Origin of the sequence: Pandoraea cepalis, assembly GCF_902459625.1 — a bacterium.
GTDB classification, from domain to species: Bacteria; Pseudomonadota; Gammaproteobacteria; order Burkholderiales; family Burkholderiaceae; genus Pandoraea; species Pandoraea cepalis.
The window spans coordinates 55,870-113,540 of sequence record NZ_CABPRY010000008.1 but is presented as its reverse complement, the minus strand read 5'-3'; the positions used below and the strand labels follow the sequence as shown (position 1 = coordinate 113,540).

The window sequence follows — 57,671 nt, the reverse complement described above, 5'->3', positions numbered from 1 at the left end:
CACGCCCGAAGGTGGCTCGCCGGGTGAGTTCGCCCCGGGACAATATGTGAGCGTCTCGGTGACGCTGCCGGATGGCCTGCAACAACGCCGCCAATATAGTCTGTCCGACGCACCGCAAGCCGCGCACTGGCGCATCACCGTCAAGGCTGAGGCCGCAGACGAAACGAAGCCGGCCGGTCAGGTCTCGAACTGGCTGCATGCGAATGTGAAGGCCGGCGACCGCCTGCTCGTGAGCGCGCCGTACGGCGAGTTCACGACGTCGCTCGACGACGCTCGCCCGCTCGTGCTGCTCAGCGCCGGCGTCGGTATTACGCCGATGATGTCGATGGTCGCCGCGCTGGCGGCCAAGGGGTCGCGCCGCGAGATTCTGTTCGCGCATGCCGCCCGCCACGGCTCGCATGTCGCCCTGCGCCGTCACCTGACGTTCGCGGCAACGCAACTGCCCAACCTGCGCGTGGCGACGTTCTTCGAAACGCCGCAAAGCCACGAACGCGAAGGCGCCGACTTCAGTTACGCCGGCCGCATGGACATCTCGCGCCTCGCACTGCCTGCCAACGCCGATTACCTGCTGTGCGGCCCGGTGCCGTTCATGCAGACGCAATGGCGCGCCCTGCGTGACGCCGGCGTGCCGGCTGAGCGTCTGCATCGTGAAGTCTTCGGTCCGGACGCGCTCGATCACCTGCTCTGATCCAGCCCCGCGGTAAACGACACGAGGCCCCCGAATTTGGGGGCCTCGTGTCGTTGTGTCATCGAGATGCGGCGCCCCCGCCGCGCGGGCCGCCGCCGATGACACCTCAGTCGATCAGGGCGCCCGAGGCGTCATAGAACGGATGCGAGCCGCCCGCATCGTCGACGAAGGCCAGATGCGAGACCAGCCCGACCTGCGGCGTGAATCGATGCAGTTGGAACGCCGGCGGATCGAGCGCCCACGCGGACGGTCCGCCCTCGCGCAGATCGAGCGCGACCTGGTGGGCCGGTGACGGGCATACGCTCGCAATCGTGCCGGCAAAGCGCGTATGAATCGGTCGATGGACGTGACCGCAAATCAATCGCTCGACGTTGTCGAAACGGCGCACCACGTCGGCGAGCTTCGCCGCATCGGCGGCGTCGAGCGCCTGAGCGTCCATGTGCTCGATACCACACGCGAAAGGCGGATGGTGCATGGCGATCACCGTCGGCGTGGCGGTATCGCTGGCGAGCGCCGCTTCGAGCCATTGCAGACGCTGGTCGCACAAGCGCCCACCGCCGTTGGGCGGGTCCTGCGTATCGAGCGCCACGAGCCGCAGCGCGCCGAGCGTCGCCGTGTACTGCACGAAGCTGCCCGGCTCACCGAGATACGTGTGCTCGGGAAACACCTCGCGCAGTGCGTCGCGACCGTCGTGATTGCCGATGATGAGGTAGTACGGGATCTGCAACGGCGCGAGCAAACGACGCAGGTGCTCGTATTCCTCGCGCGCGCCGAAATCGACGAGATCGCCTGTCAGCACAACGAATTCGGGACGCGGCACCAGCGTATTCAGACGCGCCACGCAGCGCTCGAGATAGGCGGCGGTATCCACGCGCCGATAGGCCAGCTTGCCGGGCCGTTTGATGTGAAGGTCGCTGATTTGTGCGAACAGCATGGGCAGTTTATCCGTGAAGCGAAAAGACATGGGCGGCGGGCAGCGACAACCCGACCTGTTCGCCGACGCGACACTCGCGACGGCTGGACACTTCGACCAGCACCGACCCCGCGGCGGACACGCCGCCCAGCGTCAGTCGGGTGCGGTCGCCGAGAAACTGCACTTCCTCGATACGGCCGACGAGCGGCGCATCGGCCGCGGCCACGACCACCGCGTCTTCCGGACGGAAGTACAACTCCTGCACGTCGGCACGCACATTCGGGCAGGCAAAACGGCCGCCTTCCAGATGGAAATGCCCCTCGCGCCACACGCCGGCCAGACGATTGATCGTGCCGACAAAGTTGGCCACATGGCGCGAGGCCGGTTGATAGTAGATGTCTCGCGGCGCGCCGATCTGCTCGATGCGACCCGCGCTCATCACCACGATACGATCGCCCAACGCCATCGCCTCGTCCTGATCGTGGGTGACGTACACCGTCGTGACCCCCAGGCCACGCAGCAGACGATCCATATCGGCGCGCACCGTCTCGCGCAGCTTGGCGTCGAGGGCCGTGAGCGGCTCGTCGAGCAGCAACACGCGCGGCTCCGGCGCGAGCGCGCGCGCCAACGCCACGCGCTGCTTCTGACCGCCCGAGAGTTGCGCGATCGCGCGCTCGGCGAACGGCGTGAGCTGCACGAGGTCGAGCAGCTCGTTCACGCGCTTGTCGATCTGCGCGGACGGCAGGCCTCGCAGCTTCAGGCCGTACGCGACGTTGCCACGCACGGTGAAGTTCGGGAACAGCGCGTAGTTCTGGAACACCATCCCCACGCGGCGCTTCTCGATGGGCAGACGCGTGACGTCTTCGTCGCCGAAGCGCACGCGGCCGCCGGCGTCGGGCCGCTCCAGTCCGGCAATCATGCGCAGCGTCGTGGTCTTGCCACACCCCGACGGGCCGAGCAACACCAGCGTCTCGCCCGCCCCGATCGTCAGATCGAGGGGCTGCAATACCGTGGTGCCGTGAAACGTCTTGGCACAGCGTTCGAGATGAATCGGGATGGAAGTCAGTTTCATCGTCATATCCTAAGCATTCGGTGGCGTACTCGCATCCGCCGGATCAAGTGCGGCCACGCGTCGACGTTTTCCCGTTCGACACTTTGGCCCGTTGCGCCGTCATCTGCATGACGACCAGCAACGGCACGATCATCACGAAAAACACCGCGGTGTACGCGCTGCCGATCTCCAGGCGCAGCGACGCGTAAGCGTCCGCCAGCCCCACGGGCAGCGTCTTGGTGTCGGGCGTGTGCAGCATCCATGTCAGGTTGAATTCGCCGAGCGAGAGCGTGACCACGATGAGTGCGGCCGCCACGATCTCGCTGCGAATGTTGGGCAGCACCACCGTCGTGAAGCGCCGTAGGAAACCCGCGCCGAGGCTTGCCGCGCCCTCCTCCATCAGCTTGATGCGCGAGTCGGCGCACGCCGCCGCCACGGCACGCACCATGAACGGCAGCGTGAAGATGACGTGCCCCACGACGATGAACGCCAGACTCTCGCGGAAGCCGCGCATGCCGCCGTACACGCTGATCAGCGCGAGCGCACTTGCCAGCCCCGGCAGCGCAATGGGCAACGTCAGCAGCTCCTCGATCCAGCGCGCCATGCGGCTGCGCCAGCGCGCCAGCACGTAACCGGCCGGCACCCCGAGCAGCGTCACCAGCACAAGCGTGGCGGCGCCAACGTAAAGCGAATTCAGAATCGCGTCGTGATAGTCCTGCCAGACCTGGATCACCCATTTGAACGTGAGGCCGGCCGACGGCCCCCGGAAATAGTTCACCGACAGCCCGGCGAGAATCGACATGCCCACCGGCACCAGCAGGAACGCACACATCAGCAGCGTGAGCAGCAGTTGCAGCGTGAAAAGTGTTTTCTTGAGCATGCGAATCAACCTCCGGCGGCGACCGCCTGCCCCGTGAAATTGCGGGCCAGCATGAGCACCGCCCACGTCACCACGCCGAGCACCACCGAGAGCGCCGCCGCCGTCGCCACGTTGGCGTTGAGCGTGAACTCGGTGTAAATGGTCATGGGCAGCACGTCGATGTCGGTCGCCAGCGTAAAGGCCGTGCCGAATGCGCCGACCGAGGTGGCGAAACACATCGCGCCCGACGCGATCAGCGCCGGTGCCAGCGCAGGCAGCGTCACGTCGCGCGCGATGGCGAACGGCCCTGCGCCCAGCGACGCGGCCGCTTCCGTGAGCGAGTGATCGAGCGACTCCGCCGCGGCCATCACGGCGAGGATCACGCGCGGAATCGAGAAATACAGGTAGCCGATGAAAAGCCCGGTGAGCGAGTACGCGAACACGAGTTTGTGGCCAAGGAGTTTCGCCGACAGATCGCCGATGAGCCCCTGACGACCCGCCAGCATGATGACCATGAAGCCGACCACCACGCCGGGAAACGCCAACGGCAGGGTCAGCATCGATACGAGCGCCGATTTCCCCAGGAAGTCGTGACGGGTGAGGAAGAGGCCCGCCACCAGCGATAACGCCAGCGTGGCAAGGGTGACCAGCGCCGAGAGCACGATGGTCTGCCACAGGCTGTCGAGATAACGCGCATTGGTGAGAATGGCACGATAGGTCTCAAACGCGTGACCGTCGCCGCTCACCTGCACCAGGGCAGCCATTGGCAACAGCCAGAACGCCAGAAAGACCGCCAGCGCCGGTAGCAGCAGTGCCACGCGCCAGCCGCGCGGCAGAGTCAGGTCACGCATCGCTTGTTTTGCTCCTCTTCCTCGTTGAACGTCAGGGCGAAACGACCCTGCGTGCTTAGCGCACGTTCTTCAGATACTGTTGACCGAACGCGTCCTGCTGCGCGGCGAGCTTCTGCAAATCGACCGGCTTCACCCGCGCGTAGTCGCTCGCGGGCAAGAACTTGGCGGCGACATCGGCCGGCATCGTGCTCGCGCGCACCGGACGCAGGAACGCTTGCGCCCAATGCGCCTGGCCCTTGTCGGACAGCGTGTAGTCGATCACCTTCTTGCCGTTGTCCGGGTGCGGGCCGTTCTTCACGAGCGCGATCACGTACGGCAGCGACACGGTACCTTCCTTCGGGATCACGAACTGCACGTTGGCGTGGTCCTTGTAGATGGCACGATAGGCGTTGAAATCGAAGTCGATCAGGATGGGGATCTCACCCGAGAGCACGCGCGCATACGCCGTTTGCTTCGGCACGATCGGGGCGTTCGCCTTGAGCTTCTGGAGATAGCTGATGGCCGGACCGAAGTTGTCCATCGACCCGCCGAGCGCCTGATTGGCGGCAATCGCGGCGGCATAGCCGGCGAATGCGCTGCTCGGATCCAGGTAACCCACCATGCCGCGATATTCCGGCTTGAGCAGGTCGGCCCACGAACGCGGCACCGGCTTGCCTTCCAGCGCGTCGCGGTTCACGAAGAAGCCGACCGTGCCCGAGTGGATCGTCGTCCACATGCCGTTCGGATCCTTCATGGCGGCCGGCACCTGATCCCAGTTCGCCGGCTTGTACGGCGCGAGCAGGCCCTTCTTCGCCGCTTCGATGGCAGACGTGATGCCCAGGTACACAATGTCGGCCACCGGCGCTTTCTGCTCGGCGATCAATTGCGCAACGGCCTGGCCGGAGTTCTTGTTATCGAGCGGCACGCGAATGCCGGTGTCTTGCGCAATCGCCTTGACCTGACCGGCCCAGTCGGCCCATTCCGGCGGGCAGTTGTAGCAGATGGCTGTCTGCTGGGCCTGCGCGGCGCCAGCGCCGAGCAGGGTGAAGAGCGCCAGCGTGCGGGCGGCGCGGGTGATCCAAAGCTTCATGTTGGTAAGCTCCTGAATGTCTGAGCGTTGGCGGAACTCACGTGCCGCCGGATATGTGCGGGCCTCGTGCCCGGATGCCTGATTGCCTTGGCCGGCGCTGAACTCTCTTTCCGGAGCCAGTCGTCGGCCGCTTTCCTTGCGACTACCTTCCCTTCAAAACCGTGCAATAGCGTTCGATGGCGCGTCTCACCCCCGCCGGCGCGGCGGTGCCGACACCGTGCCGCCGCGGCGAATCTCGTGCGGCAGAATTAGCGCGTGGCCGAGTGAGGCGTCGTGCGAGGGCGTCGCGCCGGCGCGCGCGTCGATCTGGGCGAGCAGGCGTTGCGCCGCATGACGGCCGATGTCCACACTCGGCTGCACGACAGTCGCCAGCGTCGGCGAGAGCAGCTCGCCCACCCCCAGCCCGTCGAAACCCAGCACCGACATATCGTCGGGCACCCGCAGCCCCGCCTCGCGCAGGGCACGCATCACGCCAAGGGCGAGCAGATCGTTGGAGCAGAACAGTGCCGTGGGACGCGCGCCGTCGCGCTCGCGCTGCGCCAGCCATTCGCGCACCCGTTCGCCACGGGCCCCGCTGTTGAAGTCGATCTCAAAGGCCGGCCGCGGCGTCAGCCCAGCGGCTTGCATGGCATCGCCGTAGCCGAGATAGCGGCGCTTGGCGCGGTCGGATGCATGCAACGCACCCGTCACCATCACGATGTCGCGATGACCCGCCTCGATCAGCATGGCCACCCCCTGCGCGGCAGCGGTCCGATTGTCCACGGAGACGCACGGACGCTCCGGGGCATCGTTATAGACGAGTTGGCATGCCACGCCTTCCGCCGCGATATCGTCGAGCAGCGCGCTGTGCTCGGCATCGGCCAGCGTCAGCAGCAGGCCATCAACGCGCTGTTGCAGCAAGGTCTCGATGGCGTTGCGCTCGCGCTCCGGGTCGTATTGGGTGGTAACGAGCAACAACCGTCGGCCCGTGCCGTCGATGGCCGCTTCAATGCCTTCCAGGCAATCGGCAAAGACCGGGTTGCCCAGCGTGGGCAGCATCACGCCGATCAGTCCCGTGCGCTCGCCGCGTAACTGTCGGCCAAGCGCATTGGGACGAAATTTGAGCTCGGCGGCAGCCGCCTGCACGCGTGCCAGCGTCTCGGGACGCACCAATCGAGGCGAATTGAGCGCGCGCGATACCGTCGCAATCGAACACCCCGCGCGCTGCGCCACGTCCCGAATATCTGCCACGCTAGTCTCCCTTGTGTCGTGCCGCCGACATTTGCCGTTGACGGATTTTTTGCAAATGTAAACGTTTACGAAAACGTTTTCACTTCGGGATTCTATGGAGACAATGTGATGGATTCATGACATCGCCCCGAAAAATGGCAAGGAACGACAACGGGCAGACACCGCCGGCAATTCGCCCGTCCAGCCCTGGCTCGCATTACCCGGCGTGGTCGACACGAGCGGCACGCCGGACCCCGGGATGCCGCCTATACTGAAATTCCCCTGCCCGAAGGGGCATGACGGCACCCTCTCCCTCCACGACCGGGATCGGCCATGAACGACTATCACTTCCTCACCTTGTGGCGGCTCACCGCGCCGCTGGACGAAGTCTGGGACGCGATTCGCGACGTCGACCACTGGGCACGGTGGTGGCCGTGCGTGCGCGACGTGCGCACGCTTGATCCGGGCGACGCGCAAGGCGTGGGCGCGGTGCGTGTGCTGACCTGGCACGGTGCGCTGCCCTACACGCTCACCATCGAGACGCGCGTCACGCACGTCGACCCGATGCGCGAGGTGCGCAGTGTCGCATCAGGCGAGCTGGAAGGCACCGGCGTGTGGTGCTTCGACACGGAAGGGCCGATCACGGCCGTGCGCTATGCCTGGGACGTGCATACGGAGCGCGCCTGGATGAACAAGCTCGCGCCCATTGCCCGTCCGCTGTTCCGCTGGAATCACAACTACGTCATGCGACGTGGCGGCGAAGGCCTCGCGGCATTGCTCAACGCCCATCTGGTCGAGTGCCTCGACACCGACCTGCCGCCCGCCGCCATCGGCGAAGCACGCGATGCGCGCGACCTGCGCGAAGCGCGCACACGAATGAGCCACGACGCGCACCACTGAGTCTGGCTGCTGTTCCTTGCCGCCCCTGCTATTCCAATCAGGAATAGACACCACGTTAGTTTTCATTATTTTTTATATAACCGGATGCCTAGACTGGAGGGCATCCGGAGGTTGTGCGCTTGCGTTCACGCCCTCGCCACCCCGCAAAACACCCTGCTCCAGGAGACCTCGTGAGCCTTGCGACTCCGCCGCTGCTGCGGCACTACGTAGATGGCGCGTTCATTGCCACCGATCGCCAGTTCGATAATGTCAGCCCCGTCGACGGGCGGCTCGTCGCGAAGGTTTGCGAAGCCGACGCCGCTACCGTCGATCGCGCCGTGCGCGCCGCGCGCCGTGCCCTGCACGACGGGCCGTGGGGCAACACCACGCCCGCCGAGCGCGCCGCAGTGCTGCATCGGATCGCCGACGGCATCCAGGCACGCTTCGACGATTTCGTCGCGGCCGAAGTGGCCGACACGGGCCGCCCCGTCGAACAGGCCCGCACCCTCGACATCGCACGCGGCATCGCCAACTTCCGCATGTTCGCCGATCTCGTCAAGACGGCCGGCACCGAGATGTACGACATGCGCGCCGCCGACGGGGGCGACGTCATGAGCTACGTCACACGCAAACCGCTCGGGGTCATCGGCATCATCTCGCCGTGGAACCTGCCGCTGCTGCTCTTCACATGGAAGGTGGCCCCCGCGCTGGCCATGGGCAACTGCGTGGTCGCCAAGCCGTCGGAAGAAACGCCCTCTTCCGCCACCCTGCTCGCCGAGGTGATGGACGCCGCCGGCGTGCCGCCCGGGGTCTTCAACCTCGTGCACGGCTTCGGCCCGGACTCGGCCGGCGAACACCTGACGAAACACCCGGACGTAGCGGCGATCACCTTTACCGGCGAGTCGCGGACCGGCAGCGCGATCATGAAGGCCGTGGCCGACGGCGTGAAGGAAATCTCGTTCGAACTGGGCGGCAAGAACGCCGCTGTCGTGTTCGCGGACGCCGACTTCGAGCGCGCGCTCGATGGCGTGGTCCGCTCGTCGTTCACCAACGCGGGTCAGGTGTGCCTGTGTTCCGAGCGCGTCTATGTCGAGCGGCCGATCTTCGAGCGGTTCGTCGCCGCGCTGGCCGAGCGCGCCGCCGCGTTGCGCATCGACGCACCCGACGCCATCGGCGTGCAGATGGGTCCGCTCGTGTCTCGCAAACATCGAGAGAAGGTGCTCGCGTACTATCGTCTGGCGGTGGAAGAAGGCGCGACGGTCGTGACCGGCGGCGGCGTGCCCGCCTTCGGCGATGCCCGCGACGACGGCGCCTTCGTCCAGCCCACGGTCTGGACCGGCCTGCCCGATACGGCACGCTGCGTGCGCGAGGAGATCTTCGGCCCCGTGTGCCACGTCGCTCCGTTCGATAGCGAGGACGAAGTGATTCGCCGCGTCAACGACAGCGAGTACGGACTTGCCGGTTGCGTTTGGACAACGAACCTGTCGCGCGCGCATCGCGTGGCGCGTCAGTTCCAGACGGGGCTCGTGTGGGTGAACACCTGGTTCCTGCGAGACCTGCGCACGCCGTTCGGCGGCGTGAAGCGCTCGGGACTGGGCCGCGAAGGCGGACGCCACTCGCTCGACTTCTATTCCGAAATCACCAACATCTGCATCAAACTGTGAGGCGACGGTGCGGGGGTATCGATGGGGGTCGAGCCCCCCGCACCCGTGCGCCGTCCCAAGAACAAGGCACAACGGAGACTGACGACACATGAGCGCATCGCAAGACACGCAGGCCCGCGTGGTGGCCGGCAAGGCCAAGCCGCGCGGCAAGTTCCCACACATCAAGCGCGCCGGCGACTTTCTGTTCGTCTCGGGCACCAGCTCGCGCCGCCCGGACAACACCTACGCCGGTGCGCAGGTCGATGCGCTGGGCGTGACGCAGCTCGACATTCGTGAGCAGACGCGCGCCGTCATTGAAAACATTCGCGACATTCTCGCCAGCGAAGGCGCCACCCTTGCCGACGTGGTCGACGTCGGCGCGTTCCTCGTGAACATGAACGACTTCGGCGGCTACAACGCGGTGTACGGCGAGTATTTCGACGAGAGCGGGCCGACGCGCACCACGGTGGCCGTCCACCAGTTGCCGCATCCGTTGCTGCTTATCGAAATCAAGTGCGTGGCCTACGCGCCGCGTTCGCGTTGAAGCCCCCCGAGATTCCACCTGACGCCGCATGACCCGGGAGACAGCATGTTGACGTATGGCAAGCCTTTCAATTTCCAGCGCTGGATCGACGATCACGCGCCGCTGCTCAAGCCGCCCGTCGGCAATCAGCAGGTCTGGCAGGACAGCGATTTCATCGTGACGGTGGTGGGCGGACCGAACCATCGCACCGACTATCACGACGACCCGCTCGAGGAGTTTTTCTATCAGTTCAAGGGCAACGCGTGGGTCAATCTGTGGATCGACGGCCGCCCGGAGCGCATCGACCTCAAGGAGGGCGACATCTTCCTGCTGCCGCCGCATGTGCGCCATTCGCCGCAGCGGCCCGAAGCGGGAAGCCTGTGCCTGGTGATCGAACGCCAGCGCCCGCCCGGCCTGCTCGACGGCTTCGAGTGGTACTGCCTGCAATGCGGCACGCGGGTTCACCGTGTGGAAGTGCAGCTCAAGAGCATTGTGACCGACCTGCCGCCGCTGTTCGAAACGTTCTACGGCACCGAGTCGCTACGCCGCTGCCCGAGTTGCGGCGAGATCCACGCGGGCCGCGCCGCGCAACCCAAGACTACGGCACCGGCGTCGGCCTGATTCGCGACGCCGCGCCCACCCCCTTACCCGTTACGTCATGAAGAAAATCGACATGCACGCCCACTTCTTCCCGCGCATCACGCGGGACGAGGCGGCCCGCCTTGACCCCGCTACCGCGCCGTGGCTGCGCATCGACGACGGTGGCGAGACCGGCAACATCATGATCGACGACCGCGCCTTCCGACCGGTCTACCGCGCGCTGTGGGACCCCGCGCTGCGCGTTGAAGAACTCGACCGTCACGGCATCGACCTGCAAGTGGTCTGTGCCACGCCGATCATGTTCGGCTATCGCTACGACGGGCACGCAGTCATGGACTGGGTGCAGCGCATGAACGATCTGGCGCTCGAGCACTGTGCCTACGCGCCGTCGCGTTTGAAGGCGATGGCGCAAGTACCGCTTCAGGACCTCGATCTGGCCTGCGCGGAAGCGTCGCGCGCCAAAGCGAGCGGCCACGTCGGCGTGCAGATCGGCAACCATCTCGGCGACAAGGACCTCGACGACGAACAGCTCGTGGCCTTCTTGCGGCACTGCGGCAACGAACACATCCCCGTGCTTGTTCATCCGTGGGACATGATGACCGACGGCCGCATGAAGCGATGGATGATGCCGTGGCTCGTCGCCATGCCTGCCGAGACGCAGCTCTCGATCCTCTCGCTGATCCTCTCGGGCGCGTTCGAGCGTCTGCCCCGCTCGCTCAAGCTGTGCTTCGCTCACGGCGGCGGCGCCTTCCCGTATCTGCTGGGCCGTGCCGAGAATGCCTGGCATTGCCGCGACATCGTGCGTGCCGACAGCCCGCATCCGCCGTCCCATTATCTGGATCGTTTCTACGTGGACAGCGCCGTGTTCGACCCGCGCGCCTTGCGCCTGCTGGTCGACACCCTGGGCGCGGAGCGCGTCATGCTCGGCTCGGACCATCCGTTCCCGCTCGGCGAGCAGGACATCGGTCGCCTGGTGGCCGAACAGCCCGATCTGGACGACGTTGCTCGCCACCGCATTCTGGCCGCGAACGCCCGCGAGTTCTTCGGCCTGTAACTGGTGCTTTCCCGAGGTGTTTTTGAAATCGCTTGCCTACGTAAAAGGCGTCGTTTACGCTGGGCACTTAAATATTTGACGCTTAAACAATTTAGGTAGTCTGACGCGCCTGGCCTGCGATGACCGACGTGAAGAAGCGGTCAAGTCTCCCGGCGCGAGTCCTCTGCGGAAAGTGTTTGCCTGTTTTGGAACTAAGTTTGGAGACCATGATGACGGGAACGAAGACCACGCAACGCAAAGCCATCGCCGTGCTCGGCGCCCTTGCCGCCGGCGCGGCGATATTCGCCTCGAGCGGCGCGCACGCCCAGGTGAAAATCGGCTTCATCGGCACGCTCTCCGGCCCGGGCGGCGCGCTCGGCCAGGACCAGTACGACGCCTTCATGCTCGCCATCGAGCAAAAGGGCGGCAAACTGGGCGGCGTGCCGGTGCAGGTGATCAAGGAAGACGACCAGCTCAAGCCCGACGTTGGCGTGCAGGCCGCGCAGAAGCTGGTGGAGCGCGACAAGGTGTCGCTCATCACCGGCGTGACGTTCTCGAACGTCATGATGGCCATCCACAAGACCGTGACGAATGCGGGCGTGGTCATGGTCGGCTCGAATGCCGGGCCGACCCCGATTGCCGGCGCGCAATGCTCGCCGAACTTCTTCTCGACGTCGTGGGATAACGACGAACTGCACGAGGCCGGTGGCCAGCTCTCGAGCGACCTGGGCTACAAGAAGATGTACGTGATGGCCCCGAACTATCAGGCCGGACGCGATGCCGTGAACGGCTTCAAGCGCGACTACAAGGGCCAGATCGTCGACGAGGTGTACACGCAGGTCAACCAGCCCGACTACTCGGCCGAAATCGCCCAGTTGCAGGCGGCCAAGCCCGACGCCGTCTATGTGTTCTATCCGGGCGGCATGGGCGTGAACTTCGTCAAGCAATACCGTCAGGCCGGGCTGCTCGGCAAGATTCCGCTGATCTCCGTGTCGACCATCGACGGCTCGACCCTGCCCGCGCTCAAGGAACTGGCGGTCGGCGCCATCACCAGCGCCCCGTACTCGCCCGATCTCGACAACGCGCAGAACAAGCAGTTCGTGGCCGCCTTCCAGAAGAAATACAACCGCGTGCCGTCGATGTATGCCGCGCAGTCCTACGACGCCGCCAACCTGATCGACTCGGCCCTCACGAAGACCAAGGGCAACGTGGCGGATCGCGAAGCGTTGCGCGCCGCACTCAAGGCGGCCGATTTCTCGTCGGTGCGCGGGCCGTTCAAGTTCGCCAGCAACCAGTTCCCCGTGGCGCAGTTCTACCGCGTGGATGTCGTGAAGGACGCCAACGGCGCCCGGTTCGCAACCAAGGGGCAGATTCAGATCAAGACGCGCGCCGACCTGGCCGCGCAGTGCAAGATCAAGTCGTAAGGCGACAGGCGGGCATCGTTCGCGTGCGGTTCGACGCGGACGATGCCCGCCGTTGCCGACGCGCCGCCCGGCCGTCCCGGGCGGGCGCGATACACCGCGATAGGCCGGCGGCACTGCAGGTGCACGACCCGAGCCGTACCTGAGCACGATCGAGGGTTTATGAAGCGCTACCGCAATTTCGACGAGGCCGAGCTGGACGTTCAGTACAACGCTCGCGCCACCACGCCCAACGTTCTCGACATCCTGACGCAGTACGCCACCGAGAGCGCGCACGCCCGCGCGACCACGCCCTGCGTCCTCGATGTCGCCTACGGAGATCACCCCGACGAGACGCTCGACATCTTCCCGTCGCCGGTCCCCGACGCCCCCGTCTTCTTCTTTGTTCACGGTGGCTACTGGCGCGCGCTCGGCAAGGACGATTCGAGCAACATGGCGCCCGCCTTCACACGCGCTGGCGCGACGGTCGTCACGATCAACTATTCGCTTGCGCCCGGCGCCTCGCTTGATACCATCGTCGACCAGACGCGCCGTGCATTGGCCTGGGTGTACCGTCACATTGGCGAACACCACGGCGACGCCCGCCGCATCCACGTGTGCGGCAGCTCGGCCGGCGGCCATCTCGTGGGCATGCTCCTCGCTCAGGGTTGGCACGCCGATTACGGCGTGCCCCACGACGTCATCGCCGGCGCCGCCCCGCTCTCCGGTCTGTTCGATCTCACGCCGATTCCGTTCACGCACATCAACGACTGGATGAAACTGTCCGCCGACGATGCGCATCGCAACAGCCCCCACTTCCATCTGCCCGCGCACGGCTGCCCGATCGTGGTGTCCTATGGCGAGAGCGAGACGGCGGAATTCAAGCGCCAGAGCGAGGACTATCTCGCGGCATGGCGCGCCCGTGGCTTCGCAGGCGATTACGTCCCGATGCCCGGCACCAATCACTTCGATATCGTGCTCACACTCAACGACACCGCCAGTCCGCTCACGCAAGCCATCTTTCGCCTGATGGGGCTACCCCGGGAGGCCACATGAGTCTGACGCTCTTCGTCATGCAGTGCCTGAACGGGCTGCAACTCGGGGTGCTGTTGTTTCTGATGGCCGCGGGGCTCACGCTGGTGTTCGGCATCATGAACTTCGTCAACCTCGCACACGGTTCGCTCTACATGATCGGGGCGTTCATCGCCGCCACCGTGTACAACCACACGGGATCATTCGCGCTCGCCGCGATCGCCATCGTTCCCGCAATGCTCGTGATCGGCCTGATCGTCGAATTCGTCGCGCTCAAGACGCTGTACGACCGCGATCACCTCGATCAGGTGCTGGCCACCTTCGGTCTGATCCTGTTCTTCAACGAGCTCGCGCGCATGATCTGGGGGCCGTCGCCGTATTACATGGAAGTGCCCGACTGGCTCGCCGGCACGGTGGATTTGTTCGGTCTCGCGTATCCGGCGTATCGCTTCCTGATCATCGTGGTGGGGCTGGCAGTGGCGCTGGGCTGTTATCTGCTGATTCACCGCACGCGCATCGGCATGCTGATCCGCGCCGGGTCGACCCATCGCCAGATGGTCGGCGCGCTCGGCGTGAACATCGTGCTGCTCAACTCGCTGCTGTTCGGACTGGGCGCGATTCTCGCCGGAATTGCCGGGCTCATGGCCGGCCCCATCCTGTCGGTACAGCCGGGCATGGGCGAGCCGATTCTGATCCTGACGATGGTCGTGATCGTGATCGGCGGCATCGGCTCGGTGCGCGGGGCATTTCTCGCGGCGCTGATCGTCGGCGTGGTCGACACCGTGGGACGCACTGCCCTGCCCACGCTGCTGCGCAGCCTCATGGAGCGCAGCACCGCCGACACCGCCGGGCCCGCGCTCGCTTCGATGCTCATCTACCTTGTCATGGCCGCCGTACTTGCCGTGCGTCCGCAAGGTCTCTTCCCGGTCAAACACGGTTGACGATGGAAATGAAACTCAATCTTCGCACCGCCGTGCCGCTGCTGTTGCTCGCCGTGCTGGCGTTGGTGCCCCTCTACGCGACGTTTGCCCAGCAACCGTTCTATCTCACCCTGTTCGGGCGCATCGTGGTGTTCGCCATCGCGGCCGTCTCGCTCGACCTGATCCTCGGCTACGGCGGCATGGTGAGTTTCGGCCACGCGCTGTATCTCGGGCTGGGTGCGTATGTCGTCGGCATCCTCAGCTATCATGGCATCGACAACGGCTTCCTCCATCTCGGGGTGACGCTGCTGCTGTGCGCCGTCGTCGGCGCCGTCACCGGCCTGCTCTCGCTGCGCACGACCGGCATCGCCTTCATCATGATCACGCTGGCGTTCGCCCAGATGTTCTACTTCCTCGCCGTCGGCCTGCGGCAATACGGCGGCGACGACGGCCTGCCAGTGGCCGCCGGCAGCCGCTTCGGCAGCATGACGCTCGACGACCCCGCCACGCTGTACTACGTGGCGTTCGCCGTGCTGTGCCTGTGCGTGTGGGCCGGTCGCCGGCTGGTCGATGCGCGCTTCGGCATGGTCATTCGCGGCTCGCGTCAGAACGATCGCCGCATGCGCGCGCTCGGCTATCCGACGCTGCGTTACAAGCTCGTGGCCTACGTCATCAGCGCCATGACCTGCGGCGTGGCGGGCATGCTCTACGCCAACCTCACGCACTTCGTCTCGCCCGCCTATATGGCGTGGACGGCGTCGGGCGAGCTGATCGTGATGGTCGTCCTCGGCGGGCTGGGATCGTTCTTCGGCCCGGTACTGGGCAGCGCCGCCATGCTGCTGATCGAGGAATGGCTCAAGGGCATGACGGAACACTGGATGATTATCTTCGGGCCGCTCATCGTCGTGGCGGTGCTGGTGTCGCGACGCGGCCTGTATGGCCTGCTCGGCGACCTGCAACTGCGGCTCGCCCGGCGCGCCCGCACCGTGGAGGGCAAGGCATGACGCTGCTTCGAGTCGACCAACTGGTCAAACGCTACGGCGGGCTGATCGCCACCGACCACTTTTGCCTGGATGTCGCGCCGGGGGAGCTGCACGCCATCATCGGCCCGAACGGCGCCGGCAAGAGCACGCTCATCGGCCAACTGGCCGGCGAGTTGCGCGCCGACGAAGGCAGCATTCATTTCGACGGACACGACATCACGGCCATGCCGATCGAGCAGCGCGCCCGCTCAGGGCTCGCGCGCTCGTACCAGATCACGTCGGTGTTTCGCGAATTCACCGCGCTGGAGAACGTGCTCGTGGCCGTGCAGGCGATGCAAGGCCATAGCTTCGGCTTCTGGCGACCCGCCATTCGCGAAGCGGCGCTCGTCGAACCGGCGCGCGAGATCCTGGCGCGCACCGGACTGGCCGCGCGCATGCACGTGCCCGCCAGCGCGCTTGCCCACGGCGAACATCGTCAGCTCGAACTGGCCATGGCGCTCGCGGGACGCCCGAAACTGCTGCTGCTCGACGAGCCGATGGCCGGCATGTCGCAGGCCGAGTCCGAACAGATGACGCATCTGCTTGCCGATCTCAAGGGCGATTACGCCATCGTGCTGGTGGAGCACGACATGGACGCCGTCTTCGCCCTGGCCGATCGCATCACCGTGCTCGTCTATGGGCGCGCCATCGCGTGCGGCAACGCCGACACGATCCGCAACGACGCGGGCGTGCGCGAAGCCTATCTCGGGGATGACACCCGCAACGAAATGCTGGGAGCGACCGCATGAGCCCCTTGTTGTCTTTGTCTGGCGTCGAGTCCTACTACGGCGCGAGTCAGGCGCTGTTCGGCATGCAACTCGACATCGAGCGCGGTGCATTCGTCACGTTGCTCGGCCGAAACGGCATGGGTAAGTCGACTACGGTCAAGTCGATGACGGGCCTCATGCGTCCTGCCCGTGGCGAAATCGTGTTCGACGGACAGCCGGTGCACGCCAGCCCGTCGCACCGTATCGCGCGCGCGGGCATGGGGCTCGTGCCGGAGGGACGCCAGATTTTCCCCACGCTGACAGTGCGCGAGAACCTCGTGGCCACCGCCAGCAATCGTCATGGTGCACGCTCGCCGTGGACACTGGAGCGCATCTACGCCCTGTTTCCGCGGCTGCGCGAACGCGAGAAAAACCTCGGCAGCAACCTCTCGGGCGGCGAGCAGCAGATGCTCGCGATCGGCCGCGCGCTGATGACGAATCCGAAATTACTCATTCTCGACGAAGCGACGGAGGGGCTGGCACCGCTCATTCGGGGTGAAATCTGGCAGTGCCTGAAGCAACTCAAAGGCAGCGGCCTGTCGATCCTGTGCATCGACAAGAACCTTGCACCGATGCTCGAACTCGGCGATCGCCACTACATCGTCGACAAAGGCCGCGTAGCTTGGCAAGGCGACTCGTCAAGCCTGCGTCGGGCGTTGCCGGAATTACAGGCTTACCTGGGCGTTTGAGGCGCGCGCCACGCTGCGTACCGCACCGTTTTGCGTACACTCTACGGCACCTCGTTTCGGCGGGGTGCTTAGTCCTCGATGGGTGTCATACGCGAAAATCCGGAGTGTTTTGTGAAAGCACCCAGTAGAACTCTGTGGTGCAATCGGTTCCGCTTGATTGACTTCGCAAGCGTGCTTATCCCTTCATTTAACACCGACACCCGGGTAGGACTATGGCTTACTCCAATACGCCTTCGAATCCCTTCCGCTGGCTGCTCTCTCAGGACACCGGTGCGCCACCGCCAGCCGAACCGGCGCACGTCAAGAACGGCCTTCCCGCGGATCTTCCGCTCAATATCAAGGAGCTGCCGCGCACACCGCTTCCGAAACTTGAAATCTATCCCGACGAATTGCTCGCCCTGCGCAAGCATCTCGGCATGTCGCGTAACGTCTTCGCTCACTACTTGCGTACGAATCCGCGTACGCTGGAGAACTGGGAGCAGGGTCGCGCGCGCCCCAATGCCCAGGCCGCCTGTCTCATTCGGCTCGTGCAACAGAACCCAGGGCTAGTCTCGTCGCTCGCACGTCTCTGACCCGCATTCGCACGACCGTCATCGCATCCGTGGTGGCTTCGCTGCAGGGTTTCGCAAGTGTCGCGATTGCATTCACGCCATTCGCCGCGCCGGCAGGTCGCGTTACGGTTGGGGCGCGTGGGCAGGTTCATGTGCCGGCCCATCGCAAAGGGCGGCACGCCGATAAACGGGCGTGCCGCCCTTCGTCTTGGCGACATCGGCAGGAAGGCGCTACGGCCTGAGGCCGCACGCTTCGCGAAGGCAGGCGACGAAGCGCTCACAAGCCGGGCTCGGTGGCCTGTCGGCACGTAGCGAATACCCCACATCGCCAAAGCTGCCGGGCATGGTATCGGCCAGCACCCGCAGCAATCCCGATTCCACGAACGGCGTGGCCGCCACACGCGGCATCAGCGCCACTCGCGGGGTCTCCAGCATCAAGCCGATGTTGGTGAGCACCGAGAGCGACTCGACGACGTCCTCGGGCAACGCCAGCCCCGCATCGTGGAAGAGCCGCTCGGCAGCGAGCCGCGACGGCGATTCCGGCACCGGTAGAATCCATGCCCCTTCACGCAACTGCGCAAGCGGCACGCGCGCCGGCCCCTGCGACCAGTGACGCGCCCCACCGACCACGCTGAGCGATTCGTTGAAGAGCACTTCGTGCGTCAGGGCGAAGGCGTTCGCGACAGGCAATGCCCGCTCGGGCAGACGGCCCACGACAATATCCAGGTCGCCGCTGGCCAGCGCGGGGAAGAGTTGCGCGGTCGTCGCTTCACGCACTGTGACCAGTACGCCCGGGGTCCGCGACTTGAGCATCGCGATCGTGCGCGGGAGAAGATCCGCGGCGGCCGAGATGAGCGTACCGACGATGACGTGTCCACTGGTACCCGCGCTGAACGCATTCACTTCGTCCGTGAGGTAGCGCAGCTCCGCCATCAGCGATTTCACGCGATGCCCGAGCAGTTCGCCCAGTTCGGTGGGCTGCATGCCGCGATTACTGCGTACGAAGAGCGGTCCTTCGAAACATGATTCCAGCTCGTGCACGATCTTGCTCACGGCCGGTTGTGTGAGACCGGTTTCGTTGGCGGCGCGCACGAGCGAGCCCGTCTCGAGCACGCGATCGAACACCTGAAGCTGGTGGAACTTGAGCTTTCGTCCGAGATTGAGGGAGGTCCAGGGCAGCGAGCGCATCGGCGTGCCGTTCAGGCCGCCGCCGCGGAGCCGGACGGCATCACCGCCCCCGCCCCCGGCACGCCCTGCGCCGCTGGCGCCACCGACGTAGCGGCGTCAGGCTCGGCAGGTTCGCCCGACAGGAATGCGACGACGTACTCCTCCAGCATCGCGGCGTCCGGCAGGGACGCCGGATTGACATGGTGGTTGACGAGGCATCCGTCGAAAGTCAGCACGAGCATCTCCACCAGACGCGCACGTCGCACGCTATCGCGCGCAAGGCTCGGTGCCGCTGCCGCCAGCATGTTCGACAGGTGCTCGCGAAACCAGCGCAGCAGCGATGCGTCGTACGGATCGCCCGGGCGGACGGTGGCCAGCGCCTGCACCAGGTTATGCGAGAACCCGTTGTCGAGTCTCGGCATCTTGACCAGCAGGCCGTCGAGCAGGGTGCGCATGCGGGCATGGGCGCCGTGTGCGGCCATCACCTCGGCTTCGAGCAAGGTAATGCGCGCCTTGAACCAGGTTTCGTAGACGCAGAAGAAGACCTGCAACTTCGCGGTGAAGTAGCTGTAGATGTTCGCGTGGGAAATGCCGGCACGCTTCGCGATCTGCACCATGGTAGTTTCGACATAGCCCTTGTCGAGAAACAGGGCATGCGATGCTTCCAGGATGGCCAGACGAATGTCTTCTTTCTTGACTTGTGGCATGGATAAGCTTGCACGGATAGGCCGAGCACCTCAATCGATTTGTCTCAACAATCGCTGAATTCAGTACCGAACTTCAGCGGGCACAGTATGCCAGCGCAAACGCAGCTTGCGGCGAAAACTAAGCGCAAACACCCCCCCGGACTTTCCCGATGGTTTCAACGCATTCAGCGCGAATTGCGATGACAGACATCGCGTAATACGCCGCGTAATACGCCGCGTAATCGGCTATTCCGCGCATTCCGCACCTTCCGGCATGAATGGCGGCTTTTTAAAGCGCCGGTCGAGATATTTCAAATTTGAAAAATTTCGGTGTCACGCTTTCGACAGCGCCGCTATACGGCGACATCCCCGGCGATGTCCTAGACGTCAACGAACATGAGCGATGGTGCATGCACCATGCTTCGCTGGCGTCGCTCCCCATTTGTTTGAGCGTCCACATTTTATTTCGCACTACGTTGTATATATCGATCGCACAGAAATCACCGAGACACCCGCACATTCCCGACCTTCACGCGCGACCGAGGGGCTTTACAAAGTCTTACAAGATCGCGCGATCCAAATACCGCAACTTGCGTCAAATCTAAATCAACCAACGCTGACGACAGGTGCCATGAAGACAGCGCAATACCGCATTGGACTGTGCATCGACAATCAATGGATCGTGTATCTAGCCTGCGCCGTCAGCGACTGCTGTTTTTGAACGGCAGGCGATGCCTGCGATTGCCCCCGGGGCCCGACGCCCCCTCTTTGAAGGAGTCATGCGTCATGAAAACTACACAACGATGGATCTCGCACCTCTCCCGTGTGTCGCGCTCGGCCGGCCCGGTGCTCGTGGGCGCCGCCTTGGTCGGCACGTTGGCGGGTTGCGGCGGCATGACGCCCCGCGAATCGCGTAATACGGCAGTTGGCGCCGGTGTCGGCGCCCTGGGTGGCGCCCTCATCTCCGGCGGCGACCTGGGCACGACCGTGGGAGGCGCCGTCGTCGGCGGCGTGATCGGCAATGTCATCACGGACGACCGCCGTCGCCGTTGATACCGCCCCCCCGTCATCGGGCGGCTCCCGTCTCGGCAGCGCATCGCGTCGCGTCGCGAGGCCGGCCGTCACTGTTCAACGAATCAGGAGAAGCGCGGCATGACATCTCAACAGACACCCCATCAACGTACGCTTCGAACCCTTGCGACACGACGTATGGCGCGCAGCACACTCGCCGTCGTCGCGCTTTGCGCCAGCGCCGCCGCCCTGTCGCTCGTCGCGCTGCCCGGCCACGCACAGACGCGGGCGCCGATGAACGGCGTCGTGCCGACGACACCTTCGGCGCCCATGCCTGCGCCGTCACCGGGCCCGGACTACGGCGACGCGTCGGATCAGAACGCAGCGCTCGGGCTGTACCTGCAACGCTCGTTCGACGCCATCGACACCAATCGCGATGGCAAGATCGACCGCAATGAATGGTCGGCCTATCAGCACAGCCAGTTGCAGGCGCGTCGCGCCACGTTCGAGCGCTATTTCAAGGCGGCGGACAAGGATGGCGACGGTTATCTAAGCCGCGGCGAAACGGCGGCCGCCGAGCCGTTCCTCGATCGGCATTTCGAGCTGATCGACGCCAATCGCGACGGCAAGCTCTCGCCCGCGGAGATTCGCGCTTACTTCCGCCGTTATTATCACGAGCGCGCGCAAGCCGACGCGGCGACCACGAAGCCCTGAGCCCCTCGTTCGGTAGCGCAAAAAAATACGCCACGGCATGCCGTGGCGTATTCGCTTTCGCGTCGTGCACGCGGCGTGTCGCCGCCGCGCACAACAGGCACGTATTACACGTGGAAGAACTCGGCGATGAGCGCAGCACCGAGGAACGTACCGGCATTCGCGAGGAACGACACGACCACGATGCGCCAGCCCAGGCGACGGAACGCCGGCACATCCTTGGCGACCGACAGACCGGCGTACGTCAGCATGGGCGTCACCAACGAGAGGAAGTTGATCTTGCCAGTGAACTGCTCGACGATCGGAGCGAACGGGAAGGCCGGCGACGTCAGGAACATCGCGATGAGCGACACCCAGCACACGGCGGGCACCTTGCGGCGCGTGACGTAGTACAGCGCCTCGCCCACGATCACGGCACCGATCATGATGACCATGCCCGGCACGCCGTCGAGGAACGGCGTCTTGAAGGCAATGGTGTTACCGACCAGCGCCAGCGCACCCGAGAACACCCAGGCGAACAAACGCGCACCGAAATTCATGTCGACGGTGTGCGCCGTGCTCGCTTCCTTGAGCTCCTTGGCGGCGTCGGCGTCGGCCACCGCAGCGGCTTCGGCGTTGGCGCGACCACGGCGGCTCATGCGTCCCAGCACCGGCTCCATCACGCGGTAGCCCCACACGGCGAGCGGCAGCGAGATGAACAGCGTGAAGTACGTGCCGATGGTCGTCGTGATCAGGTTCGATGCGGCGGCGAACGTGGCCACTTCCTTGGCGACTTCCGGCGTTTGCTGCGCGGCGATGGCGCCGGCGGCAGCGGCCATCATCGAACCCGAGCCCACGCCGGCGCCCATCGCGAGCGAGTGCGGGTGGAACAGATTCAGGCTGGCGATGAAGCCCGCGAACAGCGAGATGAACACTGCGCCGAACACGGTGCCCGTCAGGTACTCGGCCAGCACGCCACGGCCTTCCGGCGAATCGAAGCCGTACTTTTCACCGATGATGGCCAGGCTCGGCTCACGACCGACCGAGAACGTCGCGCCGATGGCCTCGCGCTTGATGCCGAGCATCAGCGCGACCGGCAAGCCCAGGATGATCGTACCCACGAAATGGCCGAACTCCTGGAACACGAGCGCCCAACCGGCGGCCACGAGTTTGGGCAGCGAGCCCCCCACGAGCAGCCCGAGCTTGGCCACGAAGAGCAGCAGCGCCGGTTGCAGAATGGCGGACGCCTTGTGTTGCATCGGCAGGTTGATCTGCGCAAAACGCGGCAGACGCGCTTGCGACAAACCCAACGCCGCGCCGAGCAACAACGCCCAGACCATCGGCAACAACACGATCTTGCCGTGCCCCGCATTGATGCTGATCGCCCCGATCAGCTCCGCGATGACGAGAATCACGATTGCCCAAATATATAGGCGCACGCCATCGCTGAAGGCGCCCCCTTGCGGTTGGCCCGCGCTTTTTTCCATGACTGCCATCTGGGTCTCCCCTGCACTTGCTATTGAACCGGTTCGGTGCCGTCCGGTGACCCGGAAGGTGTACGAACATTTCGGTGGTTAAGGAAATTCGGCACGCCATCCGTCCGGTCCCCAGACCGTCGGACTTCCCCATGACGCCTGACGGCTCGCCAGGTTGGCACGCCTCGGTGACAGCAACAGCGTTCCGCGCCGAACCACCCGAGGGCGGCATTATACGCGGCCAAAATGGCCGTTTCGGCCCCGAATCTCACGGGCTGAAACGGCTCCGTAGCGAGCGGCGTCTCACGACCGTCGCCCCGGTCCAGCGCGCCCCCGTCGATGCGACGCCCCCGACGGCTGAACGCATGACGACCCCCCTCCCCGCCGGATGGCCCTACGCTCGCCGCGGACCGGCATCAGACGTAGCCGAACGGCGTGGTGGGGTTCGCCGCGGTCTCGACCCACACGCTCTTCGTCTGCGTGTACTCATACAGCGCTTCCATGCCGCTGGAGCGACCGTAACCGCTATGGTGGTAGCCACCGAACGGCGACGCCACGTTGATCGTCTTGTAGCCGTTGATCCAGAAGGTGCCGGCATTGACCTGCGCCGCCACACGGTGCGCGCGCGCAACATCCTGCGTCCATACCGCACCGGCCAGGCCGAACTCGCTGTCATTGGCGATCGCCAGCGCCTCTTCCTCCGTGTCGAAGGGGATCGCCACGACCACCGGGCCGAAGATTTCGGTACGCGCCACGCCCATCGCATTGGTCGCGTCGGCCAGCACCGTGGGGCGCACGAAGAAGCCGCCGTCGCCGCGCTGCTGCGAGCCGGCCGCCAGACGTGCACCGCCCGCGACGCCCGCGTCGATCATGTTCATCACGTGCTGATATTGGGTGCGGTTGCAGATCGGACCGACTTCGGTCGTCTCGTCGAGCGGCTCGCCCACGCGGATCTTCTCTGCGCCGCGCGCGAGCATGTCGACCATCTCGTCGTACACGCCGCGCTGCACCAGCAGGCGCGAGCCGGCCACACAGCTCTGGCCTGCGCTTGAGAAGATGGCGGCCTGGGCGCCGAGGCAGGCGCGCTTCAGGTCGGCATCGTTGAACACGATATTCGCGGACTTGCCACCCAGTTCCAGCACGCTTGGCAGCAGGCGCTGCGCGGCGGCCGCGGCGATCTTGCTGCCCGTGGCGGGCGAGCCGACGAACACCACTTTCTTGACGACCGGATGCGAGATCGCCGCCTGACCGGTGGTGTGTCCGAAGCCGGCGAGCACGTTGATGAGACCGCGCGGCACGCCCGCCTGCTCGGCCAGTTCGGCCACCACCAGTGAGCTGGCCGGGGTCAGTTCCGACGGCTTGAGCAGTACGCCGTTGCCCATGGCGATCGCTGGGGCGAGTTGCCAGCCGCACGTAAAGACCGGGGCGTTCCACGGCGTGATCTGCAACACCACGCCCATCGCTTCGCGACGCGTGTAGTTCAGGTGCGTGCTCGGCACGGGGATGACATCGCCATAGAACTTGTCGGTCCAGCCCGCGTAGTACTCGAACATCTCGGCGACCTTGGCGACTTCACCGCGACAGTCGCGAATCGGCTTGCCCGCGCCAATCGATTCGAGTTGCGCGAGCGCTTCGGCGTTTTCGCGGATCTTGCTGCCGACGGCCTGCATCACGCGACCGCGCGCCGCATGGGTCAGCGACCACCAGGTTTTCTGCGCGGCTTGCGCGGCGTGGGCCGCCTGGGCCACGACGGCGGCACCGGCGTCGCGATACGTCAATACCGTCTGGCCGGTGGCCGGGTTCACGATCTCGATGTTCGCGTCACCCGTGCCTTCGAGCAGTTCGCCGTTCACGAACGAGCCGAGGGTGGTGGCCTTGGGGAAGAACTTTGCGAATGCGCCGAGCAAGGCGGCGGCTTGTGAGTCTGCCATGAGAACACTCCGTGCGACGCGCCGCATCGGGCGCATCGTTTCGTCAAACAAAAATGGAAAATCGAACGACCCGGCGTAACGCCGGCGCGGGCTGACGCGCGATCACGCCCGGCCCGGCTCGATGAACTGGACGATGCGATTGAAGTCCTCGTCATCGCCTACCGTTGCCGCGCTTGCGGCCCACAGACGACCGACTTCGGCCGAGAGCGGTCCCGTGGCGAGCGTGCCCGTCTGCTCGGCGAGCGCCATCGCAAGACGCACGTCCTTGCGCATGAGCTTCATCGTGAAACCGGAGTCGAACGCGTTGTTGAGGATCCACGTCGGGTAATTGGTCTGCGTGACGCCACTGCGGCCCGAGCCGGCATTCAGACCCTCCAGCACTTGCGCCGGCGCCACGCCGGCGGCTTCGGCCAGGCGCATCGCTTCGCCCGCCACGACCAGGTGCGCCGCGCACATCAGGTTGTTGATCAGCTTGGTCACGTGACCGGCGCCCACGTCGCCGATATGCACGCGCTTGGCCGACATGACGGCGAGCACCGGTTCGATCCGCGCGATGTCCGCCACCGAACCGCCCAGCACCATTGTGAGCGCGCCGTTCAGGGCGCCCTTCGGGCCGCCGGAGACCGGGGCGTCGACCAGTGCGATGCCCTTCTCGCGCAGCGTGGCAGCCAGTCCACGCGTGCTTGCCGGATCGGCCGTCGAGGTGTCGACGACGATCAGGCCTTCGCGACCGTTCGCGGCAATCCCATCGGCGCCATTCACCACGGCCTCGACGACCTGCGAGGTCGGCAGCGACAGCACGAGGGCGTCGGCCTCGCGGGCCAGTTCGGCAACCGAAGCCCGCAGTCCGATGCCCGCGTCGGCCAAGGCGCGACCGGCGGCCGGCGACGGATCGAAGCCGAGCACCGTGAAACCGCCGCGCTGCAACGACAGCGCCATGCCGCGTCCCATGTTGCCCAGTCCGACCACTCCGATGATTTTCATGTTGACTCCAGATTGACTGCGAGGATGACGTCTCCCCCTTGGGCGACATCGCGTTGCTTCGTCAGCCGAACGTGCCGGCCAACGCTTGGGAATTGATTGGCAGTGTGGGATGAAAAAAATCGACGCTCAATGACAACGCTTGAAGATTTTTGTTCTAAAAATTAGTCTTTAGGGTATGACACCTACCATCAACGAAAACCGACTGTTGTATTTGTTTGAAGCCGTCCAGTGCGGCACCGTGCGCGCCGCGGCGGACAGACTGGACATTGCCCCTTCGGCCGTCAGCCGTCAGATCGCCTTGCTGGAGGCCGAAATGGCGCTGCCGTTGATCGAACGTCACAAACGCGGCGTCCACCTGACGCAGGCCGGTCGGCTGCTCATGGAGTACTACCGGGAACAGCGCGCGCACCAGGAGGACTTGCTTGCCAAGCTGCAGGAGGTGCGGGGGTTGCGGCGCGGGCATATCCGGCTGGCGGTCGGCGAGGGCTTCGTCAGCGATCTGATGGGCGCGCCGCTGCAGTACTTCTGCAAGCGCTATCCGGACATCACGCTCACGCTCGATCTGGCGGGCACCAACGAAGTCATGCGGCTGGTCGCGGAAGACGATGCGGATATCGGGCTGGTCTATAACCCTCCGATCGAACCCAAGATCGTGTCGCGCGCGCAGATGCGCCAACCGGTGCACGCGATCGTCGCGCCCGACTCGCCGCTCGTCGACCGGTGTCGCGCGGCCGGGGGGCTCAAGCTCGACGCGCTCTACGACGTGCCGCTCGCCCTTATGCATGGGGCGTATGGCACCCGCCAGTTGATGGCGCTGGCCGAGCAGTCGGAAAAGTATCGGCTGACGCCCGCGGTCACGACCAACTCGATTTCCGTGCTCAAGCATTTCGTGCGCGCCGGACTGGGCGCCACGTTCCTGCCCGCGTTTGCCGTGTCGCAGGAGATCGAGGCCGGCGAGCTGCGCGCGCTGCCGATCGATCACCCGATTCTCGATCAGGCCGAAGCGCATCTCGTCACGCGCACCGGCCGCCGGCTGTCCGGCGCGGCCAACCGCCTGCTGACCCATCTGGAGAGCAAGATGGAAGCGTTCGGCGCCCCGGACTGACGAAAACGGCCAACGTCGCCGGGCGCGGATTGGGTCGACGCGTCGCCCGATTTCGGTTGCTGGCACGCAACAATCGTCGTACTAAGCCTTTCCCCGATGTTGCACGCGGGGGAATTCGTCTATAAATGAAGCCATCCGGGCGATAATGGCTCGATGCGTCGCAGTCCATGACATGCGACGCATCGCGTGCCGCCTCGCCAGCCGAATCCGGTCGTATGGCCGCGTGTGCGCCTGTCTGGGCGTCACACCGCCGCCGACCCTACGCCAGTGGACTGCCATGACGATGATCTCTGACAACCAGAGCGTGACGGCATCACTCGCAACCGCCCGCATTCCCCCATGCGGCGCCCGTTGCCCAGGCGTGTCCGCTTCCCGATGCTTTGTGACTCGTAACGAATTTTCAGGCTTTTCAAGCTTTTCCGACGACATCTCGTGTTGTCTTCGCTTGGACGCTGTGCGACGACGACGGTCATAACCGCGCAAGAAGGTGCGGGGCAAAACGCAACTGGGGAGCAGACCATGAAAAAGAAGCTCATCGCAGCGAGCCTGCTTTGCAGCATCGGCACGTTTGCGCACGCGCAGTCGAGCGTGCAACTTTATGGCCGCGTCGATGGCGGCTTTCAGTTCATGAATCACCTTCAGGACGGCAACGGCGGCACCGTCTCGCGCTGGAGCGCGCAAGGCGGCGACTACGGCACGAGCCTGTTCGGCCTGCGCGGCTATGAGGATCTCGGGCAAGGATTGCATGCGGTATTCAACCTGGAAGGCGGCTTCCAGTTGATGAACGGCTTCAACAACAATGGCGCGGGTTCGATCTTCGACCGGCGCGCGCTGGTCGGCTTCAACTCCCGCTCGTGGGGGCAACTGACGATCGGGCGAAATCTGTTCATCAGCAACGGGGTCTGGGACTTCGATCCGTTCCAGCAGCAAGCCTTCTCCTCGGCGTCGCTCGTGCGCGGGCGTAACTGGCCGCAGGCGAGCAACACCGTCAACTACCAGAGCCCGAACTGGTATGGCTTCGACGTGGCGGGCCAATACGCGTTCTCCAACATCGCCGGGCAGTTCAACAACGGGCGCGGCATGGGGGCCCAGTTGACCTACACACATGACCGGTTCCAGTTGCGCGCGTTATATGACGAAATTCGCGATAGCACCGGACGCTTTACCGACGTCTTCGCCACGTCGCGCGAGTACTTCGCCGGCGCGAACGTGTTCCTCAACCGCTTCACGATTTCGCTCGGCTACACGCATATGTCCGCCCCGGACGCCCCGTCGCCCGACTTCGCCACACGCGCCGACCATTACTGGGCCGGCGTCAGGTATCAAGCCACGCAGGTCTGGGCGGCCAATGCCGCGATCTATCACGTCAACGTGCCGGGGGGCTTCGGCAACGCCACGATGTTCGAAGTCGGCACGACATACAGCCTCTCTAAGCGCACGTTCCTGTATGGCACCCTCGCCTTCGTGAAGAACAGCTCGAACCAGAACTTCTCGGTGGCGGCCATTCCGAGCGACTCGCTCGACAATCCGCCCGCAGGGAAGAGTCAGACCGGTGCCTATATCGGGGTGTCGCACTCGTTCTGATCGGGTCGTGCGAACGGAACGCGCGAAAGCAGCGCACGAACGCAAGACGAAAAAAAGCCGTCCGGCGCATTGCCGGACGGCTTTTCTTTGACGGCATGGACAAAACTTACTGCGATCACTACTGCCGTTACTTCTGCGATTGCTGCCGATACGTCACGGACTGCTGCTACTGCTACTGCGACTACCTCGCGAAGTGGGCGCCGAACGTGCCGGCACCCGCTCACCTCTGGATTACCAGACGTACTTGAGCGAGCCGGCCACGCCGGCTTGCGTTTGACCCTGACGCAGGCTGCCGTTCACGCCACCGCGCAGCGAGAGCTTCTTGCCGAACTTTACGTCGACACCGGCTTCCGCGCTCACGATATCGCGGCCGAGCTTGTGGCCCGTGACCGTCATCGTGCCGGCGTTCGCCGCGTTGGCGAGGGCAACGTCCATCGACGGTGCCGCATGCGCCAGCTCACGCTCATAGGCAATGCGCAGCGACGGCGTGATGCTGTGCGACTCGTCGCCGAATTCCTTCCACAGGCGGGCGCCGATGCCCACACGGGCCGAGTTGAACTGGCTGCCGTCGACCTTGAGGCCCGCCTCGCCTTGCTCGGTGAACCCCTTGACCGACGTGTTCGACACCTTGAGCGTGACGCTCGGGTCGATGTTCACGGCGCGGGTGACGATATGCTTGCCGAACTGCGCAAAGCCACCGATGGTCGTGGCGCTCGTCTTGCCGGAGAGGCCGTAGACCTCGCCGCCGAGCTTGGCCGTGCGCTGGCTCTTGATGCTGTGTGCGCTATACGACACGCCGCCGTTCGCAAACCAGCCGTCGACTTCGTGGGCGCCATACAGACCGACGCTGTATGTGCTGACCTTCGACGAAGCGTTCTGGCTGTGCTCGCCGTTGGCGTCGACACTGGCATCCGCGTAGCCGACGGCCACACCGATACGCGTGTTGTTCTTCTTGGCGTCGATCCCCGCGACCATCCCGGCACCGCGCATCGAGAAGCCGGCAACATCGCCGCGCGCCTGGCCGGTCGTCTGACCGCCCATGGCTTGTGCCCAAGTGGAGATGCCGCTCGTCGCCGAGGCGATGTCCGTGGGCTGCATGAACGCATCGTCGCCCGACAGGCGGTCTTGCATGCCCTTACGGAACAGATCGGCGTTCTGCTGTGCCGCGTTGGCCATCTGCGTCAGCACGACGCCGGAGGCCATGGCCTGGACGGCCGGGTCGACCTGTGGCTGTTCAAGGACCGCTTCGGCAGTCGGATTCTCACGCGCATCGGCATTTTCGTCGGCATCTGCATCGCCAGATTCGGGGGTGGATACTTCCGACGCCGTATCCGCCTCGGTTTCCCCATCCGTGCTCACATCGCCGCCATTCGTATCGTCCACACCCGATTCAGTCGGCTTGGTGACCTCGGCGACCGTCTCGCCACTGGTGTCTTTGTTGCCAGCGTTCACATCCGTCATGCTCGTTTCGGTTTGCTCGGTAGCCTCACCCGTGCCTTTGTTGCCCGCGTTCGTATCCGTGCCGCCCGTTTCGGTCGGGTCGGTAACCGTCGGCACACTCACGTCGCCCGTCTCACCTGTTGGGTTTTCTTCAGAAGCACTGTCCCGCAGGGACTGAATTGTCTCCGCTCTGAATTGCGCGGTGTCTTTCTGCTTCGTGTAGGCCAATGCCTCACGAAGCGTTGCATTCGCCGCCTCGGCAAGACGCTGCGTCTTTTGGTGCTTTTCGTCCGCAAGACGGCCCTGTGCCGACGTCAAGGCGGTGTCCGCGGCAACCTTCGCAGCCTGTGCGTCGAGGAGCCTTTGCGGCGACGTAACGTTCCGCTCCCAGAAGCTCAGTCCTGCCACCACTTCGGCCAAACCCTCGCTCGCGGTGTCGGATCGAGTTTGCATCGTCGTGACGTCCCGATTGGCTTGGGCGACACGCTTGCGTTGCTCGTCGAGCAAACGACTCGCGGCCGCGCGGTCTGCACGTGACGCAACGAAGTCCGGTGTCACGAATCGCTGAGCAACATTGGCAAATCGCGTTCGCTTCTTCTCATCGACACTCACTTCATCAATGACTTCCGCCACCGCATTGCTGGGAGCGGCGAGACCGCCCGTCAATGCCAGCGCTGCCGCACCCGCCATTGCGGTGCGTCGCAGGCGGAGCGTCAGTCCGTCCGTCGAAACGTTGTGATCCGTTTGTGCTGCGGCGTTGATACGATTCGCTTTCATGTTCTACGTCCCTCTTCAATTCGTGATTGGCAATGTCGAATGCCAATCCGCAAGTTGCGTTGCATTCGATGAGTGACACGAATCTTAGGACGTGATTAACGTATTAACGGTCTTTGAACCGGGGCATTGGGAATTTACTCACCCAAAACCCCAGCCTTGGGACATATCCCACGAAAATCATAGTGAAAATCCCTACCGACACCATTTCAATACCAATAATCCGCCAACATTTCGATACATTCCGAGCCTTTATCCCTCACAACATGGGAAGCAACAGGAGGTCACCGGCAGCGCGAAGTGCGCATGGAATTCGCCGGATCGACCCACACGGCAGCGAATGATCGGCGCATCAATCGGCCCACCAATCGGCGCACTTTTTTAACGGTTTTATCTCCGCTTTCAGAAGGCGTCGCCCAATAACAAGACCCCCGTTACCGATAAGTAACGGGGGTCTCGACCCAATGGCATGAAGCCTTAGGCGCACCGATCATGACGATTCCGTGCGCCATGCAGATCACTTTGGGAAGTGATCCATGCTTTCCCCTTGCGAGGAAAGCGTCCTGCCGACCGCCTTAGAAGCGATACTTCGCCGAGATACCGCCACCCAGCGCGCTTTCGCCCTTGCGTACGCTGACGTTACCGCCCAAGCGCACTTCCAGTTGCTTCTTGATCTGCATGTCCACGCCCAGGTCCGCCGTGAAGATATCGCGGCCCAGCTTCGGACCCTTCACCGTGAACTGGCTCGGCGCACCGTAGATCGCATTCGTCAGGCTGCTCTGCGTGTTGCCGAACTCGTGCTCGTACGACAGGCGCAGCGACGGGGCCACCTTGCCGCCCGCGATGCTCGCCACTTCGCTCCACAGACGCACGCCCACCACACCGCGCGTCGACGTCTGCGACTGCGAACCCACCTTCAGGCCGTCGGTACCTTGCCCATCACGGTTCGTCTCGTCGAACGCATTGAGTCGCGTCGATGCCACGCGCACGCCCACCGACGGATCGATGTTCACGCCCGACACGCCGAAGCGCTTGCCCACTTCACCGAACATGCCGAACGTCTGACCGCTCGTCTTGCCCGACAGACGCGCCGACGCGTTACGCGCCGCCACCGTGCGATCCGTCTTCACGCTGTGATTCGTGTACGACACACCGCCGTTGACGAACCAGTTCGTCGCCGCCAGGTGCGAACCGTACAGACCCACGCTCACGCTGTTGACCTTCGACTCGCCCGGCATGCCCTTCGCCTTCGACTCCTGGTTGCCCAGGCCCACCGAAGCGCCTACCAGCGTGTTCTGAGCCACGCGCTTGTCGATACCGATCGCACCGTCCAGGCCCTTCACTTCGAACGACATGCCGTCGCCGCGCTGGCTGGCGTTACCGCCCTTGAACGAAGCCCAACCGGCAATGCCGTTGTCCGACGCCATCGCGCCGTTGGCCGTCGTGTCGTCGAACATCGAACCACCCGCGATCATGCGCGTTTGCATGCCGCGCTGGAACGACGTGGCCGAACCTTGAGCGGCCGTGGCGTTGTTCACCAGCGATTCGCCCGAGAGCAGACGCGCCGAGCGACGTTGCTCGTCCGAGCCGGCCGTTTGCAGCGCCATGGCCGAAAGCACCTTGCCGCCGATCTTGCCCGAGGCCAGATCGCCCAACGCCACGCCGTCGACCGACGCCAGCACCGCTTGCTCGTTGGCCGAGTAACCGCCGTCGGCTGCCAGGAATTTGACGAGATTCTTTTCCGTGATCTTCGTCTCGATGCCCGGTTCGATCGCCGGGTCCTTCGGATCCTTTGTCGTCGGCTCCGGTTGCTTGCCGCCAGTGATACTACCCACGGTCACTTCCCCGCCGAGCACTGCGGCGTCTTCTTCGGAAGTCACCACTTGGAAGTTGCCCAGGAGATCGCTGACTTCAATGTCATCGGCCACCGCAACTTCGAGTTTCGTATTGCTGAAGTCACCGATTTGCGTGACGTGAATCTGGCCACCAACGATCTCACCCTCGACCTTCTCGACGCGCGACTTGATCTTCGCGCCCGCTTCCGAGCTATACGTTTGCACCGTCAGCTTGTTGGTGTCGAGATGCAGTGCACCCGCGTTCTTCACGTGGGTGACGCCGCTGACGTCGGTGCTCAGGGCAACGGTACCGGTCTTCGCAATGCTCAGGGTGCCGGCACCCAAGGCGTTGGCATGCGCGGCCGTCAACGTGCCGGCCTCGATCTCCATGCGCTTGATCGCACTTTGGTCGTTGGTCAGCGTCAGGTTGCCGCTGCCCACCTTAACCACTTGCAGGTCGATGGGTTGAGGGGCCGTCTGGTCCGCTGGCTCGCTCAGCGCTGCGGCCGCCAGCGCCAGTGGCTTTTCATTCGTGCCCTGCGTCGCGACCGTAGTTTCCGCGCCATCCGTCGCCTCGTCGCCGGCGTCGACCTTGACCTTGGCCTTGACGCTCAGAATCCGACCGTCGAAAACGTCGTCCTGATTCAGTGCGCCGAGGCGAATGGTGGTCTCGCCCGCAATGACATCACCGCGACCCGCCAGCGAACCGATGGTGACCGATTTGATCGCAGGATCGCTCGGCTCTGCGCCGGGAAGTTCAATGCCCGATACGTCCAGAGCACCACCCGCGAGATGGATCGTCGCCCCCCCGGCGAGCGTAGCGCCGGACATCGTGACGTCACCGGCGTTGGTCAGCTTCATGTTCTCGAGCTTCGTATCGACGATGTCCAGTGCCGCACCCTCAAGGTTGACGACTTCGGCGTTCCCCCCCTCGGACTGATTGATGATCGTCGTTTTGCCGGCATTCATTAATGCCAGATTCTCGAGCTTCGATTTGTCGAAAGATGCGACACCGAAATTGAGCACCGTGGCATCGCCCGTCGAGGCTTCGCTGACCGTCAGCTTCCCGGCTGCGACAGCGGCAAGCTGGGATTTCGGATCGGCTTTCAAGGCCGCAGTGACGTCGCCGTCGGTCACTTCCATGCCGACGGTGATCTTGCTGTTGCCCGCATTGGCATTCTTGCCGAACGTCAGTTCTCCGCCGTCGTTGAGCGCAATCGTTGCCGAGCCGGCGCTGGTGCCTTCATTGAACTGGATCTTTCCGCCTGCACCGGTCGCCGACAGCGTGACGTTGTCGGCCTTGATACCCCCGGTCTGGTTCGCCGCCTGTTCAGCAAAGCTCAGCGTGCCTCCCGCCCCGACGGAAATGGACAGATCGCCCGCCCCCTCGATGGCACGATGAACGGTCAGTGCCTTGCCCGCGACGAGAACGTCATGATCGGCACCTTCGGCCACGTAGAGCGTACCGACGTCCCGCGTGGCGCCCGTCAGTCCATGGATGGCATCCGACGACTTGCCGGCCGCGCTCGTGATTTCGAGCGTGGTGTCGGCCATCATGGCGGCATGCGTATCGGTCGCCGCATCGGCGGCCATGAAGTTGGTCAGATGCTTGTCGTGCCAAGTCAAACGCGCACCGTGCGTCTCGGCGTTCGGCGTGGTCGCATCCAGTTGACGCGTGTTCTTGAGCGCGGTTAGCGCCGCTTCAGTCGTTGCACCTTGCACGCGGGCGTTCTTCAGCGCCCACAAATCAGCCGAACGCTGCAGCGGCGTGACGGCATCGGCACTCACTTTGGCAAAAGCCACGTGCTTCCTGATCTCGGCCTCGAGCGCGTCGTACGCCTCGGCTTGCGCTACACGGGTTGCCTGCCTGGCACCATCGATCTTCGTCTTCAGCGCCGCGAGCTCTGCTTTTTTCGCCACTCCGTCAGACGAAATGGAAGCGTCGTCCGTTTTGGCAAGAATGGAACCCACTGAAGCACTCACAAATTCAAGTGCCAAGCCCCTATCGCCGCGCTTACCCTCGGAATCCATGACATCGATGGCGGCTTCCATTTGCTCTGCCATTCGTTTCGCAAATTTCTGCGTTGCAATGGCCTTTTGGAGATCCGACGCCACCGCGTTGGCACTTGTTTCTATTTCTTTAAGCCGAGCGGTTTGCTCCTTCTGCCATTGCGCCGGTTCCGATTGTGCCACCGCGTACGCTGGCAGCGCTGCCGCCGTCACCACGGCCGCGACGGCCATGCAAATCTTCGTCTGACGCAGGGCGCTCGACTTCGGATGGTTCTTCTGCATTCGATAATCCATTAATTAATTCGTGAAAAGTGACGAATCGCTCCATCACGCTCCAGACACGGCACGACGACCTGCGTCAAGGCTCACGAAGTCTAAAAGCCGGACTATCGAAATCGATTCAAAAGCATTCCGTTTTGATACTTAACCCAAGACATTCATCAAAGATTAAATTGGGATAAATATTTAAATTAAAAAAATAAACCAGCGCGAATATCCCAATAATTGCCGACATCTCGCCAGCAATCTCCCAATCACCCGAAAACTGAGGCACGCAAACAACGGGCATCTGAGGAAAGTGCGCCAATTCCCAGCGGAAAATTTCTGTCCGGCGTCATGCGATTCCCGCCGCATTCCGGTGACCTGATGCGCACTGGATGCGTCCATCACGCCCGAAAAATGAAAAAACCCGCCGCGCCCTTTCAGGCACGACGGGTTTCGTCAATTTCGTGCAGACGTCACACAGCGATCCTCTGCCCGTGCGGCATCAACACTCTGGCTTAGAAGCGATACTTCGCCGAGATACCGCCACCCAGCGCGCTCTCGCCCTTGCGCACGCTGACGTTACCGCCCAAGCGCACTTCCAGTTGCTTCTTGATCTGCATGTCCACGCCCAGGTCCGCCGTGAAGATATCGCGGCCCAGCTTCGGACCCTTCACCGTGAACTGGCTCGGCGCACCGTAGATCGCATTCGTCAGGCTGCTCTGCGTGTTGCCGAACTCGTGCTCGTACGACAGGCGCAGCGACGGGGCCACCTTGCCGCCCGCGATGCTCGCCACTTCGCTCCACAGACGCACGCCCACCACACCGCGCGTCGACGTCTGCGACTGCGAACCCACCTTCAGGCCGTCAGTACCTTGCCCATCACGGTTCGTCTCGTCGAACGCATTCAGTCGCGTCGACGCCACACGCGCGCCCACCGACGGATCGATGTTCACGCCCGACACGCCGAAGCGCTTGCCCACTTCACCGAACATGCCGAACGTCTGACCGCTCGTCTTGCCCGACAGACGCGCCGACGCGTTACGCGCCGCCACCGTGCGATCCGTCTTCACGCTGTGATTCGTGTACGACACACCGCCGTTGACGAACCAGTTCGTGGCCGCCAGGTGCGAACCGTACAGACCCACGCTCACGCTGTTGACCTTCGACTCGCCCGGCATGCCCTTCGCCTTCGACTCCTGGTTGCCCAGGCCCACCGAAGCGCCTACCAGCGTGTTCTGACCCACGCGCTTGTCGATACCGATCGCACCGTCCAGGCCCTTCACGTCGAACGACATGCCGTCGCCGCGCTGGCTGGCGTTACCGCCCTTGAACGAGGCCCAACCGGCAATGCCGTTGTCCGACGCCATCGCACCGTTGGCTGTCGCATCGTCGAACATCGAGCCGCCCGCGATCATGCGCGTTTGCATGCCGCGTTGGAACGACGTGGCCGAACCCTGAGCGGCCGTGGCGTTGTTCACCAGCGATTCGCCCGAGAGCAGACGCGCCGAGCGACGTTGCTCGTCCGAGCCGGCCGTTTGCAGCGCCATAGCCGAAAGCACCTTGCCGCCGATCTTGCCCGAGGCCAGATCGCCCAACGCCGTGCCATCGACCGACGCCAGCAGAGCCTGCTCGTTGGCCGTGTAACCGCTGTCTGCCCCCAGGAAGTTGACCGCGCTGGTCTCGGTAATGATCACCTGGCCGCCAGTGCCTCCGTCTGTAGCGCCATCGGTGCCACCGTCAGTACCGCCATCAGTACCGTCGCCGGTCTCAACGCCAGTGGAGATGCTGCCGAAGTCGACTTCACCGATCTGCACTTCGGCATCGCCCTGCGCGTCCACGACCGTGACTTCCTGCTTGAGCAAGTCGTTGACTTCAATGCCGTCGTCGACGGTGACCTTGATCTTGGTCGTGCGGAAATCACTGTTCTCCGAGACTTGAATCGCGCCGAACGCCAAGTCGTCGCCGAGCTTCGCCACACGCGAGTTGATCTTCGCGCCCTCGCTCGACGCGTACTTGCGCACGGCCAGCTTGTTCGTACCGAGATCGAGCGTACCGGCATTCGTGAGATCGGTCACACCGCCAACGTCCGCCGCCAGCGCAATCGTACCGGCACTGGCAACGCTCACGGTGCCCGAGCCCAGCGCATTGGCATGCGCTGCCGTCAACGTACCGCCTTGAATGCTCAGACGATCGACGCCGCTTTGGTCGCCGGCCAAGGTGAGATTGCCGGTGCCGATCTTGGTCAGTTGAACGCCTTGGGTCGTCTGCGCGACCGACGGCGTGCGCTGCGCAACCGACCCGGTCGTTGCCGTCGTCGCTTCGTCCTCGACCTGAGGCTCAACGATAGCGATCGTCTTCATGAAACGGCCACCGAATTCGTCGTCCTGGTTGGCCGAGCCCAGCGTCACTTCCGTCGCCCCGGTGATGACATCGCCGGTGCCTGAAAGCGAACCAATCGTGATGGCCTTTTGGGTGCCGGTCTCCGCCGCGTTGGATTCGTCGGCAACCTTCTCGACGAGCGAAACGTCCAGCATGCCCCCGCTCATCTTGACGACCGCGTTGTCCGCAGTGGTCTCGCCAGCCAAGCCAACCCAACCCTCGTTGGACAAACGAATGTTTTCAAGGGCGGTGTCGATTATCGCCATCCGTCCCACAGCACGATTGTGAACGGTCGCTTCTCCGCCGAAAGCTTCGGAGATGACCGCTACGCCCTGATTGTCGAGCTTGAGCTTTTCGAGCGATGCCCCGTCGAATTCCAACTCCCCCATGGCCTCGTTGACGATGGTCGCTTCGCCGCCGGACGTCGCATCAATTTCCGCAAGGCCACTGTTCTTCAGATGCAAGCGGTCGAGGGTCGAGCGCGAAAACGACAACTTGCCGTCGCCTTCATTCGTGATTTTGGCATCTCCGCCCGATGACGAGGCAAATGCGAGCACCCCGGAATTGACGATCGATGATTGCTTGGCGCCAGCGTCAGAAAAGCCTACGTCACCGCCTTGCGAAATCGAGATGCTGCTGTTACCGGCGTCGGACCCGTCAAACCCGAGGGTGCCCCCGTCACGAATCGAAATGCGCGCATTTCCCGCGCTGGTACCGGCGTCAAAGTTGACACGCCCCCCTTCTTCTAATTTGCTCTCACCCGAATCTTCTTCAACCGTGAGGCTATCGCCCTCACGAACGTCAACGTCGATACTTTGCGCACCTGCATGCGCATCACCCTGGCTTAGGACCGGTGTGACAGATTCATCGGCATCGCGCCCGGCCGTGATCTCGACGCCGTCGGCGTCACCGTGAACACCTTGACCGCCTTCCTCAAACGTCAGAAAGCCGCTGGTACCGACAGCAATGCTCAGCTTCCCCTTGCCCTCAATTCCCTGAAGGATATTCAGTTGACCGTCCTTGATGTCCAAGCGGTGATCAGCCCCTTCCAACAGACGCAACGTACCGATATCTCGCTCGCGATCCGCCGTTCCGGTGACCGGATTCGATGCCGCGCCAGAATGCTGCGTGATTTCAAGAATGGTTTTCTCGTTGATACGGCTGCCGCCGTTCGCTTTCTGGATATCGGAGAACTTGCCGCTCAAGTTATCCGATGCCCACGAACCGATTTCCTTGGCCGTTCCGCCCGCCATCTCAGCCTTCAGTTCGAATCGGTTGACGAGTTCGTGCAAAGATTGGCCATCCGCTTCATTCAGCGTCTTCAGATTCTCCTGGACGCTGTCCATTTCCTTCCAATGCGCGAGAGCATCGGCCTCGATGGCCTTGAGTCCGACGTCACGAGACAAGAAATTCGACAGCTTCTCGATTTCATTGGCGCGCTCCTCTTCACTTGCCTGCGCAATGGCGTTCGCACCTTCCTTTATTTTCTTCAGATCCTCGACGCTCATCCAATCGACATGCGTCGGGGGGGTCCCCTCTTCCCCGACTTTCGCCGACTCGAGCATCTCATCAACTCTCGAAGCGATCCCCTTCAGTTCCTCATTTCGCTTTTCCGGATCTTCGATCTTCAGAATATTCTGAACAATCGTGGCGCTTGAGAGCCATGTTTTCGCCTGAACGTACGTGAGGTGCTTCGCGTCATTCATCGCCGTCATCGTCTCGAGTTGCGACGCCAGGGCCTTGGCAATATGCGCCTTGTCCCGCTGAACGATGACATCAGCCGTTTCGACTTCCGCCGTGGCAACGCTCGGGAACGCCGTGGCCGCCACCATCGCAGCCACCGCCATGCAAATCTTGGTTTGGCGCAACGCGCCAACCGTTTGAGACTTTCCTAGCATCTGATACTCCCTTGGTTTCATTCAAAAGCATCGACGACATTGGCCACGGTCTCTTCGAGAGCGGCATAGGGGTCGTCAATGGAAGGGAGCGATTCTAGGAGACGATCTTTCAAAATCTCATTCAATACCGATTGATTTGGTACTTTTTCCTACGACAAATCACTTTTAATGATTTTGGGAGAAATCACAAATATCAATCAGAATCCTCATTTAAAATCACTCGAATAGCGCGAATTAACGAGCGCAATTCACGCGAAGAAATCATCGCAAAACACCGTAAATAGCGGCACTCACAACGCATTTAGGCCATCGCCCCATCCAGGTGTTTCGCCGTCGCGTGCCTCAGAGAGAAAGGCATAAAAAAACCCGCCGTGCCCTTTCGGGCACGACGGGTTTTCCGTCCCTCTTTGCAGCAGACAGGCCTTATCGCCTCCTGCGCGCGCTCAGACGCGCCTTACACGCGCTTGCATCGTCGTCGACTCAGGCCACCGGCTTGCGCTTGGGCTTGATATCGGTACTGTCGATTTCCTCGAGCACGTCGCGGAACTCCGCAATGTCCTCGAAGCTGCGATACACCGACGCAAAGCGGATGTACGCGATCTTGTCGAGCCGCTTCAACTCGCGCATCACCAGCTCGCCGATACGCTGACTCATCACCTCGCGCTCCGCACCGGCCAGCAGCTTGTATTCGATGCGCGCAATCGCGGCATCCATCGCTTCGGCACTCACGGGGCGCTTGCGAATCGCCAACTGCATGCTGGCGCGCACCTTCGCGCGGTCGTACTCGGCGCGGCTGCCGTCTTTCTTGACGACCGCCGGCATCGCTAGCTCGACACGCTCGTACGTGGTGAAACGCTTGTCGCACGACGGGCATTTCCGGCGCCGCCGGATGGCGGCGCCGTCTTCCGCTTCACGCGAGTCGATGACTTGCGTGTCGTCGTGACGGCAGAACGGGCAGCGCATGCGCGCGGCGTCCGGGGCTTAGCCGTAGACCGGGAAACGCTTCGTCAACTCGGCCACTTGTGCACGCACACGGGCCAGGTTGTCGGCGTCTTCCGGATTGTCCAGCACGTCGGCGATCAGGTTGCCGACGAGTTCCGCCTCGGCTTCCTTGAAACCGCGCGTCGTCATGGCCGGCGAGCCCAGGCGCACACCGCTCGTCACGAACGGCTTTTCCGGATCGTTCGGGATCGCGTTCTTGTTGACGGTGATGTGGGCTTCGCCCAACGCCGCTTCCGCAGCCTTGCCGGTGATGTTCTTGGCGCGCAGGTCAACCAGCATCACGTGCGATTCGGTACGGCCCGACACGATGCGCAGGCCGCGCTTGACCAGCGTCTCGGCCATCACGCGAGCGTTCTTCGCGACTTGTTCCTGATACGCCTTGAATTCCGGCGATGCGGCTTCCTTGAACGCGACGGCCTTGCCGGCAATCACGTGCATGAGCGGGCCGCCCTGAATGCCCGGGAAGATGGCCGAGTTGATCGGCTTCTCGAACTCGGCCTTCATCAGGATCACGCCGCCGCGCGGGCCGCGCAGGCTCTTGTGCGTGGTCGTCGTCACGAAGTCGGCATGCGGCACCGGGTTCGGGTACACACCAGCGGCGATCAGACCGGCATAGTGCGCCATGTCGACCATGAAGTACGCGCCGACCGACTTGGCGATCTGCGACATACGCTCGAAGTCGATCTTCAAGGCGAACGCCGAGGCGCCCGCCACGATCAGCTTCGGCTTGTGTTGCTGCGCGAGCTTCTCGGCAGCGTCGTAATCGATGTCTTCATTCTCATTCAGGCCGTAGCTCACCACGTTGAACCACTTGCCCGACATGTTGACCGGCGAGCCGTGCGTGAGGTGGCCCCCGTGCGCCAGGCTCATGCCCATGATCGTGTCGCCCGGCTTGAGCATGGCGAAGTACACGCCCTGATTAGCCTGCGAGCCGGAGTTCGGCTGCACGTTCGCGGCCTCGGCGCCGAACAGTGCCTTCACGCGGTCGATGGCCAGTTGTTCCACGATGTCGACATACTCGCAACCACCGTAGTAGCGCTTGCCCGGATAACCTTCCGCATACTTGTTGGTCAGTTGCGAGCCCTGCGCTTCCATCACGGCCGGGCTGGTGTAGTTTTCCGATGCGATCAGCTCGATGTGGTCTTCCTGACGCTGATTTTCTTTCTGAATCGCGGCCCAAACGTCGGGATCGACGGAGGCAACGGTGGATTTCGATTTGTCGAACATGGCGTTTCCGTTGAATTGAACAGGTTTTCCGGGGGGGATGGCGCAGCGCATCTTCCTTTGTGCTTCGGAAGACGATAGACAGGGCAGCACCAACCATCACGGCTGCCCAGGCGAACGGCAAATAAGACCCCGGCGCTTCCCGGTGGGTTGCTCCACCTCGGGCACACAAGGCTGTGCACCCTAATCGCCAGTCACGCGGGGTTTGTGGCGTCGATAGTTTATGCGAGCTTGCGACGTTAGGCAACCAGCGGAAACACGCCTCGATTGACGTTTATGCACCAATTTAGTGCCACACCTCGCGCCGGCCTGACAGACAGCCGGACGGTCCGATCCGGTGCGTTCATGGACGATCGCGGGCGGTGGCGGCCGGAAGCAAGAACGGCGCCTGATGGGCCTCGATGGCCCGGGCGCGCGTCGGGTACAGCTGCGTCCATGCCTGGGCGGCCCATGCACCGCCCAGCAATGTCACGAGACGGTCGCGTCGGTCCAGCAGTTGGTTCACGAATCCGCCTCGCGCTTCGGCCGCAGGGGTCGCTTCGGCCGCCTCGGCAGCGCGAGACGCGGCGCAGACCACGTCGTGTGCCACGTCCACCCAAGGCACGATGTCGTCCGCCGAGATTCGCCCGAGGCGGAAGGCCATCTCGGCCGCCAGTGCCCGCGCGCCGGTCGGGTTCTTCAGTTCGTCGAGCACGGTCTTGCTGTCGGCGGCTTGCGACACCCCGGTCAGCCGCCGGATAAACGCCGTGAAGGGCTCGCCGCCGCGAAACGGCGTCAAATCGACAAGCGTGCCCTGAAAGCCGGCATCGAGGCAGGTCCGGAAATCGACCGTCATCATATAGGGCAAGTCGTTCTGGTCCCGCCAGACGCCGACGTTTTCCATGACGTCGCGGCAAAGGTCCCGGTTGCCCAGCCACAGCGCGGCGACGTACTGACGCGCCAATGCGCACTGATAGACGTCGGGGAGGCAACCACAGAGCACGCCGCGCATTTCGTGGCGCCGGCGCGCGGCTTCTGCATAGGACTGTGCCGCCGCGCCGGCCAACGCGTCGATCGGCGCCCCGCCGGACTGCGCAAGCACTTGCGCCATTTGCCGCCCAGCTTCGAGCGCGCCATCGCGGGCACGTGTCCCCACCGCCCCGTCACAGCCACGCGCACGCTGCAAGAGTTGTGCGCCGTCGGCCCCCTCGATCGCGCGCCATGCGGCCTCCCCCTCCAGCCATTCACCGAGGGGCCGGTACACGGGAAGATACGTCGTCGCCAGGTAGATCCGTTCGGGCGCCTGGGTTCCATCGAACGCCAGCGAGCATCCCCGCACCAACATGGCCGTCGGTGTCGCCAGGCCCAACGCTCCGAACAGGCGTGAGGCAAGCCACGTCCGGGTGGCATGCCCGGGGCTCGGGAACGCCGTCACCACGTACTGCGGCGCTTGCGCGTCCGCGTCGAACGACAGTCGGACGGCGGTGCCGGGGCCAGCGGCCGGAAGGGCGTCGTGCACACGCCGCGCGGCAGAAAAATCGTAAGGTCCGATGGGCGGCAGCGGTGCGCCGCTACCGTCATGTCCGGTGACCGCCCCGAACGTTCCGAGCGGTCCGGCTTCCGGCAATAATTCGGCCCGCGTCGGCCTGGCGGCCGTGGGACTGGCAGCGGAGCCTGCGGCATGGCCCCTGAAGCGATAAGCGTTGACGTCCATCACGACTCTCCTTCGTCGTATGGCGGGGCTCCGGCGCGCAGCGCCTGTCGACCGACCCGGTTGAGATCGGCCGATCTTGCTGCGCCACCGGACGTCAAGCTTTCGAAAACGAGGCAAGTTCGGACAAATCCGCCGCGCGTGATGGACGACACCCATGCCGACGTCGCCCATGCACGCCAGACGACCCGCAGCACGGGACCGTAATGCCCGCGCACCCCCACATGCGCCGACACGCATCGACATGCACCGGCATGCGCCCACGCGCGCCCGCCTCGAACGCGCGTGCACCGGCGCACGCGGACGTCAAAGCTCGATCTTCGTTCCCAGCACGGCAAGGAACTGCGCGATCCACGCCGGATGTGCAGGCCACGCGGGGGCGGTCACCCACTTGCCGTCGGTATGCGCCTCGTCAATCCCGATCTCCATGTACTTCCCGCCGGCCAGCCGCACCTCCGGCGCACAGGCCGGATACGCCGAACACTCGCGCCCTTCGATCACACCGGCCGCTGCCAGCAGCTGCGCGCCGTGACAGATCGCGGCAATCGGTTTGTCGCTCTCGGCAAAATGTCTGACGATCGCGACGACTTCGTCATTCAGACGCAGATACTCCGGCGCGCGGCCACCGGGAATCACCAGTGCGTCGAAGTCGGCGGGAGACAGTCCGTCGAATGTCGCATTGAGGGTGAAGTCGTGACCACGCTTCTCGCTGTACGTCTGATCGCCTTCGAAGTCGTGAATCGCCGTGCGCACCTTGTCGCCCGCCTTCTTGCCCGGGCAGACGACTTCCACCCGGTGCCCCACGGCCATAAGTGCCTGCACCGGCACCATCAACTCGTAGTCTTCGACATAGTCGCCTGCCAGCACCAGAATCCGCTTCTTGCCCATATGACTCTCCGTTCAGAGAAAAAATGGAAGGGGAACCGCCCCTCCATGTTACTCAATTCCGATGACGTCGCCGGGACAAGCGTCGGCACCCCGATCCCCCTCCGCAAACGACCGACAGACGGACAGACGAAAAAAAACCGCGTGCCGAAGCACGCGGTGTCAAGCCGGCGCAATACGCCGTCGGTCAAGCCGAGGCGCGCGCCACACGGTCTGTCCGGCATGGCGCGCGCCGATATCGTCAGTCGTCAGTAGGTTTCGAGATGCAGGCGCCCCTCCGTCTTCATCCGTTGCCAGAGGGCCTGCCAGTCGAGCCCGGCGTCGCCCGCGATGGTCTGCAGCACTTGCAGCACGCCGTCCTCCATGCCCTTGAGCCCGCACACATAAATGTAGGTATGGTCATGACGCAGCAGCGCCGCCACATCGGCCGCGCGCTCGCGCATGGCGTCCTGCACGTAGCGCTTGGCCTGTCCTGGTGTACGCGAGAAGGCCAGATTCGTGTCGATGAAATCCTTCGGCAAGTTGAGCAAGGGGCCGAAGTAGGGCAGCTCGCCCTGCGTGCGCGCGCCGAAGAACAGCATGAGCTTGCCGGTCGCGCCCTTCAGACGGCGACGGCGGCGATACTCGGTCATCGCCCGCATCGGGGCCGCCCCCGTGCCGGTGCAGATCATCAGCAGGTGCGAATCGGCGTGGTTCGGCATCAGGAACGTGCTGCCGAACGGGCCCATCACGTTCACCACGTCGCCCTTCTTCAGATCGCACAGGTAGTTCGAGCACACCCCGCCGACCGCCTGCTCATGGTGATCCTTCGTCACGCGTTTGACCGTGAGCGCCAGGTTGTTGTACCCCGGACGCTCGCCGTCGCGCGGCGATGCAATCGAGTACTGCCGCGCATGGTGCGCCCGCCCGTCGCTCGACGTGCCCGGCGCAATGATGCCGATCGACTGTCCTTCGAGCACCGGGAACGGCTGCTTGCCGAAATCGAGCACGATGTGGTGGATGTCGCTCTCGGTGCTGGCGTCGGTCAGACGATAGTTGCCGACCACGGTCGCCTGTACCGGCGCCTTGTGGTTGTACAGATTGACATAGGGCTTGGCGGCGGACCACGGCGGCACGACCGAGCCGCGTACGAAATCCGAGCCGGCGATGACGGGCTCGGGGACGTCGGCCGACGCACCGCCAGCCACGCCCGTCGCCGCCTCGCCGATCGTGCCCTGACCGGCGAGCGCATCGTCCTGCACGGGCAACTCGTCCCACGTGAGCTGGTCGTCAACGGCATACGCGTCGGCCTTGAGCACGTCGCGCCAGTTGTCGATGGCCCCCGTCGGGCACGGCGAGATGCACGCCATGCACCCATTGCACGTGTCCGCGCGCACAACGTAGTTGTTCTCGTCGTGCGTGATCGCGTCGACCGGACACGTCTCCTCGCAGGTGTTGCAGCGAATGCAGATCTCCGGATCGATCAGATGCTGCTTCAGAACTTCGACCGGAACGGGGCCGTTCATGATGCTGTCTCCTTGTGGGATGGCTCGCGCCTGGGCTCTCGTTGGCCTTAGTTGAAACGCACGTACTCGAAGTCGATCGGCTGGCGGTTGATGCCGAGCGGGGGCGGCGCGATCCAGTTGGCAAACTTGCCCGGCTCGGTCACGCGGCCCATGAGCGACGCCACATACGCGCGATCTTCCGCCGACGGCAGCCACTCACGCTCATGCGCGGCCCATTCGGCCTCGCTCACCACACGGCCGTCCGGCGACACACGCACGCCCGCGAATGTGCCGATCTGACGATTGAACGCCTTGTGCGGCACGCTCAGGCGGAAGTCGATACCGGCCTTCTCCAGCACCTTGTTCCAGCGATTCACACCCGCGACCGAGTCCTTGATGTAATCGTCGCGCAGGACTTCGTTCATCGCGTTGAGCATCGGCACCTCGCGCTCCACGAGCTTGCCGTTGTCCACGTCCAGCAGCCGGTACATCTGGCCGTTGAGTTGATGGTCGTCGTCGCGCTTGCCCTCTTCATAACGGCCCTTCAAGCCCGAGCTATAGAAGATGGCCGCGTTCGACGACTGATCCGCACCGAACAGGTCGATCGTCACGGAGTAATGGAAGTTGACGTAGCGCTGGATCGTCGGCAGATCGATCACGCCCGCTGCCCGCAGCTTCGCGACGTCATCGGTCTTCAGTTCGTTCATCACTTGCGCCGTGCGAGCGATCACGCGCGAAACACCGGACTCGCCCACGAACATGTGGTGCGCCTCTTCGGTCAGCATGAACCTGGTGGTGCGCGCGAGCGGATCGAAACCCGACTCGGCCAGTGCCGAGAGCTGGAACTTGCCGTCACGATCGGTGAAGTACGTGAACATGTAGAACGCCAGCCAGTCCGGCGTCTTCTCGTTGAACGCACCGAGAATTCGCGGATTGTCTTCGTCGCCCGAGCGGCGGCCGAGCAGCGCTTCGGCTTCTTCACGGCCGTCGCGGCCGAAGTAGCGATGCAGCAGGTAGACCATCGCCCACAGATGGCGGCCTTCTTCCACGTTCACCTGGAACAGGTTGCGCAAGTCGTACATCGACGGTGCCGTCAGCCCGAGGTGACGCTGTTGCTCGACCGATGCGGGTTCCGTGTCACCCTGCGTGACGATGATGCGGCGCAGGTTCGCGCGGTGTTCGCCCGGCACGTCCTGCCACGCGGCTTCGCCCTTGTGCTCGCCGAAGTGGATCTTGCGATCGGCGTCGCCCGGCGTGAGGAAGATGCCCCAGCGATAGTCCGGCATTTTCACGTGATCGAAGTGCGCCCAGCCGCCCGGGTCCACGCTCACGGCGGTGCGCAGATAGACGTCGAAGCCGTGGGAGCCTTCCGGCCCCATGTCGCCCCACCAGGACAGGAAATTCGGCTGCCACTGTTCAAGCGCACGTTGCAGCGTGCGGTCATCCGACAGGTTGACGTTGTTGGGGATCTTCTCGCTGTAGTTGATCGAAGCCATCGTGGGAATCCTCGTGTCTCGTACGTATTCTGTGTAAAACGACTTGTTCGGTCCTGCCGCCGCCCGGCGTTCGTCACCGGCGGCGTTGCAGCCCATTCGTCAGACGCGGTTCGGATCGAACTGCGCCTTGTTGCCCTTGCCGTAGACCTTGAGCGCGCCCTTCTCGCCCACGGCGTTCGGACGAATGAAGATCCAGTTCTGCCACGCCGACAGACGGCCGAAGATGCGGGTGTTCATCGTCTCCTTCCCGTTGAAGCGCAGGTTCGCCTCCAGGCCGGTGAGCGCGTCGGGCGACATGGCCGCACGCTCTTCGATCGCGATGCGGATTTCGTCCGGCCAGTCGAGATCGTCGACCGCGGCCGTGACCAATCCGAGACGTTCCGCCTCGTCGGGGCGCACCTGGCGGCCGATTGTGGCGCGCACGGCGTCGAGTTCCGCCGCGTCTTCATAGAAACGCCGTGCCAGACGCGATTGATCGGTGACCATCGGCAACAGGCCGAAGTTGACTTCGGTCAGCGTGATCGCCGGTTCGTCTTCCTCGCTGGCGGGCAGCGCCGCCATATACGTGCGGTCGGCCGCGAAGGCGAATTCGGCCAGCGTGCCGGTGAAGCACGAATCCGGTTCGATCAGCGCGAAGAGCGAGCGTGAGGACACGTCGATACGCGCAAACGTGCGGCGCAGCATGCCGATGGTCTCGCGCACCAACCAGTGATCCTGATGGGCCAGCAGCGATGCATCGGCCGCCAGCACGTGTTTCGCCTCGCCCTCGGTGCGCAGCAGCCACGTGCCGATATCGAGTTCGTTCGTGCGCAGATTGAGGATGGCGTCGTCGAGTTCGCGTGCCATTTTCAGCGGCCACCAGTTCACGCCGGCGGCCTCGATACCAGCGATGTCAGCCGGCGGCGCGGACTTCGGCGCCTTCACGGTGAGGCTGGCGGTGCGGTTGGCGCGGTCGATTTCCACGTCGACGAACTCGTAGCGGATCGCGTCCGGCTCGTCGGTGCGCTCCAGGCGCGTGAGCGTCACGCCCTTGCCGCCCGGACGGTCGCTGCCTTGCGCCAGTTCCAGCGCACGCGCCGACACCGTTTGTGCGAATTGCGCGGGCTTGACCACCTCGTCGACCAGCCGCCATTGCTTGGCACGCTCACCGCGAATGCCCTCGACGACGGTGCAGAAGATGTCGGCGCGGTCGTTGCGCACGTGACGCTTGTCGGTCAGGCGAGTCAGGCCGCCGGTGCCCGGCAGCACGCCCAGCAGCGGCACTTCCGGCAGCGAGACCGACGACGAACGGTCGTCAACCAGATAGATCTCGTCACAGGCCAGCGCCAGCTCGTAGCCGCCGCCCGCGCACGCGCCATTTACGGCCGCGAGGAACTTCAGCCCGGAATGGCGGCTGGAATCCTCCAGACCGTTACGCGTTTCGTTGGTGAACTTGCAGAAGTTGACCTTCCACGCATGCGTGGACAGGCCGAGCATGAAGATATTCGCACCGGAGCAGAACACGCGGTCCTTGGCGCTCGTGACGACCACCGTCTTCACTTCCGGGTGCTCGAAGCGGATGCGCTGAACGGCATCGTGCAGTTCGATGTCCACGCCGAGATCGTACGAATTGAGCTTGAGCTTGTAGCCTTCGCGAATGCCGCCGTCTTCCGAGATATCGATGGCGAGCGTCGCCACCGGGCCTTCGAAGCTCAGTTTCCAGTGCTTGTACTGCGTGGGATCCGTACGATAGTCGACGTGGGGTTTGCCGAACATGATTGCCTCCAACACGAATAATGATCTTGTTGGATTGCAATATAGTGCAGCACAATTCCTCCGTCAACTAATTTACCAAATAAAAATGAATTATTTTGCATTCCAATGATGGTCAATCTGACGACAATTGCACGGCGAGGCGTCCACGCAGCTGCAAATAGGCGTCGGCCAGCACCCGCCCGCCGGTGTCGAAGCTCATATCCGCCTTGGCATAAAAGTCTTGGCGGCCGGCCAGAATACGCTTGAGGTCGTCCATCGCTTCCGCGTTGCCCGACATCGGACGCAGATCGCCCTGCGCCACCACCCGCTTCATATGCTCTTCGGGCGACGCCTGCAGCCATACCGTATAGCAGTGAGTGAGCAGGAAGTTGAAGGTCGCCGCGTCGCTCACGATACCGCCCGGCGAGGCGATCACGGCACGCGGATGCTCGGCCACGACCGCCTCGAGTGCACGCAATTCATAGCGGCGATAGGCGCTCGCACCATAAAGCGAGTAGATCTCCGACGGCGGGCACCCCGCCAGTTGTTCGATCACGCGATTGAGTTCGACGAACGGCACATGCATGTCGTCGGCGAGCATGCGGCCCAGCGTCGACTTGCCCGCGCCCCGCAACCCGATCAGCGCAATGCGGCCACGTCGGTCCGGGTCGCGCTCGCTCCCGGCAAACAGCTCGCTGAGCGCCTGACGCGCACGCGTGAGCGCCTCGCCGTCGCGCCCGTGCAGAATTTCCCGAATGAGCAACCATTCCGCTGACGACGTCGTCTCGTCGCCCACGATTTCAGCCAACGTGCAATTTAGTGCCTGTGCGAGCTGACGCAGGAACAGCACGGACGCGTTACCGACACCCGACTCCAGATTGGCCACGTGACGCTCGGAAACACCGGCGTCCAGCGCAAGCGCCTTGCGCGTCAAGCCACGCCGGGCGCGCAGCGTGCGCACCCGCTCGCCCAGCGCGACCAGAAACGGGTCTTTCTCACCGGCGCCTCGCGCCGTCGGCACCCCATCGGCTTGCGCACTCTTATTCATCAGACAAGATCCTCAATGCAGGTAACATGTAATATATTGCTTGACAGACAAAATTGCATGCTCTAATTTTCACCATGCGCCGATAAAAAAGCAAACGCGGACCGGATATCCCGAGTCTCGCCATTGATCGGCGTCGTATCGACGTCCCCAGGAGACATGGATGGATGTGCCCCAATTCCAGGCGCTGATCGCCGACCTGACGCGGCAACTCGATGGCCGCGTCCTCGACGCCCCGCTCGCCGACTGGCTCAATGCGCATTACGGCGCCGGCTCCGCAGGCTATGAAGCGCTGGCCGACGCCTGCCGCACCGGCGTTGCCGAAGGCTGGCTGTGCAACCGCGAAGGCGGCGGCATTCGTTACGGACGCGTCATCAAGCCCACTCCCGACACGCACGGCTTTTCCGTCGACGTGGTGGACATGGCCGATCTGGCCGGGCCGCACCACGTGCATCCGAACGGCGAAATCGATCTGATCATGCCGCTCACTCCCGGCGCAACGTTCGACGGACACCCCGCGGGCTGGTGCGTCTACGGTCCCGGCACGGCACATCGACCGACGGTGGCCAGCGGGCGCGCCCTGGTGCTGTACCTGTTGCCCGGCGGCGCCATCGAATTCACGCGCAGCGCCTGATCCGGCGCCCGCCCCGTCCCTGATATCCCTCGGTTCATGCTCATGCCATCCCCTGCCTTGCTGGAAAATTACGTCGCTGGCCAATGGGTGGCCGGCGGCGGCGCGCCCACCGCGCTCACCGATCCCGTGACGGGCGAGATCCTCGCCTTCGTATCGAGCGCCGGACTGGATCTCGACGCCGCGTTCACCTTTGCGCGAGACGTCGCCGGCCCGGCGCTGCGCGCCTTGTCGTACGGCGAGCGTGCGCAGCGCCTCGCGCAGATCGTTGCCACGCTGCAGGCGAACCGCGACGACTACTACGCCATCGCCACCGCCAATTCGGGAACGGTCGCCACCGACTCCGCCGTCGACATCGATGGCGCCATTTACACCCTGTCGACGTATGCCAAGCTCGGCGCAACGCTGGGCGACGCGCACACGCTGCTCGACGGCGCGGCGGCGCCGTTGGCCAAGGATGGGTCGTTTGCCGTGCGTCATGTGTGCCGTCCGACACCGGGCGTGGCGCTGTTCATCAACGCGTTCAACTTTCCCGCCTGGGGACTTTGGGAGAAGGCCGCTGGCGCGTTGCTCTCGGGCGTGCCGGTCATCGTCAAACCGGCGACCTCGACCGCCTGGCTCACGCAGCGCATGGTGGCCGATGTGGTCGCCGCCGGTCTGCTGCCGCCGGGCAGCCTGTCGGTGATCTGCGGCAGCGCCGCCGGTCTGCTCGACCGGATCGGCCCGTTCGACGTGGTCTCCTTCACCGGCTCGGCCGACACCGCCGCCACGCTGCGCGCGCATCCGGCGTTTACCGAACGCTCGGCGCGCATCAACGTGGAGGCCGATAGCCTGAACAGCGCCGTGCTGCTGCCCGACGCGACGCCCGGCACCGCCGCGTTCGACCAGTTCGTGCGCGAGGTGGCGCGCGAGATGACCGTCAAGGCCGGCCAGAAATGCACGGCCATTCGGCGCGCGATGGTTCCCGTCGCGCACTTCGATGCCGCGGCGGCCGCCATGGCCGAGCGTCTGGCCAAGACGGTCGTCGGCAATCCACGCAACGAGGCCGTCACGATGGGCTCGCTCGTGAGTCTGGCGCAGAAACGCGCCGTGCTCGACGGCATCGCCCATTTGCAGGCGGAAGCCGAAACCCTCTATGACGGCAATCGCGAGACCACTTTCGTCGACGCCGGTGCCGACAGCGCGTGCGTGGCCCCCGTGCTGCTCGGCCTGCGCGATGGCGCGCGAGGGCAGCGCGTGCACGACACCGAAGTCTTCGGCCCCGTCGCGACGCTCGTCGGCTATCGCGATCTCGACGAAGCGCTCGCGCTGGCCAAGCGTGGGCAGGGTTCCCTCGTCGTCTCGCTATACAGCAACGACACCGTGGCGATGCGCGCCCCCGCGCTTGCGCTGGCCGACGCACACGGCCGTGTGCATGCGGTCGACCCATCGGTCGTGAAGACACAGACAGGCCACGGCAACGTCATGCCGCAATCGCTGCATGGCGGCCCGGGCCGCGCCGGCGGTGGCGAAGAACTGGGCGGTTTGCGCGCGTTGCGCTTCTATCACGTGCGCTCGGCCGTACAGGGGCCCGCCGCGCTGATCGAAGCGATCACGCAGGATGCCGTCGAACTCCCGAAGGCGTAATCTGTTCTTCAGCGGCTGTCGCAAACCGTCGCAGTCAAGGTGATTCATTCAGGCGCCGCCAGAGCGCCGACAAGTCCTCACGCCGCGCGTGCACGCGTCCAACGCGTGCGCCGTGCGGTGATCCACCGGAGACACCATGGAAGCCGTACTCACCCCACCGCCGGCGAACTTCAACTTCGCCGCGCATCTGGAGGCGCTCAACCGCGGGCGCGCTGCCAAGACTGCTTATCTCGACGACACGCGCGCGCTCACCTACGGCGAGCTGGCCGAGCAAAGCCGACGTTTCGCGACCGGACTCGCGCGCGCGGGGATTCATCGTGAAGAGCGCATTCTGCTCATCATGCTCGACACCATCGACCTGCCGGTCGCCTTTCTCGGCGCCCTGTACGCCGGTGTGGTGCCCGTCGTCGTCAACACCTTGCTCACGGCCGACGATTACGCCTACATGATCTCGCACAGCAAGGCGCAGCTCGTGATTGCGTCCGGCGCGCTCCTGCCGACCGTACAGGCCGCGCTCGACAAGGTGGGCGAGGGCGCGGCGCCGCCGCCGTGCATTGTCTCGCAACCGATCGCGACCGAGGCGGGCAACGCACGTGCCCTGCCGACCTTCAACGCCCTCATCGACGGCCCCCCGAGTGCACTGCCCGCCGATACCGACGGTGACGACATCGCCTTCTGGCTATATTCGTCGGGTTCGACCGGCAAGCCCAAGGGCACCGTGCACACGCACGCCAACCTGTACTGGACAGCCGAAACCTATGGCCGCCACGTGCTCGGCATTCGCGAAGACGATATCGCCTTCTCCGCGGCGAAGCTCTTCTTCGCTTACGGGTTGGGCAACGCATTGACGTTTCCGCTCTCGGTCGGCGCGAGCGTCGTGCTGATGGCCGAGCGACCCACCGCGCAAGCCGTGGCACAACGGCTTCGCGAGCATCGCCCGACGATCTTCTACGGCGTGCCGACGCTCTACGCCAATCTTCTCGCCTCACCGCACCTGCCGGCCCGTGAAGACGTGGCGCTGCGGCTGTGCACGTCGGCGGGCGAGGCGCTGCCGCGCGAAATCGGCGAGCGGTTCACGGCGCATTTCGGGGCGGAGATTCTCGACGGCATTGGCTCGACTGAAATGTTGCACATCTTCCTGTCGAATCGCGCCGGCCAGGTCGCCTACGGGACGACGGGCGAACCGGTGCCGGGCTACGCCGTGGCATTGCGCGACGAAGACGGTCATCCCGTGCCCGACGGCGAGATCGGCGATCTGTACATCAAAGGCCCGAGCGCAGCGCTCATGTATTGGTGCAATCGCGACAAGACGCGCGCGACGTTCCTCGGCGACTGGCTCAAGAGCGGCGACAAGTACCGGCGTCTGCCCAATGGGTATTACGTCTATGCCGGGCGCAGTGACGATATGCTCAAGGTCAGCGGCCAGTACGTCTCGCCCATCGAAGTCGAGATGGTGCTGATGCAGCATGACGCGGTGCTGGAGGCAGGCGTCGTGGGACGCGATGATGGCGGCCTGACCAAGACACAGGCCTTTGTCGTGCTCAAGCCCGGCATCGCAGCCACCGACGAGATGGCCACCGAGTTGAAGGCCTTCGTCAAGGCGCGCCTCGCCCCGCACAAATACCCGCGCGAATTGGTGTTCGTCGACGATCTGCCGAAGACGGCGACGGGCAAGGTGCAGCGCTTCAAGCTGCGCGAGTTGCTTTAGGAGACGACAAGACGATGTCGGACGTACAGTTCGCCCGGATCGAGACGGCCTCGCACGGCCCGCTCTCGCTGGAATACCGATGGCTCAACCGTGAGCTTGCCGATGCCCCACTGCTGGTCTTCCTGCACGAGGGGCTGGGCTCTGTTGCGATGTGGAAAGACTGGCCGCAGCAGTTGTGCGACGCGGGCGGCTTTCGCGGGCTCGTCTATTCGCGCAACGGCTATGGCCGCTCCACCCCGCGTGAGCCCGGCGAGAAATGGCCGGTCGACTTCATGCACCGTCAGGCGCGGGAAGTGTTGCCCGCGTTTCTCGATGCGGTGGGCGTCGGCCCCGAGCAGGCCGCGCACGTGTGGCTTGTCGGCCATAGCGACGGCGGCTCGATCTCGCTGCTGTTCAGCGCAGCATTCCCCGACCGGCTCGCCGGTGCGGTCGTGCTCGCCCCCCATCTGTTCGTCGAAGATCTTTCGGTGCAGAGCATCGCGAAGACGAAGACGGTGTACGAGACGACCGACCTGCGCGCGAAACTTGGCCGCTATCACGACGACGTCGATTCGGCGTTTTGGGGTTGGAACGATATCTGGCTGGACCCGGCGTTTCGCGAGTGGAATCTGGTCGGCGCGGTGGCGAGTATCTCGAAGCCGCTGCTCGCGATCCAGGGCGAGGACGACGAGTACGGCACGATGGCGCAGATGGACAGCATTGCCACGCATGTGCCGCACGCGAGCGTAGTGAAGCTGCCGGCATGCGGACACTCACCGCACCGCGACGCGCCCCAGCCACTGGCCGAGGCCATCATCGCTTTCATTGGCCGCCATCACGCGGCGGCAAACCGTCAGGCGGCATGACGTGGCGGGCGCGCGCCCACCGAGGGAGGGCGCCCGTTGCGACGATGCCCGTCGTCAGATCACGCGCACGCCGGGCGTACCCGGACGCATGGCGCCAATGATGCCGGCTTCGTGGAAGCCGTCTGCGCGGAAGACCGCGAGCACATCGTCGACCGCGCCGGGCGCGCACGACACGAGCAGGCCGCCCGCCGTCTGCGGATCGCACAACAGATCGCGATCACGCGTCGTCAGCCGCTCCCCCAGCTCGACCGACGCCCCGTAGGACGCCCAATTCCGGCCAGACGCGCCGGTAATGCACCCCTGGTCGGCCAGTTCGCGCACGCCGTCGAACAGCGGCACGTCGGACATGCGCAGATACGCCGCCAGATTCGCGCCGCGGCACATTTCGAGCGTGTGGCCGAGCAGACCGAAACCCGTCACATCCGTGAGTGCATGCACGCCGGGCAAAGCCGCGAGCGCCGGGCCGACACGGTTCAGGCGCGTCGTGGCGTCGATCATGCGGCGATAGCCCGCCGCATCCAGTTGGTTCTTCTTGAGCGCCGCCGACATCACGCCCACACCCAGCGGCTTGCCGAGCACGAGTACGTCGCCCGCCTGCGCATCGGCGTTGCGCTTGAGCCGCTTCGGATGCACCACCCCGAGCGCGGCAAGACCGTAGATCGGCTCGACCGAATCGATGCTGTGCCCGCCGGCAATCGGAATGCCCGCCTCGGTGCAGACCGATTCGCCGCCGCGCAGAATTTCGCGAATCGTCTCGCGTGGCAACACGTTGATCGGCATGCCGACGATGGCCAGCGCAAAAATCGGCTTGCCCCCCATCGCATAGATGTCGGACAGGGCGTTGGTCGCGGCGATGCGGCCGAAGTCGAACGGGTCATCGACAATCGGCATGAAGAAGTCCGTCGTCGCGATGATCGCCTGCTCATCGTTGAGCTGGTAGACCGCGGCGTCGTCGGAGGTTTCCGTGCCCACGAGCAGCGCGGCGGGTGTCGGCAGCGGCGTGTCGTTGCGGGCGAGCAGTTCGGAGAGCACGCCCGGCGCGATCTTGCAGCCGCAGCCGCCGCCGTGCGAGAGCGAAGTGAGACGCGGAGCGGCCGGCGTGGCGCCCGCTTGGGTTGCATCGATTGCGGTCATGGTCGTTGGTGTGCGTTGCGAATGGCCGGGAACCCGTCACAAGGCGTGCGGCAGCCTCGATCGGCGCGTCGCCGGCGAGAAATTCGCACTCGCTGCGCCCGGAATGACGACAGTTTGCCAAAAGTCGACGTATTATGAAGCAGCTTTTGCACGTCGATTTGTCTCGAAATGGCGGTCGACGGCATAAGGCGACCGATTCACCGCGTCCCGCCATCGGGGGGACGCCAATGCTGCCGCATCGCAACACCCTAACCACTACGCGCCGTGAGCGCTGACGCCTAAGGGGACCCCACCATGCAACGCCGCCGCCTCCTCTCGCTGGGCGCCTTCGCCCTGCCCGCCTCCGTTCTGTCCACCTCGCTCGTTCCGGCCGCGGCCCGGGCCGCGTCGACGGACTCACCGTCGCCGCGCCCGGCCGACGGCTGGCGTACGTTCGAGCTGACCACGCGCGTCGACTTACCCGCCACGCGAGGCCCGGCGAATGTCTGGCTGCCGGTGGCGATATCGCCGTCCGGCACCTACCAGCATGCCCTTGGCACGCGCTGGCAGGCCCCGGGCGCGAATGCCGCGTTGCGCATGGTGCATGGCGCATCGGGCATCGGTGTGCCGATGCTCGCGGTGGCATGGCCCGAGGGGGCGGCCCATGACACGCGCACCGTCACGCTGGTGAATACCTTTACCACGCGCGATCGATCCGTTGACTTGTCGCAGCCGCCCTCGGCCAACGCCCCGCGCGAATCGCCGGAAGTGTTGCGTCAGTATCTCCAGCCGACAGCGCTCCAGCCGACCGACGGCCTCGTGCGCGAGACGGCCGAGAAGATCACGCGCGGCGAGACGGGCGATGTGGCAAAGGCGCGCGCCATCTATCAGTGGATCGTGGAAAACTGCCGGCGCGAAGGCACCGTGCGCGGCTGCGGCACGGGCGACGTGCGCTACATGCTCACCACCGGCAACCTTGCGGGCAAATGTGCCGACATCAACGCCCTCTTCACCGCGCTCGCGCGCTCGGTCGGCATCCCCGCCCGCGATGCCTATGGCGTGCGCGTCGCGACGTCGCGGCGGGGTTTCAACAGTCTGGGCAAGGCGGGGGACGTCACGCGGGCGCAGCATTGCCGCGCCGAGTTCTACGCGGCCGGCTACGGGTGGGTGCCGGTCGACCCGGCCGACGTGCGCAAGGTCATGCTCGAAGAAGTGGCCGGCGGTTTGCCGATCGACGACCTGCGCGTGCGCGCGGCGCGTGCGATGCTCTTCGGCCAATGGGAAATGAACTGGGTCGCGTTCAATCACGGCGCGGACATTGCGTTGCCGGAGGCCCCGGGCGCACTGGCGGCGCGCGAGAGCACCGTGCCGTTCCTCATGTATCCGAATGGCGAAGTGGCGCACGCCCGACTCGACAGCCTCGATCCGGACACCTTCCGCTATCGCATGAACGCCCGCGAAATCACCGCCTGACGTCACGCACGAAGGAGCGCACCGCCATGCATCGCCGTCATTTTCTTCACACCCTCGGCGCCCTCGGCACGGCCGGTGCGCTGGGGGGCGTCGGCGCACCGGCGCGGGCCGCCGGGCCGGTCAATGGGGCGGCGGAAGTCGATGACAGCGCGCTCGCGGGCACGTCCGGCGGCACGCTCTCGGCGTGGCGCGGGGCCACGCCCGCCTTTACACTCGACGGACTCGATGGTCGGCCGCACGCCTTGTCCGAATGGCGCGGGCGCGTGGTCATCCTCAACTTCTGGGCCACCTGGTGCGGCCCCTGCCGCGAGGAGATTCCGGCGATGGGCGAGGTGGCACGTCAATACCGCGAGCGAGGCCTCGCGCTGGTCGCCGTGAATTACAAGGAACCGCTGGCGACGGTCAAGCCGTTCGTCGACAAAATCCCCATCGACGGCACCGTGCTGCTCGACGCCGACGGTGCCGTCTACAAGCGTTTCGGATCGCTCGGCCTGCCGGCCACCTATCTCGTCGATCGCGCGGGCAACGCGCGCTTCTGGCGCATGGGCGAACTGGAATGGAGCGACGTGGGACTACACGGGCATATCGAGGCGTTGCTCACGCAAAAGGGGGGCACGACGGCCTGAGCGAGTGTCGTTGCCGCCCCCTACGCCATCAAGCCTCTTCCGACTTCCCGCCTTCCCCCTCATCCGGCCGCGATCGACTGCGCGGCCTCGCGCACATGATCGAGCAGTCGCGCCGTCGGCCCGGCGAGCACGCCTTCGCGGTGGGCGCAAAACAACG

47 protein-coding genes and 1 riboswitch (2 of these 48 only partly in view) are annotated in these 57,671 nt (G+C 64.4%); of the genes, 23 read left to right on the top strand and 24 right to left on the bottom strand.

Annotated features, from left to right (window positions below; genetic code table 11):
- A protein-coding gene (gene hmpA / locus PCE31107_RS16810; RefSeq protein ID WP_130026555.1) for an NO-inducible flavohemoprotein crosses the window boundary here: on the top strand, positions 1–688 show its 3' portion. 515 nt of this gene lie to the left of the window's left edge; 688 of the gene's 1,203 nt are visible here — the last part of the coding sequence; its start codon lies beyond the left edge, outside the window; it ends in the stop codon at positions 686–688.
- A gap of 106 nt (positions 689–794) precedes the next feature.
- Here the strand turns inward: hmpA and PCE31107_RS16805 are convergent, their stop codons facing one another.
- The 6 genes from PCE31107_RS16805 to PCE31107_RS16780 all read right to left on the bottom strand — a co-directional run bounded on the left by PCE31107_RS16805 (position 795) and on the right by PCE31107_RS16780 (position 6,661).
- Positions 795–1,622 (bottom strand): phosphodiesterase, encoded by an 828-nt coding sequence (locus tag PCE31107_RS16805; RefSeq protein WP_130026556.1) that lies wholly within the window; start codon positions 1,620–1,622, stop codon positions 795–797.
- A gap of 7 nt (positions 1,623–1,629) precedes the next feature.
- Positions 1,630–2,673 (bottom strand): ABC transporter ATP-binding protein, encoded by a 1,044-nt coding sequence (locus tag PCE31107_RS16800; RefSeq protein ID WP_150609935.1) that lies wholly within the window; start codon positions 2,671–2,673, stop codon positions 1,630–1,632.
- A 43-nt stretch (positions 2,674–2,716) separates the two neighbouring features.
- Positions 2,717–3,532: an ABC transporter permease gene (locus PCE31107_RS16795; protein WP_150609933.1), complete on the bottom strand. Its 816-nt coding sequence runs from the start codon at positions 3,530–3,532 to the stop codon at positions 2,717–2,719.
- A 5-nt stretch (positions 3,533–3,537) separates the two neighbouring features.
- Entirely contained in the window at positions 3,538–4,362 is an 825-nt protein-coding gene (locus PCE31107_RS16790) for an ABC transporter permease (protein ID WP_130026559.1), read from the bottom strand.
- A gap of 55 nt (positions 4,363–4,417) precedes the next feature.
- Positions 4,418–5,431, bottom strand: a complete 1,014-nt coding sequence (locus PCE31107_RS16785; protein WP_150609931.1) for an extracellular solute-binding protein — start codon at positions 5,429–5,431, stop codon at positions 4,418–4,420.
- A 186-nt stretch (positions 5,432–5,617) separates the two neighbouring features.
- Entirely contained in the window at positions 5,618–6,661 is a 1,044-nt protein-coding gene (locus PCE31107_RS16780) for a LacI family DNA-binding transcriptional regulator (RefSeq protein WP_130026560.1), read from the bottom strand.
- A 312-nt stretch (positions 6,662–6,973) separates the two neighbouring features.
- Here PCE31107_RS16780 and PCE31107_RS16775 point away from each other — a divergent pair, with 312 nt between their 5' ends.
- The 12 genes from PCE31107_RS16775 to PCE31107_RS16720 all read left to right on the top strand — a co-directional run bounded on the left by PCE31107_RS16775 (position 6,974) and on the right by PCE31107_RS16720 (position 17,720).
- On the top strand, positions 6,974–7,540 hold the full coding sequence (locus tag PCE31107_RS16775) for an SRPBCC family protein (RefSeq protein WP_130026561.1): 567 nt from the start codon (positions 6,974–6,976) through the stop codon (positions 7,538–7,540).
- Positions 7,541–7,710: 170 nt separating this feature from the next.
- Positions 7,711–9,183, top strand: a complete 1,473-nt coding sequence (locus tag PCE31107_RS16770) for a 2-hydroxymuconic semialdehyde dehydrogenase (RefSeq protein ID WP_130026562.1) — start codon at positions 7,711–7,713, stop codon at positions 9,181–9,183.
- An 88-nt stretch (positions 9,184–9,271) separates the two neighbouring features.
- Entirely contained in the window at positions 9,272–9,706 is a 435-nt protein-coding gene (locus tag PCE31107_RS16765) for a RidA family protein (RefSeq protein ID WP_150609929.1), read from the top strand.
- A gap of 45 nt (positions 9,707–9,751) precedes the next feature.
- Positions 9,752–10,306 (top strand): 3-hydroxyanthranilate 3,4-dioxygenase, encoded by a 555-nt coding sequence (locus PCE31107_RS16760; protein WP_150609927.1) that lies wholly within the window; start codon positions 9,752–9,754, stop codon positions 10,304–10,306.
- Between the two features lie 37 nt (positions 10,307–10,343).
- The gene (locus PCE31107_RS16755; protein WP_150609925.1) at positions 10,344–11,339 is read left to right on the top strand and encodes an amidohydrolase family protein; all 996 of its coding nucleotides are present in this window, start codon (positions 10,344–10,346) and stop codon (positions 11,337–11,339) included.
- A 209-nt stretch (positions 11,340–11,548) separates the two neighbouring features.
- Positions 11,549–12,742 carry an ABC transporter substrate-binding protein gene (locus tag PCE31107_RS16750; protein WP_017234231.1) on the top strand — a complete coding sequence of 398 codons (1,194 nt, stop codon included), beginning with the start codon at positions 11,549–11,551 and terminating at the stop codon, positions 12,740–12,742.
- Between the two features lie 159 nt (positions 12,743–12,901).
- A complete protein-coding gene (locus tag PCE31107_RS16745) occupies positions 12,902–13,774 on the top strand; it encodes an alpha/beta hydrolase (RefSeq protein WP_130026565.1) in 873 nt (290 codons plus the stop codon).
- A complete protein-coding gene (locus PCE31107_RS16740; protein WP_017234233.1) occupies positions 13,771–14,691 on the top strand; it encodes a branched-chain amino acid ABC transporter permease in 921 nt (306 codons plus the stop codon). Before PCE31107_RS16745 ends, PCE31107_RS16740 begins: the two co-directional genes overlap by 4 nt.
- An 8-nt stretch (positions 14,692–14,699) precedes the next feature.
- Positions 14,700–15,674: a branched-chain amino acid ABC transporter permease gene (locus PCE31107_RS16735; protein ID WP_130026566.1), complete on the top strand. Its 975-nt coding sequence runs from the start codon at positions 14,700–14,702 to the stop codon at positions 15,672–15,674.
- Positions 15,671–16,441 (top strand): ABC transporter ATP-binding protein, encoded by a 771-nt coding sequence (locus tag PCE31107_RS16730; protein ID WP_130026567.1) that lies wholly within the window; start codon positions 15,671–15,673, stop codon positions 16,439–16,441. Before PCE31107_RS16735 ends, PCE31107_RS16730 begins: the two co-directional genes overlap by 4 nt.
- Complete coding sequence (locus tag PCE31107_RS16725) at positions 16,438–17,148, top strand: ABC transporter ATP-binding protein (protein WP_130026568.1); 711 nt, start codon at positions 16,438–16,440, stop codon at positions 17,146–17,148. The genes PCE31107_RS16730 and PCE31107_RS16725 overlap by 4 nt, the downstream gene beginning before the upstream one ends.
- Before the next feature lie 212 nt (positions 17,149–17,360).
- Positions 17,361–17,720, top strand: coding sequence for a helix-turn-helix domain-containing protein (locus PCE31107_RS16720; RefSeq protein ID WP_130026569.1), 360 nt, complete (start codon positions 17,361–17,363; stop codon positions 17,718–17,720).
- Positions 17,721–17,930: 210 nt separating this feature from the next.
- Here PCE31107_RS16720 and PCE31107_RS16715 read toward each other — a convergent pair whose 3' ends face one another.
- Together PCE31107_RS16715 and PCE31107_RS16710 are read right to left on the bottom strand one after the other, a co-directional pair.
- Positions 17,931–18,887, bottom strand: a complete 957-nt coding sequence (locus tag PCE31107_RS16715) for a LysR substrate-binding domain-containing protein (protein ID WP_130026570.1) — start codon at positions 18,885–18,887, stop codon at positions 17,931–17,933.
- Positions 18,888–18,898: 11 nt separating this feature from the next.
- Positions 18,899–19,573, bottom strand: coding sequence for a TetR/AcrR family transcriptional regulator (locus PCE31107_RS16710; protein ID WP_130026571.1), 675 nt, complete (start codon positions 19,571–19,573; stop codon positions 18,899–18,901).
- Positions 19,574–20,338: 765 nt separating this feature from the next.
- On the opposite strand from PCE31107_RS16710, the gene PCE31107_RS16705 reads away from it, so the two are divergent.
- Positions 20,339–20,605, top strand: coding sequence for a glycine zipper 2TM domain-containing protein (locus tag PCE31107_RS16705; RefSeq protein WP_150609923.1), 267 nt, complete (start codon positions 20,339–20,341; stop codon positions 20,603–20,605).
- A gap of 99 nt (positions 20,606–20,704) precedes the next feature.
- A complete protein-coding gene (locus PCE31107_RS16700) occupies positions 20,705–21,277 on the top strand; it encodes an EF-hand domain-containing protein (RefSeq protein WP_150609921.1) in 573 nt (190 codons plus the stop codon).
- Between the two features lie 104 nt (positions 21,278–21,381).
- Here the strand turns inward: PCE31107_RS16700 and PCE31107_RS16695 are convergent, their stop codons facing one another.
- From PCE31107_RS16695 to PCE31107_RS16685, 3 genes are all read right to left on the bottom strand, one after another.
- Positions 21,382–22,749: a DUF3100 domain-containing protein gene (locus PCE31107_RS16695; protein WP_130026573.1), complete on the bottom strand. Its 1,368-nt coding sequence runs from the start codon at positions 22,747–22,749 to the stop codon at positions 21,382–21,384.
- A 395-nt stretch (positions 22,750–23,144) separates the two neighbouring features.
- A complete protein-coding gene (locus tag PCE31107_RS16690) occupies positions 23,145–24,659 on the bottom strand; it encodes an aldehyde dehydrogenase family protein (RefSeq protein WP_150609919.1) in 1,515 nt (504 codons plus the stop codon).
- A 102-nt stretch (positions 24,660–24,761) separates the two neighbouring features.
- On the bottom strand, positions 24,762–25,736 hold the full coding sequence (locus PCE31107_RS16685; RefSeq protein WP_281352580.1) for an NAD(P)-dependent oxidoreductase: 975 nt from the start codon (positions 25,734–25,736) through the stop codon (positions 24,762–24,764).
- 82 nt (positions 25,737–25,818) lie between these two features.
- Here PCE31107_RS16685 and PCE31107_RS16680 point away from each other — a divergent pair, with 82 nt between their 5' ends.
- Together PCE31107_RS16680 and PCE31107_RS16675 are read left to right on the top strand one after the other, a co-directional pair.
- Positions 25,819–26,748, top strand: a complete 930-nt coding sequence (locus PCE31107_RS16680) for a LysR family transcriptional regulator (RefSeq protein ID WP_150609915.1) — start codon at positions 25,819–25,821, stop codon at positions 26,746–26,748.
- Between the two features lie 519 nt (positions 26,749–27,267).
- Complete coding sequence (locus PCE31107_RS16675; RefSeq protein WP_150553557.1) at positions 27,268–28,332, top strand: porin; 1,065 nt, start codon at positions 27,268–27,270, stop codon at positions 28,330–28,332.
- A gap of 231 nt (positions 28,333–28,563) precedes the next feature.
- On the opposite strand, the gene PCE31107_RS16670 is transcribed toward PCE31107_RS16675, so the two are convergent.
- From PCE31107_RS16670 to PCE31107_RS16620, 11 genes are all read right to left on the bottom strand, one after another.
- Positions 28,564–30,549, bottom strand: coding sequence for an autotransporter outer membrane beta-barrel domain-containing protein (locus tag PCE31107_RS16670; RefSeq protein ID WP_150609913.1), 1,986 nt, complete (start codon positions 30,547–30,549; stop codon positions 28,564–28,566).
- Between the two features lie 572 nt (positions 30,550–31,121).
- Positions 31,122–34,673 (bottom strand): autotransporter family protein, encoded by a 3,552-nt coding sequence (locus PCE31107_RS16665; protein ID WP_174966697.1) that lies wholly within the window; start codon positions 34,671–34,673, stop codon positions 31,122–31,124.
- Between the two features lie 497 nt (positions 34,674–35,170).
- A complete protein-coding gene (locus PCE31107_RS16660; RefSeq protein ID WP_174966696.1) occupies positions 35,171–38,932 on the bottom strand; it encodes an autotransporter family protein in 3,762 nt (1,253 codons plus the stop codon).
- 480 nt (positions 38,933–39,412) lie between these two features.
- Positions 39,413–39,895, bottom strand: a complete 483-nt coding sequence (nrdR, locus tag PCE31107_RS16655) for a transcriptional regulator NrdR (RefSeq protein ID WP_130026581.1) — start codon at positions 39,893–39,895, stop codon at positions 39,413–39,415.
- Between the two features lie 18 nt (positions 39,896–39,913).
- Positions 39,914–41,161, bottom strand: a complete 1,248-nt coding sequence (gene glyA / locus PCE31107_RS16650) for a serine hydroxymethyltransferase (RefSeq protein WP_130026582.1) — start codon at positions 41,159–41,161, stop codon at positions 39,914–39,916.
- A gap of 97 nt (positions 41,162–41,258) precedes the next feature.
- Positions 41,259–41,366: riboswitch (ZMP/ZTP riboswitch) on the bottom strand.
- A gap of 135 nt (positions 41,367–41,501) precedes the next feature.
- Positions 41,502–42,851, bottom strand: coding sequence for a hypothetical protein (locus PCE31107_RS16645; protein ID WP_150609907.1), 1,350 nt, complete (start codon positions 42,849–42,851; stop codon positions 41,502–41,504).
- Between the two features lie 303 nt (positions 42,852–43,154).
- The gene (locus PCE31107_RS16640; RefSeq protein WP_130026584.1) at positions 43,155–43,736 is read right to left on the bottom strand and encodes a DJ-1/PfpI family protein; all 582 of its coding nucleotides are present in this window, start codon (positions 43,734–43,736) and stop codon (positions 43,155–43,157) included.
- 245 nt (positions 43,737–43,981) lie between these two features.
- On the bottom strand, positions 43,982–45,238 hold the full coding sequence (boxA, locus tag PCE31107_RS16635) for a benzoyl-CoA 2,3-epoxidase subunit BoxA (protein ID WP_150609905.1): 1,257 nt from the start codon (positions 45,236–45,238) through the stop codon (positions 43,982–43,984).
- 47 nt (positions 45,239–45,285) lie between these two features.
- Positions 45,286–46,713, bottom strand: coding sequence for a benzoyl-CoA 2,3-epoxidase subunit BoxB (boxB, locus tag PCE31107_RS16630; RefSeq protein WP_130026585.1), 1,428 nt, complete (start codon positions 46,711–46,713; stop codon positions 45,286–45,288).
- A 99-nt stretch (positions 46,714–46,812) separates the two neighbouring features.
- Complete coding sequence (gene boxC, locus PCE31107_RS16625; RefSeq protein ID WP_130026586.1) at positions 46,813–48,468, bottom strand: 2,3-epoxybenzoyl-CoA dihydrolase; 1,656 nt, start codon at positions 48,466–48,468, stop codon at positions 46,813–46,815.
- 112 nt (positions 48,469–48,580) lie between these two features.
- A complete protein-coding gene (locus PCE31107_RS16620) occupies positions 48,581–49,495 on the bottom strand; it encodes a helix-turn-helix transcriptional regulator (protein ID WP_017234256.1) in 915 nt (304 codons plus the stop codon).
- Between the two features lie 160 nt (positions 49,496–49,655).
- Here PCE31107_RS16620 and PCE31107_RS16615 point away from each other — a divergent pair, with 160 nt between their 5' ends.
- The 4 genes from PCE31107_RS16615 to PCE31107_RS16600 all read left to right on the top strand — a co-directional run bounded on the left by PCE31107_RS16615 (position 49,656) and on the right by PCE31107_RS16600 (position 54,302).
- The gene (locus PCE31107_RS16615; RefSeq protein WP_150609903.1) at positions 49,656–50,126 is read left to right on the top strand and encodes a DUF4863 family protein; all 471 of its coding nucleotides are present in this window, start codon (positions 49,656–49,658) and stop codon (positions 50,124–50,126) included.
- A 36-nt stretch (positions 50,127–50,162) separates the two neighbouring features.
- Complete coding sequence (locus PCE31107_RS16610; protein WP_150609901.1) at positions 50,163–51,749, top strand: 3,4-dehydroadipyl-CoA semialdehyde dehydrogenase; 1,587 nt, start codon at positions 50,163–50,165, stop codon at positions 51,747–51,749.
- Between the two features lie 136 nt (positions 51,750–51,885).
- A complete protein-coding gene (locus PCE31107_RS16605) occupies positions 51,886–53,457 on the top strand; it encodes a benzoate-CoA ligase family protein (RefSeq protein ID WP_130026589.1) in 1,572 nt (523 codons plus the stop codon).
- A gap of 14 nt (positions 53,458–53,471) precedes the next feature.
- Positions 53,472–54,302 (top strand): alpha/beta fold hydrolase, encoded by an 831-nt coding sequence (locus PCE31107_RS16600; RefSeq protein ID WP_150609899.1) that lies wholly within the window; start codon positions 53,472–53,474, stop codon positions 54,300–54,302.
- 54 nt (positions 54,303–54,356) lie between these two features.
- Here the strand turns inward: PCE31107_RS16600 and selD are convergent, their stop codons facing one another.
- On the bottom strand, positions 54,357–55,436 hold the full coding sequence (gene selD, locus PCE31107_RS16595; protein WP_130026590.1) for a selenide, water dikinase SelD: 1,080 nt from the start codon (positions 55,434–55,436) through the stop codon (positions 54,357–54,359).
- Between the two features lie 294 nt (positions 55,437–55,730).
- Here selD and PCE31107_RS16590 point away from each other — a divergent pair, with 294 nt between their 5' ends.
- Complete coding sequence (locus tag PCE31107_RS16590; RefSeq protein ID WP_150609897.1) at positions 55,731–56,888, top strand: transglutaminase-like domain-containing protein; 1,158 nt, start codon at positions 55,731–55,733, stop codon at positions 56,886–56,888.
- A 26-nt stretch (positions 56,889–56,914) separates the two neighbouring features.
- Positions 56,915–57,514: a TlpA family protein disulfide reductase gene (locus tag PCE31107_RS16585; RefSeq protein ID WP_150609895.1), complete on the top strand. Its 600-nt coding sequence runs from the start codon at positions 56,915–56,917 to the stop codon at positions 57,512–57,514.
- A gap of 59 nt (positions 57,515–57,573) precedes the next feature.
- Here the strand turns inward: PCE31107_RS16585 and PCE31107_RS16580 are convergent, their stop codons facing one another.
- Positions 57,574–57,671 carry the 3' end of a LysR family transcriptional regulator gene (locus tag PCE31107_RS16580; RefSeq protein ID WP_150609893.1) on the bottom strand. 826 nt of this gene lie beyond the right edge of the window, so the window shows 98 of its 924 coding nt (coding positions 827–924); its start codon lies off the right edge, out of view; its stop codon occupies positions 57,574–57,576.

Excerpts from the sequence above, each read along its gene's own strand:
- PCE31107_RS16790 (WP_130026559.1), bottom strand. The coding sequence starts at position 4,362 with ATGCGTGACCTGACTCTGCCGCGCGGCTGGCGCGTGGCACTGCTGCTA.
- PCE31107_RS16725 (WP_130026568.1), top strand. The coding sequence starts at position 16,438 with ATGAGCCCCTTGTTGTCTTTGTCTGGCGTCGAGTCCTACTACGGCGCG.
- PCE31107_RS16740 (WP_017234233.1), top strand. The coding sequence starts at position 13,771 with ATGAGTCTGACGCTCTTCGTCATGCAGTGCCTGAACGGGCTGCAACTC.
- PCE31107_RS16730 (WP_130026567.1), top strand. The coding sequence starts at position 15,671 with ATGACGCTGCTTCGAGTCGACCAACTGGTCAAACGCTACGGCGGGCTG.
- PCE31107_RS16585 (WP_150609895.1), top strand. The coding sequence starts at position 56,915 with ATGCATCGCCGTCATTTTCTTCACACCCTCGGCGCCCTCGGCACGGCC.
- PCE31107_RS16605 (WP_130026589.1), top strand. The coding sequence starts at position 51,886 with ATGGAAGCCGTACTCACCCCACCGCCGGCGAACTTCAACTTCGCCGCG.
- PCE31107_RS16665 (WP_174966697.1), bottom strand. The coding sequence starts at position 34,673 with ATGCAGAAGAACCATCCGAAGTCGAGCGCCCTGCGTCAGACGAAGATT.
- PCE31107_RS16675 (WP_150553557.1), top strand. The coding sequence starts at position 27,268 with ATGAAAAAGAAGCTCATCGCAGCGAGCCTGCTTTGCAGCATCGGCACG.
- PCE31107_RS16745 (WP_130026565.1), top strand. The coding sequence starts at position 12,902 with ATGAAGCGCTACCGCAATTTCGACGAGGCCGAGCTGGACGTTCAGTAC.
- PCE31107_RS16760 (WP_150609927.1), top strand. The coding sequence starts at position 9,752 with ATGTTGACGTATGGCAAGCCTTTCAATTTCCAGCGCTGGATCGACGAT.
- PCE31107_RS16610 (WP_150609901.1), top strand. The coding sequence starts at position 50,163 with ATGCTCATGCCATCCCCTGCCTTGCTGGAAAATTACGTCGCTGGCCAA.
- PCE31107_RS16795 (WP_150609933.1), bottom strand. The coding sequence starts at position 3,532 with ATGCTCAAGAAAACACTTTTCACGCTGCAACTGCTGCTCACGCTGCTG.
- PCE31107_RS16720 (WP_130026569.1), top strand. The coding sequence starts at position 17,361 with ATGGCTTACTCCAATACGCCTTCGAATCCCTTCCGCTGGCTGCTCTCT.
- PCE31107_RS16590 (WP_150609897.1), top strand. The coding sequence starts at position 55,731 with ATGCAACGCCGCCGCCTCCTCTCGCTGGGCGCCTTCGCCCTGCCCGCC.
- glyA (WP_130026582.1), bottom strand. The coding sequence starts at position 41,161 with ATGTTCGACAAATCGAAATCCACCGTTGCCTCCGTCGATCCCGACGTT.
- PCE31107_RS16735 (WP_130026566.1), top strand. The coding sequence starts at position 14,700 with ATGAAACTCAATCTTCGCACCGCCGTGCCGCTGCTGTTGCTCGCCGTG.
- nrdR (WP_130026581.1), bottom strand. The coding sequence starts at position 39,895 with ATGCGCTGCCCGTTCTGCCGTCACGACGACACGCAAGTCATCGACTCG.
- PCE31107_RS16755 (WP_150609925.1), top strand. The coding sequence starts at position 10,344 with ATGAAGAAAATCGACATGCACGCCCACTTCTTCCCGCGCATCACGCGG.
- PCE31107_RS16680 (WP_150609915.1), top strand. The coding sequence starts at position 25,819 with ATGACACCTACCATCAACGAAAACCGACTGTTGTATTTGTTTGAAGCC.
- PCE31107_RS16620 (WP_017234256.1), bottom strand. The coding sequence starts at position 49,495 with ATGAATAAGAGTGCGCAAGCCGATGGGGTGCCGACGGCGCGAGGCGCC.
- PCE31107_RS16705 (WP_150609923.1), top strand. The coding sequence starts at position 20,339 with ATGAAAACTACACAACGATGGATCTCGCACCTCTCCCGTGTGTCGCGC.
- boxA (WP_150609905.1), bottom strand. The coding sequence starts at position 45,238 with ATGAACGGCCCCGTTCCGGTCGAAGTTCTGAAGCAGCATCTGATCGAT.
- PCE31107_RS16800 (WP_150609935.1), bottom strand. The coding sequence starts at position 2,673 with ATGAAACTGACTTCCATCCCGATTCATCTCGAACGCTGTGCCAAGACG.
- PCE31107_RS16765 (WP_150609929.1), top strand. The coding sequence starts at position 9,272 with ATGAGCGCATCGCAAGACACGCAGGCCCGCGTGGTGGCCGGCAAGGCC.
- PCE31107_RS16710 (WP_130026571.1), bottom strand. The coding sequence starts at position 19,573 with ATGCCACAAGTCAAGAAAGAAGACATTCGTCTGGCCATCCTGGAAGCA.
- PCE31107_RS16715 (WP_130026570.1), bottom strand. The coding sequence starts at position 18,887 with ATGCGCTCGCTGCCCTGGACCTCCCTCAATCTCGGACGAAAGCTCAAG.
- PCE31107_RS16645 (WP_150609907.1), bottom strand. The coding sequence starts at position 42,851 with ATGGACGTCAACGCTTATCGCTTCAGGGGCCATGCCGCAGGCTCCGCT.
- boxC (WP_130026586.1), bottom strand. The coding sequence starts at position 48,468 with ATGTTCGGCAAACCCCACGTCGACTATCGTACGGATCCCACGCAGTAC.
- PCE31107_RS16660 (WP_174966696.1), bottom strand. The coding sequence starts at position 38,932 with ATGCTAGGAAAGTCTCAAACGGTTGGCGCGTTGCGCCAAACCAAGATT.
- PCE31107_RS16750 (WP_017234231.1), top strand. The coding sequence starts at position 11,549 with ATGACGGGAACGAAGACCACGCAACGCAAAGCCATCGCCGTGCTCGGC.
- boxB (WP_130026585.1), bottom strand. The coding sequence starts at position 46,713 with ATGGCTTCGATCAACTACAGCGAGAAGATCCCCAACAACGTCAACCTG.
- PCE31107_RS16695 (WP_130026573.1), bottom strand. The coding sequence starts at position 22,749 with ATGGCAGTCATGGAAAAAAGCGCGGGCCAACCGCAAGGGGGCGCCTTC.
- PCE31107_RS16775 (WP_130026561.1), top strand. The coding sequence starts at position 6,974 with ATGAACGACTATCACTTCCTCACCTTGTGGCGGCTCACCGCGCCGCTG.
- PCE31107_RS16805 (WP_130026556.1), bottom strand. The coding sequence starts at position 1,622 with ATGCTGTTCGCACAAATCAGCGACCTTCACATCAAACGGCCCGGCAAG.
- PCE31107_RS16670 (WP_150609913.1), bottom strand. The coding sequence starts at position 30,549 with ATGAAAGCGAATCGTATCAACGCCGCAGCACAAACGGATCACAACGTT.
- selD (WP_130026590.1), bottom strand. The coding sequence starts at position 55,436 with ATGACCGCAATCGATGCAACCCAAGCGGGCGCCACGCCGGCCGCTCCG.
- PCE31107_RS16640 (WP_130026584.1), bottom strand. The coding sequence starts at position 43,736 with ATGGGCAAGAAGCGGATTCTGGTGCTGGCAGGCGACTATGTCGAAGAC.
- PCE31107_RS16785 (WP_150609931.1), bottom strand. The coding sequence starts at position 5,431 with ATGAAGCTTTGGATCACCCGCGCCGCCCGCACGCTGGCGCTCTTCACC.
- PCE31107_RS16615 (WP_150609903.1), top strand. The coding sequence starts at position 49,656 with ATGGATGTGCCCCAATTCCAGGCGCTGATCGCCGACCTGACGCGGCAA.
- PCE31107_RS16700 (WP_150609921.1), top strand. The coding sequence starts at position 20,705 with ATGACATCTCAACAGACACCCCATCAACGTACGCTTCGAACCCTTGCG.
- PCE31107_RS16600 (WP_150609899.1), top strand. The coding sequence starts at position 53,472 with ATGTCGGACGTACAGTTCGCCCGGATCGAGACGGCCTCGCACGGCCCG.
- PCE31107_RS16690 (WP_150609919.1), bottom strand. The coding sequence starts at position 24,659 with ATGGCAGACTCACAAGCCGCCGCCTTGCTCGGCGCATTCGCAAAGTTC.